At 45.6% G+C, this 57671-nt stretch carries 41 protein-coding genes (2 of these 41 cut by a window edge); 6 read left to right on the forward strand and 35 right to left on the reverse strand.

The genetic code is table 11. The features are described from left to right. Nucleotides 1-765, reverse strand: partial view of a 4-alpha-glucanotransferase gene (gene malQ, locus K8S19_11405; protein ID MCD4814284.1) — the 5' end (the start) only. 1059 nt of this gene lie to the left of the window's left edge; the window shows 765 of its 1824 coding nt (coding positions 1-765); it begins with the start codon at nucleotides 763-765; the stop codon falls past the left edge of the window. Between the two features lie 240 nt (nucleotides 766-1005). Between malQ and pheT the strand changes: the two genes are divergently transcribed. The 3 genes from pheT to K8S19_11420 are packed head-to-tail and all read left to right on the forward strand — an operon-like array spanning nucleotide 1006 to nucleotide 4066. Continuing rightward, nucleotides 1006-3429 carry a phenylalanine--tRNA ligase subunit beta gene (gene pheT, locus K8S19_11410; protein MCD4814285.1) on the forward strand — a complete coding sequence of 808 codons (2424 nt, stop codon included), beginning with the start codon at nucleotides 1006-1008 and terminating at the stop codon, nucleotides 3427-3429. A gap of 18 nt (nucleotides 3430-3447) precedes the next feature. Beyond that, on the forward strand, nucleotides 3448-3732 hold the full coding sequence (locus K8S19_11415) for a hypothetical protein (GenBank protein ID MCD4814286.1): 285 nt from the start codon (nucleotides 3448-3450) through the stop codon (nucleotides 3730-3732). Continuing rightward, entirely contained in the window at nucleotides 3725-4066 is a 342-nt protein-coding gene (locus K8S19_11420) for a cell division protein ZapA (GenBank protein MCD4814287.1), read from the forward strand. Before K8S19_11415 ends, K8S19_11420 begins: the two co-directional genes overlap by 8 nt. 59 nt (nucleotides 4067-4125) lie before the next feature. Here the strand turns inward: K8S19_11420 and K8S19_11425 are convergent, their stop codons facing one another. The 14 genes from K8S19_11425 to K8S19_11490 form a co-directional block, all read right to left on the reverse strand. Then, nucleotides 4126-4434, reverse strand: a complete 309-nt coding sequence (locus tag K8S19_11425) for a hypothetical protein (protein ID MCD4814288.1) — start codon at nucleotides 4432-4434, stop codon at nucleotides 4126-4128. A gap of 728 nt (nucleotides 4435-5162) precedes the next feature. Next, complete coding sequence (gene miaA, locus K8S19_11430) at nucleotides 5163-6101, reverse strand: tRNA (adenosine(37)-N6)-dimethylallyltransferase MiaA (protein ID MCD4814289.1); 939 nt, start codon at nucleotides 6099-6101, stop codon at nucleotides 5163-5165. Further along, nucleotides 6101-7906, reverse strand: coding sequence for a DNA mismatch repair endonuclease MutL (gene mutL / locus K8S19_11435; GenBank protein ID MCD4814290.1), 1806 nt, complete (start codon nucleotides 7904-7906; stop codon nucleotides 6101-6103). The genes miaA and mutL overlap by 1 nt, the downstream gene beginning before the upstream one ends. Before the next feature lie 23 nt (nucleotides 7907-7929). Beyond that, on the reverse strand, nucleotides 7930-10032 hold the full coding sequence (locus K8S19_11440) for a glycosyltransferase family 39 protein (protein ID MCD4814291.1): 2103 nt from the start codon (nucleotides 10030-10032) through the stop codon (nucleotides 7930-7932). 18 nt (nucleotides 10033-10050) lie between these two features. Then, on the reverse strand, nucleotides 10051-10818 hold the full coding sequence (locus tag K8S19_11445) for a hypothetical protein (protein MCD4814292.1): 768 nt from the start codon (nucleotides 10816-10818) through the stop codon (nucleotides 10051-10053). Beyond that, nucleotides 10805-11455, reverse strand: a complete 651-nt coding sequence (locus tag K8S19_11450; GenBank protein ID MCD4814293.1) for an MBL fold metallo-hydrolase — start codon at nucleotides 11453-11455, stop codon at nucleotides 10805-10807. Before K8S19_11450 ends, K8S19_11445 begins: the two co-directional genes overlap by 14 nt. A gap of 8 nt (nucleotides 11456-11463) precedes the next feature. After that, complete coding sequence (locus tag K8S19_11455; protein ID MCD4814294.1) at nucleotides 11464-11823, reverse strand: STAS domain-containing protein; 360 nt, start codon at nucleotides 11821-11823, stop codon at nucleotides 11464-11466. A gap of 30 nt (nucleotides 11824-11853) precedes the next feature. Further along, the gene (locus K8S19_11460) at nucleotides 11854-12858 is read right to left on the reverse strand and encodes a hypothetical protein (protein ID MCD4814295.1); all 1005 of its coding nucleotides are present in this window, start codon (nucleotides 12856-12858) and stop codon (nucleotides 11854-11856) included. Between the two features lie 399 nt (nucleotides 12859-13257). Then, nucleotides 13258-14484, reverse strand: a complete 1227-nt coding sequence (hydF, locus tag K8S19_11465; GenBank protein MCD4814296.1) for a [FeFe] hydrogenase H-cluster maturation GTPase HydF — start codon at nucleotides 14482-14484, stop codon at nucleotides 13258-13260. A 207-nt stretch (nucleotides 14485-14691) separates the two neighbouring features. Then, a complete protein-coding gene (locus K8S19_11470; protein MCD4814297.1) occupies nucleotides 14692-15144 on the reverse strand; it encodes a nucleoside deaminase in 453 nt (150 codons plus the stop codon). 22 nt (nucleotides 15145-15166) lie between these two features. After that, a complete protein-coding gene (locus K8S19_11475) occupies nucleotides 15167-16588 on the reverse strand; it encodes an aspartate ammonia-lyase (GenBank protein MCD4814298.1) in 1422 nt (473 codons plus the stop codon). Between the two features lie 1084 nt (nucleotides 16589-17672). Beyond that, the gene (gene hydE / locus K8S19_11480) at nucleotides 17673-18710 is read right to left on the reverse strand and encodes a [FeFe] hydrogenase H-cluster radical SAM maturase HydE (GenBank protein MCD4814299.1); all 1038 of its coding nucleotides are present in this window, start codon (nucleotides 18708-18710) and stop codon (nucleotides 17673-17675) included. 223 nt (nucleotides 18711-18933) lie between these two features. Continuing rightward, on the reverse strand, nucleotides 18934-20886 hold the full coding sequence (locus tag K8S19_11485; GenBank protein MCD4814300.1) for a [FeFe] hydrogenase, group A: 1953 nt from the start codon (nucleotides 20884-20886) through the stop codon (nucleotides 18934-18936). A gap of 14 nt (nucleotides 20887-20900) precedes the next feature. Next, complete coding sequence (locus tag K8S19_11490) at nucleotides 20901-22637, reverse strand: NAD(P)H-dependent oxidoreductase subunit E (protein ID MCD4814301.1); 1737 nt, start codon at nucleotides 22635-22637, stop codon at nucleotides 20901-20903. A gap of 655 nt (nucleotides 22638-23292) precedes the next feature. Between K8S19_11490 and K8S19_11495 the strand changes: the two genes are divergently transcribed. Then, entirely contained in the window at nucleotides 23293-25059 is a 1767-nt protein-coding gene (locus K8S19_11495) for a hypothetical protein (protein ID MCD4814302.1), read from the forward strand. A 32-nt stretch (nucleotides 25060-25091) separates the two neighbouring features. After that, nucleotides 25092-27275 carry a hypothetical protein gene (locus tag K8S19_11500; GenBank protein ID MCD4814303.1) on the forward strand — a complete coding sequence of 728 codons (2184 nt, stop codon included), beginning with the start codon at nucleotides 25092-25094 and terminating at the stop codon, nucleotides 27273-27275. Here K8S19_11500 and K8S19_11505 read toward each other — a convergent pair. The 7 genes from K8S19_11505 to tgt all read right to left on the reverse strand — a co-directional run bounded on the left by K8S19_11505 (nucleotide 27272) and on the right by tgt (nucleotide 36911). Continuing rightward, nucleotides 27272-28528 carry an MFS transporter gene (locus tag K8S19_11505; protein ID MCD4814304.1) on the reverse strand — a complete coding sequence of 419 codons (1257 nt, stop codon included), beginning with the start codon at nucleotides 28526-28528 and terminating at the stop codon, nucleotides 27272-27274. The two genes, K8S19_11500 and K8S19_11505, sit on opposite strands and share 4 nt — an antisense overlap. 9 nt (nucleotides 28529-28537) lie before the next feature. Continuing rightward, on the reverse strand, nucleotides 28538-31222 hold the full coding sequence (gene mutS / locus K8S19_11510) for a DNA mismatch repair protein MutS (protein MCD4814305.1): 2685 nt from the start codon (nucleotides 31220-31222) through the stop codon (nucleotides 28538-28540). Then, nucleotides 31197-32246 carry a tetratricopeptide repeat protein gene (locus tag K8S19_11515; GenBank protein MCD4814306.1) on the reverse strand — a complete coding sequence of 350 codons (1050 nt, stop codon included), beginning with the start codon at nucleotides 32244-32246 and terminating at the stop codon, nucleotides 31197-31199. Before K8S19_11515 ends, mutS begins: the two co-directional genes overlap by 26 nt. Before the next feature lie 13 nt (nucleotides 32247-32259). Then, the gene (gene miaB, locus K8S19_11520; protein ID MCD4814307.1) at nucleotides 32260-33603 is read right to left on the reverse strand and encodes a tRNA (N6-isopentenyl adenosine(37)-C2)-methylthiotransferase MiaB; all 1344 of its coding nucleotides are present in this window, start codon (nucleotides 33601-33603) and stop codon (nucleotides 32260-32262) included. Then, the gene (locus tag K8S19_11525) at nucleotides 33603-35267 is read right to left on the reverse strand and encodes a hypothetical protein (GenBank protein MCD4814308.1); all 1665 of its coding nucleotides are present in this window, start codon (nucleotides 35265-35267) and stop codon (nucleotides 33603-33605) included. The genes miaB and K8S19_11525 overlap by 1 nt, the downstream gene beginning before the upstream one ends. Nucleotides 35268-35318: 51 nt before the next feature. Further along, a complete protein-coding gene (gene yajC / locus K8S19_11530) occupies nucleotides 35319-35684 on the reverse strand; it encodes a preprotein translocase subunit YajC (GenBank protein MCD4814309.1) in 366 nt (121 codons plus the stop codon). A 99-nt stretch (nucleotides 35685-35783) separates the two neighbouring features. Next, nucleotides 35784-36911, reverse strand: a complete 1128-nt coding sequence (gene tgt / locus K8S19_11535; protein ID MCD4814310.1) for a tRNA guanosine(34) transglycosylase Tgt — start codon at nucleotides 36909-36911, stop codon at nucleotides 35784-35786. 207 nt (nucleotides 36912-37118) lie between these two features. Between tgt and K8S19_11540 the strand changes: the two genes are divergently transcribed. Next, a complete protein-coding gene (locus tag K8S19_11540; protein MCD4814311.1) occupies nucleotides 37119-38408 on the forward strand; it encodes a methyl-accepting chemotaxis protein in 1290 nt (429 codons plus the stop codon). Between the two features lie 64 nt (nucleotides 38409-38472). Here the strand turns inward: K8S19_11540 and K8S19_11545 are convergent, their stop codons facing one another. The 13 genes from K8S19_11545 to K8S19_11605 form a co-directional block, all read right to left on the reverse strand. Then, the gene (locus K8S19_11545; protein MCD4814312.1) at nucleotides 38473-39255 is read right to left on the reverse strand and encodes a DUF72 domain-containing protein; all 783 of its coding nucleotides are present in this window, start codon (nucleotides 39253-39255) and stop codon (nucleotides 38473-38475) included. A 7-nt stretch (nucleotides 39256-39262) separates the two neighbouring features. Further along, nucleotides 39263-41422: a GAF domain-containing sensor histidine kinase gene (locus K8S19_11550; GenBank protein ID MCD4814313.1), complete on the reverse strand. Its 2160-nt coding sequence runs from the start codon at nucleotides 41420-41422 to the stop codon at nucleotides 39263-39265. An 11-nt stretch (nucleotides 41423-41433) separates the two neighbouring features. Further along, nucleotides 41434-43494, reverse strand: coding sequence for a transporter substrate-binding domain-containing protein (locus K8S19_11555; GenBank protein ID MCD4814314.1), 2061 nt, complete (start codon nucleotides 43492-43494; stop codon nucleotides 41434-41436). Continuing rightward, the gene (locus K8S19_11560) at nucleotides 43494-45323 is read right to left on the reverse strand and encodes a response regulator (GenBank protein ID MCD4814315.1); all 1830 of its coding nucleotides are present in this window, start codon (nucleotides 45321-45323) and stop codon (nucleotides 43494-43496) included. The genes K8S19_11555 and K8S19_11560 overlap by 1 nt, the downstream gene beginning before the upstream one ends. 232 nt (nucleotides 45324-45555) lie before the next feature. After that, nucleotides 45556-47655, reverse strand: coding sequence for a diguanylate cyclase (locus K8S19_11565; protein ID MCD4814316.1), 2100 nt, complete (start codon nucleotides 47653-47655; stop codon nucleotides 45556-45558). Between the two features lie 212 nt (nucleotides 47656-47867). Continuing rightward, a complete protein-coding gene (gene queA / locus K8S19_11570; GenBank protein ID MCD4814317.1) occupies nucleotides 47868-48911 on the reverse strand; it encodes a tRNA preQ1(34) S-adenosylmethionine ribosyltransferase-isomerase QueA in 1044 nt (347 codons plus the stop codon). Between the two features lie 27 nt (nucleotides 48912-48938). Further along, nucleotides 48939-50165: a SpoIID/LytB domain-containing protein gene (locus tag K8S19_11575; protein ID MCD4814318.1), complete on the reverse strand. Its 1227-nt coding sequence runs from the start codon at nucleotides 50163-50165 to the stop codon at nucleotides 48939-48941. A 58-nt stretch (nucleotides 50166-50223) separates the two neighbouring features. Next, nucleotides 50224-53142 (reverse strand): ATP-dependent helicase, encoded by a 2919-nt coding sequence (locus K8S19_11580; GenBank protein ID MCD4814319.1) that lies wholly within the window; start codon nucleotides 53140-53142, stop codon nucleotides 50224-50226. A gap of 7 nt (nucleotides 53143-53149) precedes the next feature. Further along, nucleotides 53150-53842 carry an energy transducer TonB gene (locus K8S19_11585; protein MCD4814320.1) on the reverse strand — a complete coding sequence of 231 codons (693 nt, stop codon included), beginning with the start codon at nucleotides 53840-53842 and terminating at the stop codon, nucleotides 53150-53152. Next, on the reverse strand, nucleotides 53839-54279 hold the full coding sequence (locus tag K8S19_11590; protein ID MCD4814321.1) for a biopolymer transporter ExbD: 441 nt from the start codon (nucleotides 54277-54279) through the stop codon (nucleotides 53839-53841). Before K8S19_11590 ends, K8S19_11585 begins: the two co-directional genes overlap by 4 nt. After that, nucleotides 54276-54953: a MotA/TolQ/ExbB proton channel family protein gene (locus K8S19_11595; protein ID MCD4814322.1), complete on the reverse strand. Its 678-nt coding sequence runs from the start codon at nucleotides 54951-54953 to the stop codon at nucleotides 54276-54278. Before K8S19_11595 ends, K8S19_11590 begins: the two co-directional genes overlap by 4 nt. A 60-nt stretch (nucleotides 54954-55013) precedes the next feature. Continuing rightward, on the reverse strand, nucleotides 55014-56789 hold the full coding sequence (locus K8S19_11600) for a TonB-dependent receptor (GenBank protein MCD4814323.1): 1776 nt from the start codon (nucleotides 56787-56789) through the stop codon (nucleotides 55014-55016). Continuing rightward, nucleotides 56786-57671, reverse strand: the 3' portion of a protein-coding gene (locus K8S19_11605) for a tetratricopeptide repeat protein (GenBank protein MCD4814324.1). Its footprint extends 2135 nt past the window's final position; 886 of the gene's 3021 nt are visible here — the last part of the coding sequence; its start codon lies off the right edge, out of view; the stop codon is at nucleotides 56786-56788. The genes K8S19_11600 and K8S19_11605 overlap by 4 nt, the downstream gene beginning before the upstream one ends.

Raw genomic sequence — 57671 nt, forward strand, 5'->3', positions numbered from 1 at the left:
GGCCCACACATCCGCACTGTCCCGCGAGACAAGAAACGGTAAATCTCCCATCAAGAGAACATCTTTTGAATCTGCATAGTTTTTTATTGCTTTCATCTGCAAAAACAACTGCCATTGCAACCACTGATAAAAATCCAGCTGTTTTTTACCATCCGAATCCACCATGTCTATCTGAGCAGCATCGTACGTACGTCTGGACTCGGGCCACTCCCACCAGGCCTTTTCCTGATGACATCCCTTATAATATGTAAAAAGCGCATAGGGTTCCAACCACGCCTGATTTTTCTCTTTGTACGTGATAAAATCAGCTGCCGGATTTTGGGTATACGCTTTATAAATTTCATACAGCAAGGCTATCTTTTCACCCTTAACAGCGTAGTTGACACGGGGTAAACCTGCTGGAAAATTTTTTGTCAAATTATCCAATTTATCCTGAAACAGGTCGAGTTGAACATCCGACAAGGATGGAAGGTTCAAATACATGGGATCAAGTGCAAACATACTGCGCGCGTCATAGGGTGTAAAATTATATCCAGTATCATTTATGGGCAGCAATTGGATAATTGAAATATCCGTTTTCCGGCACCAATCAACCAACAATTTCAAGTCCGGGAATTCCCCAATTCCCAAACTATTATTAGAATAGAGGGAAAAAAGCGGGACTGCCACCCCGGCCCGTCTTTTCAAGCCTATTTTTTTCCAATGGTCTTTCGAGGGTGTTTCCAGCATCCATTGGTAAGTATCCTGATCAAGTGAATTTGACATAAGAACTCCTTTTAATAATTTGCATCCATGATGACTGGATATTATACATAATCTTACTTCAAAAAAGAGAGAAAAAATCATCCGATCGAATGCTTTTTTCTTCATGCAAAACTTTAAGCCTGTCGCCAATCACGCTTTAAAAACCGATCTTTTAAACGTTTTCTAGAATCTACTTTAACTTCTTGACATCCCCAGGGTTCTGTGAAAAAATTGCCGGAAATTAATGCGGAGGAATTGTTTGTGAAGATTTCATTGTCCTGGCTCTCGGAATTTGTTTCCATAAAAGACATCACACCAACAGAACTTGCACACCGTCTTACTATGAGTGGTTTGGAAGTTTCAGGTATTGACGATCAGTCACAGGGATTTGAAAATGTCGTTATTGGCAAACTTATTAGTATTGCACCCCATCCCAATGCGGACAAACTAAGCCTGACTGAAGTCGAAACAGCAAACGGTATTTTTCGTATTGTCTGCGGTGCGAAAAACATCTCTCCGGGCATCATCGTACCGGTTGCGCTGGTGGGTGCCGAGCTGCCAAACGGGCTCATCATTAAACAAGCTAAAATCCGGGGCGAAGAATCCAATGGCATGATCTGCTCCGAATCTGAATTAGGCTTGGCGGAATCAAGCGAAGGCATCATGCATCTTCCGGCCGAGACTCCCCTGGATGCCTCCATCACTGAATTACTCAAGAGCAATGACACTGTCCTGGATATCGAGGTCACCCCGAATCGTTCAGACTGTCTCTCGCATTTTGGAATTGCCCGGCATCTTTCCGCGATTTTAGACCGGCCTTTGCGCCTGCCGCCGATCTCACTGTGTGAAAACAATACATATGCCAGTTCAACCATGAAAGTTACGGTCGAATCCAACTCCGGCTGTTATCGCTATTGTGCCAGAATTATTACCGACGTGACCGTAGCGCCTTCGCCTTTATGGATGCAGCGGCGTTTAGAAAACGTCGGAATTCGTCCGGTCAACAATATCGTGGATGTTACCAACTATTTGTTGATGGAGCTCGGGCATCCTCTGCATGCTTTTGATTTGGAAAAAATTTCCGGAAATACAATCATCCCCCGCAAAGCCCGTGCACATGAAAAAATAAAAACATTGGACGGGGTTGTTCGTGAATTGTTGACGGATGATCTCGTGATTGCGGACGCCAAGCAGCCGATCGCTCTGGCCGGTGTGATGGGAGGACAAGAGACCGAAGTTACCCAACAGACCCATCAGATACTCCTGGAGTCAGCCTGGTTCGACAGCAGTATTGTGCGGAAAATGAGCCGCCGTACCGGATGTGTCTCTGAGTCATCGTATCGCTTTGAGCGCGGTACAGACCCTGAAAACGGCCTCTTGCTGGCCATTGACCGTGCCGCCCAGCTCATTGCGGAATTTTCCGGCGGTCATTTGCAAAAAGGGATCGTTGATGATTACCCCGCGAAAATAAAAATTCGTACCGTACCGTTGACCCTTGCCCGTGTCTCAAAAGTGCTGGGAATGCAGATCGAAAGCAAGCAGGCTATCAGCGCACTTTCCCGCCTCGGTTTTTTAACCGAACCGGGTCAGGTTCCCGGAACGTATACCATACGCATTCCCAGTTTTCGGCATGATGTAACCATTGAAGAAGACCTCATTGAAGAAATTGCGGAAGTCATCGGCTATGATAAAATCCCTGTTTCCAACCCCTGTATGCCGCTTAAATGTTCTGTGCCTGATCCTAAACGTGATTTTTTACAAACCTGCCGCGATTTGGCGGTGACCGCCGGATTAACCGAGACGGTCCAGTACAGTTTTCATTCACCCTCACATTTTGACTGGCTGCGGTTACCGGATAATCATCCGTGGCGTAAAACCGTCACTTTAAAAAATCCCATCAGCGAGGCGCGGTCACGTATGCGTCCTGCACTTCTTCCCGGCCTGATTGAAACGGTTTGTCATAATCAGCGTAGAGGCCAAGAACGAATTTTCCTATTTGAAACCGGCGCGGTATTTATTCCCAATGACAATGGCCCTTTGCCGCACGAGCCTAAACATCTGGCTGTGGCAATGACCGGTCCGCGCCACCCCATGCACTGGCAATTGGGTAAAAAACGCATTCCAGCTGATTTTTATGATCTCAAAGGCATCTTGGAATCACTTTTCACTCAACTATATATGAAGGCCAAGCTCCGTTTGCGTGCCGAAAAGCTTCCCTTTTTACACCCCATGATCAGTTTTACACTGCATGCTCCAGACGGCAATCAGTTAGGCTGGGCCGGCGCGTTGCATCCTGAAGCACAGAAACACTATAAGCTTAAAGATACGTTGTTCATTGCGGAGTTGGATCTCGAGGCCCTCTTCCCCTGGTGGAATAAAAAACCATCTTTGCAGCGTCATTCCCGATTTCCGGTTGTAAAGCGGGATATTGCACTTGCTGTTTCTGATTCCACACAAGCAGGCGACGTGATCAAAGCTATTTATAATGTCGGGCGTGATCTTGTACGTGACGTTGTCCCTTTTGATCTCTATACCGGTGAAGGCCTTCCCGAAGGAAGCAAAAGCCTGGCTTTTTCTCTCACTATGCAATCATTTGAAAAAACCCTGCAAGATGAGGAAGTCAATCAAAAACAGTCCGAGATTGTTGCCCACCTGCAAAAAAAATTCAAAGCGCAGCAACGATAATGCCGGAGGAATGTTAGCATGTCGACTCATGAATGGACACAATTGGTCCAGCGCGTTGATGGTCTTATCAACGAATTAAAAAAAGCCCGAAACGAGGCCGCTCAGTGGCGGACCCGAGCCATTGAATTGGAACGTCTCAAAGATCACAGCAACCACGACACCACGCTGCATGCCCAGGCCAAAGACCGGGAACTGGAAAAATACCGCAAAGAAAGAAAGAAAATGCTTGCCATGGTGAGCAAACTGATAGCAGAATTAGATGCGGCACAAAATTCAATTTCGGAGCAGGAAGCCAATGGCTGAGGAACGCAAAGCAATTAAAGTCAATATTTTTGGGAGCGAGTACTCGATTCGGGGCGAAGCTGACGAATCCTATATACAATCCCTGGCTGCTTATCTCGATGAACGCATGAAGGAAATCGCCCAAAGCACACATTTAACCAGTCCGCTTAAAATCAGCATTCTGGCCGGCATCAATCTGGCTGATGAGATTTTCCGGTTGCGCGAACATTCACAGGGTGTTGGCGGCAAAACCAGCCGTGCGTTGGCTGACGAGTCTCATTTGGCAAAATCAATCGCACCGGAAGCCATTGCCGCCCTGGCACGACACATCCAGTCCGCATTGGAGCAGGAATAGTCCTTCCCCATCCCGACACGATTCCAAATTTAATGACCCGCCGGTATTTATATCTTTTTTTAAATTTGGTGACCAACCAGATCCGGTTTGTCTGTTTGCCCGGAGTGTAGACGTGCAGGATGTTTGATTTTGCTGTGCACGATGCGCGACCCATTTTCACTGTTTTTTTTAGTGTGTGTACTTTGGCTGTCAACCTTTGTCGTGCCGGATATTTTGGTCAATTTGGCAAAATGCCGCACAACACCAACAGCCAGCACTGTCGGCAATACAAAACTTCCGGGCATAAACAGAATAACCGCTAAACTCATTTTAAATATTTTTTTCAAAATAATGATTACCTTTCTTTCGCGACCTGCCGGCACTTCCATGCATAAACACCCATAGGCTTAAATACATGCTATATAATTTATCCGCCCATACTTAACATCCCGACCGGATATACCAGTAACGGGATTTTCCTGTTTGTCTAAAGTCCCACTGGAAAAAAACCAGCAAAACCAATACCAGCTAAATTACAGAAGCGCACTGTTTTCTATTCACCCGGAGTTCTGATTTTCAAAGAAAAACCGAAACTGTATCCGCACGCCAGAGCCGGATTTGACGATACTGCTCCCTGCTGTTCACCTAAACTCGCGGTGCGTCCTGCATCCGGCATTCGCCGGACAATTTTTTTCTTTAAAAACCAGAACTCCGGGCGAGCCGGTTAGCTGCTATTTAATTAGTCGATCCTGCAAACAAAACAGACCTGTGGGTATTGTTGAACGAATATGCTGCAGGGGTATGGCCTGATAGACTTATTTAGCGGCTAGCAGTTCATTATAGGCGGTTATTTCCATGTCCCCGTAATATCAAAAAGGCCCCTTTGCAGCATATTCGTTCAACAATGCGCACAGGTCTCCACCGATAGTAGGGAATGGTCGCGACCATTCCCTACTCAAACGATTAATCGCTAAAAAAGTGGTCAACGAGGGCGAGGTATCACCGTATCATCCGAATCCCGGCAGCGTACTTGCTCAATCGTTTGCCCAGGCTTCATCGGGAAATGAATTCCAATTTGACTTTTTCAGGATCGGCGATTTAATTAAACAAAAATATATTAAGAACAAAAGAAATGTCGTTCAATTGCTTGAGGTGGGGTTGCCGGATCAATCCAGTGCATTCTTTTTTCAGCTTTGAACCATGTCAACTGGCGTTTAATATACCGGCGGGTGTCACGTTTGATGAATTCCACCGCCTTTTCGTAGGTGTATTCCCCCAAGATATGTTTTATTAAATGCGAATATCCCAATGCCTGCATGGCCGGTGTTTCAGGCGAGATCCCTTTTCCCAACAATTGCCGGACCTCATCCAACCATCCTAAGTCCAACCAACGCTCAATTCGCTGTTCAGCCCGCTGGTACAGCATATCACGCGGGACATCCATTCCCAGCCAAAGTGCGGATTTGTTTTCAGTTGTAGTTGCTTGTTGCTTGATTTTTGATGCCGGCAACCCTGAAAGATGCTGGATTTCCAAAGCACGAATCACGCGCAATTGGTCCGAAGGATGAAGCCGGATGGCTGATTCCGGATCAACTTTAACCAGCATGGCATATAAATAAGCATTCCCTTCATTTTTCGCCGTTTGTTTCATTTTTTTTCGAAAGGTCGCGTCCGCCGGCGGCAAAGATGCCAACCCATCAATCAGCGCGCGTATCCACAAACCAGTGCCGCCGACCACTAAACAAATTTTTCCGGAAACATGAATGGTGTGCATTATTTTTTCCGCCGCATTGGAAAATTGGTCGGCGGTCATGATTTTTTCAGGTTCTATCCTGGATACCATATAATGTTTAACCGCTGACAATTGTTCACCACTGGGTTTTCCGGTCCCGATATCCAGCTGTCGATAAATTTGGCGGGAATCAGCGGAAATAACTTCACTTTCCAGATGCTTACTCAATTGAATTGCAAAATCAGTCTTTCCGGAAGCTGTGGGACCGGCGATCACAATAATCCTGGGATTACTTTTTCCGGACCCCGGCAACTGCACTGCCATCAGGCATAATCCCGTTTGAATATTTTATCCAATTCATTCCATTTAAGTCTGAATAGAAAAGGTCGGCCGTGCGGACACGTCGGGAGTCCGGGCAATGCCAATGCCTGAGAAACCAGATGATGCATGGTCTCTGCTTGCATACGTTCACCGGCTTTCACAGCTGCTTTGCAGGCCATCTGATGCAGTGTTTTTTCCCGCAGTGACTCCCGGGACTGCTTCCGGCCGGTCTCCAGGATTCCATCCAGCACTTCTTTCACCAGTTTGATCAAATTCGCTGCCGGAAGAGCTGCCGGCTGGGTCTGAATGGTAAACGTATTTTTACCAAATACACTGATTTCCAAACCCAACTCACTAAAAAAATCCAAATAATTTTCTAAAATCGCGGTTTGGGATGCTGAGCATTCAAAGGTAAGCGGCAAGAGCAGACTTTGCCGGGGAAAAACACTATCAGCTTCCAAAAACTTTTCATACAAAATCCGTTCATGCGCAGCATGCTGATCAATCAGCATAAACCCTACTTGATCTTGGGCTGCGATATATGTTTTTCCGACTTGGCCGATGATCCGCAGCTCTTGGGAATCATCTCCCGGCGAGGGTTCTTTATGTGTTTTTTCCGGCAACTTGGTAAAATCATCCCCCTGTGTTTTGGGATGGCGATGCAGGTAGGTTGCCACAGATTCTTTGACCTTGCCGGCAGACCACCCCAATTTCAACGATTCATTCGTATGAGAATACCGCGATGAGTGCGCCGGGCCGGTTTCATTGACCAGATCCAGGACACGTCCTCCGGAAAGGTCACCGGTTTTTAATTTTTCCCGCAGCGTACGGTAGACAAAATCATGGATCGCTTTTTCATCGCGCAGCCGCACTTCGCGTTTTGCCGGATGAACATTCACATCCACCAAATGTCCGGGCATTTCAAAAAAAAGAAACGTTACAGGAAAACGCCCTTCAGGTATCAAAGTCCGATACGCCTGGATGACCGCATGCGCAATTCCCCGGTGATCAACCGGGCGTTGATTTATAAAAAAGCGCATTCCCTGACGCGTATTTTTATGGTCTCCGACTCCGCCGATACTGCCCCGCATCCAGATACCACCGGCTTCACCCTCAATGTCCAGCATTTCGCGGGGTAAACTTTTTCCATAAACAGCATAGAGTCGCTCTTGCATCTTTTTTGTTTTCGGACAATGAAACAGCTCTCGCTGGTCCACCAAAAGACGAAAGCGAATTTCCGGGTTGGCCAATGCTGCCAGTTCTACGGCTTGGATCGCATGGGTTTGTTCGGTGTTTTTTGATTTCATAAAATGTTTTCTTGCCGGTGTATTAAAAAACAGGTCCTGCACGATTAAATCAGTCCCCACCGTACAGGCAACTGGTTTTTCCAGGATGACGCACCCGCCTTCCAAGTTTAACTGGAGACCGATCTCCTGAAGCCGGGTGCTGGTTTTCATTTCAATTCGCGACACCGATGCAATGGATGGCAATGCTTCACCGCGAAATCCAAATGTATTGATTTTTTCCAGATCCTGCGCAGCTTTTATCTTGCTGGTGGCATGACGTGAAAAGGCAAGGACGGCGTCCTCCGGTACCATGCCATCCCCGTCATCTGTAACCCGGATCATTTTCATCCCCGCCTCTTTGAGTTCGACGGTAATGATTTCGGCTTTCGCATCCACCGCATTTTCCACGAGTTCTTTCACCACGGACGCAGGACGCTCAACCACCTCCCCGGCAGCAATAAGGTTGGCAACTTCACTGGAGAGTAATGAAATTTTAGTACTGATATCTTGTGATGCCATCATTTTCTTCCTTCCATTGTTATTGCTTAATGCCGATATTGCACCGGCGGCGGCGGCGGCGGTGGTTGGTAGTGCTGATAGTGATGATATTGTACCGGCGGCGGTGGTGGTTGATGGTGCTGGTAATGATAGTATTGCACCGGCGGCGGTTGGTAGGGCCGGTAATGCATCGGTGGTTGTGACGGTCTATTTCGATAAACCGGCAAGCGGCCTTTGGAATTGAAATGGGTATCATCTCCGGCTTGAGATACATCCACAACAAACAACGCAGCTTCCCTTTTTTGAAAAATAGTATCGCGTATATCCCGGCAATTTTCCGCCAATGCCGGGTCCAGAGCTGCCGCCTGCGCCATTGCCCTGTCCCCTCTGTCATCCTGACCCGCCCAATAGCAGGTCATGCCAAGATTGTAATACAACCAGGGATTTTTATCATCATACGAAATGGCTGCCACGCGTTTTTTAAGCGCAAGTGCATAATGCTTCGTGGCTGTCAGGACATTGGCATAAAGGGTCAGGATTTCTTCATCATCCCGCTGCTTACGATATGCCGCTTCCACAGAGTAGAGTGCCTGCGCATACAACCCTATTTCCAAAAGTGCACCGGCATGCAAGCGAAGTAACTGCGCGTTTCCCGGAAGATAGTCCAGGGCTTTTTTGAATTCTTTGGCGGCTTCCATATAATTTTCCTGATTCATGAATTGATTCCCAAAATCACTATGCGCGGTGGCACGATGGTAATTTTGTTCATCCTTTTCCAAAATCCCAATTTGGGTGATCCCGAGTAAAAGCAGCCAGACGGTAACCGGCAGTATGATGGTTTGCCATTGCTGTTGCCGCAGTCGCACAAAAAATGAATTCAACGCGACTCCTGAAAAAAGAAAAAATACCGGCATAATTGCAAAGCGGTTTTCAGAAGAAACGACCGTCCCCACATTAGTGAGCAGTACCACGAAAAAAAGTCCGTACCAGGGCAGCAATTGTTTCCAGCGCCGACGCATCCAAAGCATCCCGATTACACCCAAGGGAAATACCACAGCAAAAGAAACCCAAGGCCACCGCAAAACGCCCACACGCTCGCGTACACTATAATAATTCAGACTGGTGGTATATTCGTAGTGATTGAAAAACATCAATAATTTATCCACTATGATCTTTTTCCAATGATCTTTGTCGGACATAATCTCCCGCCAGGTCTGCCAAAACCAAAACCGATTTGATTCTCCATACGTCATGGGTCGATTCGTCATCTGTTCCGCCCGTTCTTTAAAATACGGAATCTTTTTTTTTGCTGAAAATTTCATAGGGTCCAAGGGTTTATGAAAACCCGTGGCTTGCCGTGCATTCCCAAGATAAAAATTCACACCCCCTTGCCCCGTAGTGAGCATGAGCTCGTTAAGTATGCTGTAATTCCGTATGGTTGCAGGTGAAATCATGACGAGCATACTGCCCAACAGCAAAACACTTTTGAAAACTTGTTTGCGCCATTGACTCTGCGCAGCGTGATGCAAACCTATCCAGACCACCAAGGGAAAAACCATCCAAATACTCGCCGGTCGCGTCAGTACCGCCATCCCCAGCAAAGCTCCCGGCAAACACCAGACCCATGGCGATGTTTGGCGCAATGCCCAATAGGCGGATGCCAGCACCAATAGCATAAACAAGTGAATCAGCGAGACGGCCAGCAATGTTCCGGCATAAAAAAGTCCCATTCCGTAAAACGCATTCAAGCCTGCCGCAATCAGGGCTACCGGACGGTTAAACAGGTGCTTGCCCAGCAAGAATAAAACAACACTGGAAAATACACCCATTACCATTTGAACAACAATAACCGCCAAAGGTTGAATCCCTGCCAACCGGTAAACCAGGGCGATTAAAAAGGAGTAAAAGGGCGAATCGGTATACACGCCGGTTCCTAAAATTTCCCCTCCGAGAATGGATTTTGCCCATTGGTGATAATGATCTGAAGTGCCGATCGGCTGAAAAAAAAGATCATTTGAAAAGACCTGCCGAAAAAAGAAGAGTTGAACCGCCAAACTCACAAACACCACGGCACCCAGCAGCCAAATATCCCTGCGGCCAACTTGTGGTTTCATTCGCGATAAAAACTGTATCATTCTATTTTCTAACATTAAACCATTCCCTGCCGGTTACCAGTGATAGGAAATTTCCACGCGCCCACCGCCGGGTAGCCAGGCAACCGAAACGCCCATGGCGTCTTGCCGGTCGACCAAGTAACCTTCATTTCCTGTAATATAAATTTGTTCTTCAAAATAGGAGGTCAGGATTGTGGCCGCAGCCCAGGCAGTAAAAAAACCGCCGGCTTCCCACCAGTTTTGATTAATGGCCTGACCAACACCGGGAACCATTGATGCCATACCGGTCCACATCGCAGCGGTCCGGTCGTGGTTTTGGGCATACTGTTTGTTCGTGGCATGCAGCATGGCGTAAGTCATGATGCCGTTACGGAGTAATAGTGAAGAAAAATAAAGCGGCATAAACGATTCAGCACCGGTTTGCTTCTTCCGGGTAAATTCCAGTTGGCGGACTGTTCCAAATGACACGGTGGCGGCCAGGAGCAGCAAACTGCCTTGAAGATAATCCTGATTGATCATCTGCCCGGCACCGGGGAGCAAAGAGGCGGCACCAATCCAATAGGCCTCTTGATCCTCGCGTCCCCGGTCCATCGCAGTCAGCATGGCTTCACAGGTTGCATAGCGCTTGAGTAAAAAAAACGTCCCTTCGTGCAACAGACGCAAGTCCTGCATCTGTTCCTGCAAAAAGCTTTCTTGATCCACCGACGGAAAGTGATCTCCCTCACCATAAAACCCACTCTCTGCGTATGCGTGGTTTCCGGCACTTGCCGAAAAGGTGATGAAGATAACCGCAAACAACAGTATGTGTTTATAAAATCGCATGTTCATCTCCTGATGACGATGTCACGAAGGGATTATTGATTTTCTCAAAACCAATGGTGGTTTCAGGACCATGACCTGGTAAAACCCGGACAGTATCCGGCAACTTAAATAATTTTTTCTGAATACTGTCGATAATCCGCGCAGCGTCTCCCCCCGGTAAATCCGTACGCCCGATGGATCGTGCAAATAATGTATCACCGGAAAACAGCAAATCGCCGTGATGCAGGCAAATTGACCCGGGTGAATGCCCCGGCGTCTCGATGACGGAAAAAACCGTCTCGCCCAGCGTAATCGCGTCTCCCGCTTGCAGATAACGGTCCGCCGGTGGAGAGATAATTTCCAAACCCAATCCTTTTGAAAGATTCGCAGAGGCATCTGTAAGCATTTTTTTATCTGCATAATGGATCATCAATGCCGCAGCTGTTTTCATTTTAAAAAATGCATTGGCTCCAATATGATCGGCATGCCCGTGTGTATTAATGATTGCCGTCAGATGAAGTCCCACCGCTTGCAAAACATCCCAAAGCTGCGGATCATCACCACCCGGATCAACAATCAGGGCCTGCCGGGAATCGGTTTCCCAACAAAGATAACAGTTGGTGGCAAGCAGCCCTACTTCAAACGCCCGTATTTGCAAGGCTCCCATTACGTCCCAAAACTCCGCACAGCATCTTCCACTGCATCAAATGTGGAAAGGACATTAAAAAATTCGAGCAGTTTGAAAATATCATCTACTTCCGGTGTCAGACAGGCTAATTTCAGATCACCGCCCTGACGGCGAAGCTCCTTGAGCTCACCAATAAAAATACCCCAACCGGCACTGCTGATATAATCCACCCGGCTCAAATCCATAATCACTTTGAATTGCTTTTTGGCGATCACATCCTCCAGCGCCCGGCTGACCGAACGGGACGTATCCGTGTCAATCAACCCGGTAACACGAATAATGGCAATCTCTAAATTGGCGCCTTCGTAATCAATATTAATTTGAACACCGTGATCCATTGTTTCCCCCCTTCAAAACTGCTTTGTGCCTTATTGTTGTTCCGCCTCGATGGCCGATTGCATGTTTAGTTTCCGTAAATTTTCATACTCTATTACCAGGGTGTTTAAAATAGTTGTCTGCTCCGAAGCTTCATTTCCCATCCCGGACAGCATGTGTGTGCATTCCTGCAGTACGTTATCCAGCCGCTCCAGGAGCTTATTCATGAGGTGGCTGTCATTGCTGGACTCAACGGTAATGTCCTTGATACGCCCCACAACTTTGTCCATCGCTTTGACCTCGTTGACGATATGCATAAACGTATCTCCGACGGCATAGACCACTTTAATATTTTCTTCAAGTTTATTGGTATTGTGCATGGCATTGATCGCATTGGCGGTACGTATTTCAATCTCGCGAATCATCCCGCCGATTTCCTCAGTCGCTTTTTTCGATGATTCCGACAGTGTTCGGATCTCGTTGGCCACAACGGAAAAACCTTTCCCCGCTTCACCGGCACGCGCCGCCTCAATACCGGCATTCAAGGACAGCAGTTCCGTGCGACGGCTAATCGCCGCGATGGTCGTGATGAATTGACTCACATGGCGCGACATTTCATTGAGTTCCTGAATAATTTGAGTGGATGAACCCATGGTACTTTTTAATTCACTGATCGCCCGTATTTCATGACCCACACTTTTAATCCCGCCACTCGCGGTTTTGCTGGTCGCCGAGGTATCCTCCGCCATCTCCACGGCTGACAAATTCACTTTTTCCGCAGCAATTGCCAACGCACGATTAATCTTTATAATTTTTTTAAGTTGATCCAATGCCGTCGCCACTTTGTCCTGGAGTACCGAATATTTTTCCAACACTGCGCATAGGGGGCGGGTGGTCTTGGGAGAAAGTGCTTTTAGCGGCTGCATCTCTGCTGTCATCTTGTGTGAAGATAAAGCGCTTTTTTCCAGTTGATCCATTTTTTCAGATATAAGCGTGAGTTCCTGCTCAAAAGCCATCAAAACATCGTCCTTGGCCGGACCGCCTATACGTCTTCCCATAAGGGTATTTTTAATTAAATATGAAAGGTCGGCAAATATTTTATTTATAATAATATAATGTAAAAAAATTGTAGTTATCGAACTGATCAATAAAACACATAAAATCAATAAGAAAATATGAATCTTATCAAAAAACCGGAGCGAAAGGAGTGCCGTCATACATCCCATTGCCATCCCGGAAACGACAGATCCCCAAATTTTAATATTAGATAGTGGCATGATATTCATAACAACCAAAGTCTACCATATTATTATTCCGGAAACCGCTCATTTTTCACCTTTTTAGCCTGGCACGGCGCTATTCCATCGTATGATAAACTTCACTTTAGGCCAGAATTGCCTCCGCCTCTCATTGGCACAATTTTTTAGTCACAACTCGGAACAGCTGATTTTGTCCAATCAGGCAGGGGGATGATCCAACAAATCCTGTATTCCTGGAAAAGGTGATAGAATCCGTTCAAATACACCAAGCGATTTGGCAATCACCAATCCATAATTAGCGATCGGGACACCCGCTTCCTGCGCCCGTAAAATCCTGGTCAGAACTTCCCTGCGATTGGTCATGCAGGCACCACAGTGAATGATCAGTCGATAAGAAGATAAGTCTGCTGGAAAATCATGACCCGCTTCATGCTCAAATAAAAGATCACCACCCACATATTGCATCAGCCATCTGGGTATTTTCACACGTCCGATATCCTCACCGATCGGATGATGGCTGCAAGATTCCAGAATTAAAATGCGGTCGCCGGGTTTCAGGTGATCAATTGTCTGCGTCCCTTTCACAAACGTTTCCAAGTCCCCTTTCCATCGCGCAAAAAGAACGGAAAATCCAGTCAAGGGAACCGAGGCCGGAACATCTGCATTGACCTTCAAGATCGCTTGCGAATCGGTGATAACAAGTTGCGGCGGATGTTTAAGATTATCTAAAAGATCCAACAACTCACGTTCCTTCACCACCAGCGCTTTGGCATCACAATCCAGTACTTCACGAATCACTTGTACTTGCGGGAGAATTAATCGTCCTTTGGGCGCTTCAAGATCTACCGGCACAACCATAATCACCGTATCACCCGGGCCGATAAGGTCCGCAACAATCGGGAGGTCATTGAAAAAAGATTCCGGTGCATGATCCACAATGGCTTTGCGCAAAATATCAATACCTGTACCGGTTTTCGCAGAAACCAAAACCGGGGTTTCATTATTTTCCAGGGACTTTCCGACCAGATCCGAAGCCGGGGATCCCAGATCAGATTTATTGATGACAACAATAAAAGGTATTTTTCTTTGTTTCAATTGTTGAATGACTTTGTGTTCGGGCTGGCCCCATTGTGTATCCAATACGACAAATGCCATATCCACGCGATCCATGGCTGCCATTGTTTTTTCAATACGCTTGTTACCGAGCGATCCGGTATCATCCAAGCCTGCCGTGTCTAAAAAAATCACCGGACCAATCGGTTTGAGTTCAATGGGTTTGCTGACAACATCGGTTGTGGTGCCGGGTATCTCCGATACAATTGCAACGTCCTGGCCGGTGACGGCATTTAAAAGTGTCGACTTCCCGACATTCCTTCTTCCGAAAATGCCGATGTGCATCCGCATGCCTTGGGGGGTATCCTGCATTTTACGTGTCCTTTCAAGAGATGACGATATCCGATATGATACGGCATCCTGTCCAAAAAAGAAATTCCAAACTCCCCGAACACCTATTTAGCCATTTTAAGCATAAATAATTACGATAAAAAGCCTGTTTTAAAAGCAAAAGAGAGCACACCGACATTTTTGTAATATATTATTGATAATTTACTAAATAGTATTATCGGCGTTTTGTCAATACGTCTGACTTTTTGCGCTCCGGCGCCAGCGGTCAAACAAATCCACGCAAGCATCGCGCAAGATATGCTTCGTAATTTTCATCGGACTTCCCGAGAGTGCCAGCATTTTAGAATTGGAAATACGCAACTCGCGAAAACCGGATTTTTCTGCATCCGCAATCCCCGCACCATAAACAATGCGCGAAATTCCCGCCCAGTGACACGCGCTAAAACACATCGGACACGGTTCGCACGTCGAGTAAATTGTCGTGCCCGGCAAATGAACCGTTTGAAGTTTCTTGCACACCTTGCGAATTACTTCAACCTCGGCATGTGCTGTAATATCCTTATTTTTCCATACTTTATTGTGACTTCGCGCCAGGACCACCCCGTCTTTTACAATACAGGCACCAAAGGGTGTTTGGCCTTTTTCAATACCCGCGATCGCACTTTTGATCGCCTGTTGCATAAACACAAAATCATCTGATTGATTATTCATGTTCCTTTTTCCCTTTCCGAATCGTGCCCAGTGCATTAACCGCTTCCGGCGTAATGAGTGCCTCACACGCTTCCAACGAAAGCCTGGTTATTTTGTGAGCAGCTGTTATAAAATCACAATTGTTGTCTTGCATGTGTTTCGCAACCTCGGTCGCTTTGTGATATCCCACCACCGGAACCAAAACCGTTGCAATGGCCCGGCTGCGAATCGCATGTCCACGGCATTGCTCTTCATCAGCCGTAATTCCCTTCACACATTTTTCCGCCATGAGAAAATTCGCATTCCCTAATATTACCAGCGACTCTATCATATCCAGCGCGACCAATGGAAGAAAAGCATTTAGTTCCATTTGGCCGGATCCCAGTGCCCAGGCAACAGCATGCTCATGCCCGGAAACCTGGATGGCAACTTGCGTGATCATTTCCGCCATCACCGGATTAATTTTGTTCGGCATAATTGACGAGCCGCTCTGGACTGCCGGTAAATGAATTTCCCCGATCCCTCCATCCGGCCCCATTGCCATCATTCTCAAATCTCCGGAGATTTTCATTAAATTCATTGCATGGGTTTTTAGCATGCCCATGACTTCAACCAGAGCATCCTGATTCTGGGTCGCCTCTAATAAATTTTCAGCTCTTGATAGCGGTAAATCAGTTATGACTCGCAATTCATCAGCTACTCTAAAAACATAGTCCTGCGGAGCCCCCATTCCCGTCCCTATGGCTGTTCCACCCAGATTAATAACCCGAATTCTCTCAGTGCACTTAAAAATCCGCCATCGATCCCGGCTCAAAACTTCAGCCCAGGCACCAAAACTCCTTCCCAGCGTCATGGGAACTGCATCCATAAGCTCAGTCCGGGCAATTTTGATACATTTTGCGAATTCTTTTTCCTTCTCCTGAAAGGATTCCTGTAAAATCGTTATATTTTGTTCTAATTTCTTCAATAGTCTAAAAACAGCTATTCTAAGAGCTGTTGGATAGGTGTCGTTTGTGGATTGATGTAAATTAACATGCTCCAAAGGATCACACTTTCTATAATCACCCTTTTGATGTTTCATTATTTCAAGCGCACGATTTGCGACTACTTCACACATATTTAAATTCGTACTCGTTCCGGCACCACCTTGATAGGCGTCTACAATAATGCTTGAAATCAAATCATTTTCCTCAATTTCCCGACATGCTTTTTCGATCGCCTCAGAGATATGCCTATCCAGGTAACCAAGCTTATTGTTTGTTACTGCACAAGCCCGCTTTACATTTGCAAATGCAATAATGAGCTCTCGGGGGATTTTTCTGCCTGAGATACTAAAATTCTCAAAAGCGCGTGCAGTGTGAATTCCCCAATACTCATCCCCGGGAATTTCCCGAACTCCTAAAATATCCTTCTCTATTCGACTTTCCGTCCCCATAATAACATACCGCCTTTCATCATTTGCTGAAACACCACTTTATTCGTATCTTGTTTAGCACGAACTATGATATATAAATACTGTTATTACAATAATTTATTTAAATACATAAACAATAGTATTGTCGGCTAGGATGGTGTCTCCAACGCTTCTTTTACTCCTTAAATATCATTATGCCTTGTTGCATGACAAATACCCATAAATCATATTTTTAATTCAATTGCTTATATTTCTGTTCAGATATATACCCCACAACTCACAAAACCAATAATGACAATTCTTTGTATAGGATTTAAAAAAATGTACAATCCATTAAGAAGCAATGTACTATCCATTCCTGAATTTTGCTGTTTTTATACGGAACACATCTTCAACAAGAATTGTCCTTATTTTATAAATACAATAAACATATAAAAACACTATGTTACACTTTGTGGTACACTTAAATATTCCAAATTTTATCACCCAAAAAAGCTTGTCACTCTATTAATATGTTATGCCGTTTGGAGTGTTCAATTAATTGCATCAAATACTCCGATTTCTATTCATCATAATTAATATGGATGCTTACTTTAAACAACAAATTATTTCATCCGGAAATATTATTTTGCCGCATAAGTGGTATTTAGGAACACTTAGGCTCTCTTGCGGACAAAAATTGTCATTCTAAATACAGATTGGCAGAGAAATCATCCTCCACTTTAGACTCGTGATAAAAATTACAAGCAGAGAAAACCAAACGTCCTAATTACATAAAAAAAACAGTTCCTTAGCCGTGAACAATTGCAACCTATAAAAACACTTATTTTAAAAGATTTTTACAGGTGAAAACACTAATGTGTCACATAGCAGGAACACTTGAATCTATTTAAGTGAGATTTTTTATTATTTCCATGGAGGATATTCCCTTTGGTATGACTATACATTACCACCACCTACTCACACTTGTTGAATCCTCCCATAAAAATACCACGGGCAGCTTACCCGGCATTCGCCCCCGCATACGCGGGGCAAGCTGGGCAGGCTGTCTCCATCGTGTTCGCGCTAGCGCGATAAATCCCAATACCACTTTTTTCGAAAATGCTTATTGTCTTTTCGTACTATGTTGTCGTGCACCCACTCCAGTGCCTATTTTTCTACCAACTCTTTTCATTCGATTTGTCATGCAGGTTGAGCAAAGATCAGCTGTCTCCCGAATGCATGCTTTGCTTGGATATATTTCATAGTATTTTCTATACTTAATGGGTGTTACATTGGGCATTACCACGTTTGCACCGTGAAAAAGCGCATTCTCTCTTCCAGACGCGAGGTTTATACTGGCCAATGCCGTCGTGGCCGGCATATTTGCTTCTTTGCATTTAATCCTGGTGAGTGCAATGGCCTTATTAACGGTTAATTCATCGCCTGGAATTTGATTTCTGGGTGCAAAACGATAGGTTGCCAGCGGCGTATCAGGGTGCGGGATAAAAGGTCCAATGCCAATCATATCAATGTCCATGCGCTTGAACCATAAAATGTCTTTGGCAACACTAGTATAAGTCTGACCGGGAATTCCAATCATAATTCCAGAGCCAACTTCATACCCGAGCTGCTTAAGTCGTGAAATGTTCTCCTTTCGAGAACCGAACGGCTCACCAGGATGGATTTTTTCCAGCAATTTTTTATCTGTGGTCTCGATTTTTAAAAGATACCGATCAGCACCTTGTCCTTTCCATTCTTTCAAAACTTCATATGGTTGCTCTCCAAGTGAAAGTGTGATCGCAAGACTGGTATTTTGCTTTATCCAGCGAACCAGCTCGCTTATATCGTTCGGTATAATTCTAGGGCTCTCTCCAGCTTGAATGACAACAGTACCATATCCGAATTTTTCGATTTTTCTGATACAAGATTTGATTGCCCGATCCGTCATATGATACCGATGAATATCCCTTCTCTCTCCGCGTATGCCGCAATACAGACAATGGCGGACACAATAATTTGAAATCTCGATGATGCCGCGAAAATGAACTTCATCACCAACATATTTTTCACGAACCGCATTGGCAGTATTCCATAGTTTATTTAATTTTCGTTTATCCTTTGTGGTCAACCATTCAACTATATCTCGTTTATTTAGACGCATCATCAATCACCACTTGAATTATTATTCTATGACTATTTATACACCGTGACATTTACGTTTTTTTCCTTAGCAAAAGTTAGTTTAAAAAAAAGTGCTAAACTATTTTTCACGGAATAGTTTAGCACTTTTTAAAATGTTTGAAATGAATAAATGGAAAATAAAATAGCTGAAAACAGGATTATTTCACTTCTGCTCTCAGCCACTTTATTGGCATGATTATTGATTATACAATTGCCTTACCCCTATTGGTATAATGCGTATGCAATAGCTCGTGACTCTTCTTACTACAGGGTCCGTTAGTTAAATACTCCTCATAGACCTTGAGAACATGAGGATTCTCATGTGACTTGCGTATTTCCAGTGATTCATCCTCAGCGTAGATGGCTGCGGCTCTGGCTGCCCTGATTTCAGGGGATGTTGGGATAGGCTGGCCGCCACCCCCAAGACATCCTCCCGGACATGCCATGAATTCAATAAAATGACACTCGGAAAATTTTCCCCCAGCCTTGATATTCTCCATCACTTTGTGTGCGTTGGCAGTTCCGTGTGCAACAGCGACCTTGAGGGTTGCACCATTGAGAAAGTCCCAATTGGGAATTTTGAGGTTCTTCAGGATCTCAGGTACAGGTCCAACCTGAGGGATCTTAAGTTCCATATATTTGATTCCCTCAAAACCCCGGACCGGCTCAATTTTCAAATTCTCAAATATCTGTTCTGCCTTAAGACCGGTTACCAATTCAACGACTGTCCGCAAGGCTGCCTCCATAACACCGCCAGTTGCTCCAAAAATCAAACCAGCACCTGAAGCCTCACCAAATGGATCATCAAAATCACTCTTCGGTAGTGACGGAAGATCAATACCAGCCTCTTGAATCATTTGTGCCATTTCACGTGTTGTCAGACCATAGTCAATATCCTTAAATCCAGAATCCGACATTTCCGGTCGGTTGCATTCAAATTTCTTAGCTGAGCAAGGCATGAGCGCAACTGTCACAATATCCTTCGGATCGATATTATGCTTTTCAGCATAATATGTCTTCATGACAGCCCCAAACATCTGCTGGGGGCTTTTAGCCGAACTCATATTAGGAATATATTCAGGATAGAAATGTTCCAAGTATTTTACCCATCCTGGCGAACAAGATGTGAATTGAGGCAATATAACTGATTCATCTTTATCCAGCAATACTCCTTTTAGTCTTACCAGTAACTCAGTTCCTTCTTCAATAATAGTAAGATCTGCTGAGAAATTAGTGTCAAACACTTTATCAAATCCGCATCTTTTTAACGCAGTATTCATTTCCCGGGTTACGGATGTCCCTGGTTTAAGGCCAAACTCCTCCCCAATCGCTGCTCTGGGACTCGGTGCAGTTTGGATAATTACATGTTTATCGGGATTATCAATAGCAGCCCAGATATCATCTGAGGGGTCATTTGCTCTCAAAGCACCGGTCGGACAGCGGTTGATACACTGTCCACAATTAATACAAATAACATCAGAGAGTGGTTTATCCATAAAAGTGGTTATTCGACTATCGAATCCCCTATCAATTGCCTCTAAAACACCGACTTCCTGAAGATCAATACATGTTCTGACACACCGTCTGCATAAAATGCACTTATTCATATCCCGGACAACAGCGTAGGATGAATTATCCACCTCGGTTTTAGGCTCCTGGACATGCCCAAACCTATAGAAATCAACCCCATATTCCTTTGCTAGTGATTGTAATTCACAATTATTGTTACGCACACAGGAGTAACACTCACCATAATGGTCAGACAGCATTAAATCAAGGATATGCCGCCTTGCTCGACGTACTTTTGGAGTTGAAGTATAAATTTTAATCGGCTCAGTGATTGGATAAGAACAGGCAGTCTGAAGTGTTCGCTGACCTTCCACCTCAACAACGCAAATTCTACAAACCCCGGCAACACATAAATCCGGATGGTAACAAAGCGTCGGAATGTGAACATTCACATGTTTTGCAGCGTCAAGAATTGTAGTTCTGACAGGAACATCAAAAGTATGCTCATCAATCGTCACAGATACTTGAATACCCTCATCAGCTATGCCACGTGTCCGATCATCCTCATTTAATCGCTGACTTAAGGGCGAACGTGCATTTTTACCGCATTCTGAAACATTTTCCTGATGAACGGATCTGCTATCCATATTAGAATAACCCCCTAATTGACTTCTGACATCTGTTTTTTACGTCCCAGAATCTCATCTTTGAAATGTTTCGTTATATCAAGAAAAATATTAGGCGCTGTTTGACCCAATCCACACTTGCTGGCCAGCTGCATAGTCTTGCCAAGTCCCTGAATTTCTCTCAAATACTTTATTGAGCACTGACCCTTCAAAAGCATATCAACACCCTCTAGAAGTCGGGCATTTCCAATTCGACAAGGCGTACACTGGCCGCAAGATTCTTCATTAAAAAACTCTATAAAATTCTTCACAACATTGAGCATATCTGTATTTGGACCAAAAACAATGATCGATCCACCTGTAGGAATGTCCTCAAATGCAATCGTATGACCAAATTCTGATCTAGGCACACATCTTCCTGCTGCACCACCAACCTGAACGGCCTTAGCATCTTCACCACCAACAACTTCTAATAATTCTGTTATTGTTACGCCATATGGCATTTCAAATATTCCTGATACTTTGCAATCGCCAGATACGGAAAAAAGCTTCATTCCACGTGATTTTTCAGTACCTTCCTTCCTTAACCACTCCGGACCTTTTGCAAGGATATGCGGAACCATGGTAAATGTCTCAACATTATTAACAATCGTGGGATTACCATTGTAGCCGGTATTCACAGGAAATGGAGGTCGATTTCTCGGCTCACCCCGCTGACCCTCCAAAGATTCAATTAATGCGGTCTCCTCACCGCATACATAGGCGCCGGATCCAATCCGCACATCCACATTAAACGTAACCCCTTTATTTCCAAGTATATTATCCCCTAATAACTGATCATTTTTCCTCTTCTCAATGGTATTTAAAAGATTTTTATGAAGATAAGAGTATTCACCCCGTAGGTAAATAATCCCGTTTTTCGCACCAATTGCTATTCCGGCAATTGTCACCCCTTCAAGCATAAGGTCAGAATAATCAGTAATTAAAACACGATCCTTGAATGTTCCTGGTTCACCCTCATCAGCATTGCAAACAACATATTTACAATCCCCAGTGGCATCGGAAGCTAATTTCCATTTAATGCTGGTAGGAAATCCAGCACCACCTCGTCCTTTCAGACCGGATGCTTCAATCGCTTGAATAATTTTCTCCGGACCTATTTTCAATGCTTCCTTAAGACCCTTATTTAATTCAATTTTCGATAATGCGCCTCTTGATTTTTCTACTTTCACATTGGATTGAACAGGATTCTCGCTCTGAATTTTCTTTTCGCCCTCAGATGCGTATACACCAAAACTTTTCCGGCATATTTCAATAATATCATAGACTTTTTCAGCTGTAACATTAGTAAAAACATAGTCATTAACCAACAAGGCAGGACCCTGATCGCACATTCCCAGACAATTGGCCCAAAATAATGAGAAACGTCCATTCTTGGTCGTCTGGCCAAACTGAATGCCCAATTCATTCTCTAATTGCCGGGCAACAGATTCCTTGCCGGCTAATTCACAGGATATCGTTCTACATAATCGAATTACAAAATTTCCTTGGGGTTTGGTTGATAAAAAGGAATAGAAACTCACAACACCATAGACTTCAACAGGATGGATGGACAATAAGCGGGCAACTTCCTGCATGGCAAAATCACTAATATGATGATGCTTGACCTTGATTGCCTGCAAAATGGGCAACAACCCCTCACGACGATTTTTATGTTTGGCTGCCAAATCCTCAATTTCCTGACTAAGTCGTAAGCGTTCACTCTCAAGCATTTCGTGTCACTCCTCTCAGGTTATCAATTGGATTACAAGCAAAATAATCGGGTAGCGGCCTGCCTTTCGAGTAAAGCCCCACAGTGTAACCCCGGGACTCCCTTGATAGTTTCAAACAATTTTATTCAAACAAAATTTTTAATAAAAATCCACAGGTTTACACCCGTGGTATTTTTGTCGAGAGATGTTCGCCCTGCCCTAAATATGGCAGGATGTCGCACCGATCTGCTGAACTATCAATTCGGTGCTCCACCTTCAATCGGCGATATTTTCACTTGCTTCATCAATGGACTTACCCGGCACCCGGCATTCGCCGGGCAGGCTGTCCATCGTGTTCGCACTAGCACGATAATCATACAGTATTTTATTCCAATTGAAAAGCGTGTTTCAAATCTTCTTGACTTCCCCGTAATTATTCAATCGCACATGAATGTAACGATTATGGGTAAGTGTAATCATCCGGGATACCGATACTAAAATGACAGCGCTTCCTCAAAGGTCACGTGTGGAGACATGATGAATAGTTCTATCGCATGCGTTTCGGGCCCCGACCAGTAAAGATATTGAGCCTTGGGACGCTAGCGCAGCCCGTTGATGAAGCGAGTCAATACCGCCATTTTCAAATTATGCTTTTTAAGAAGGAGTCTCACATCCGATGGATATTTCCAGTTTGAATATTTACGGACTACCCCATCTGTTTATCAGCTTTTTCATTCTATGGATCGGATTGCACCGCTTGCTGCGACCGCACCCGATCGGAATTCCTTTTGCCTTACTCTGCTTCTCTCTTTTCACCTGGAACATCGGCATTGCGCTTAATTTCTTTTCTCATACGGACCCTTTCATACACACATTTCGCCGTATCTATTATCTCGGTATTTGTTTTTTACCGGTCTGCTTTTTTTATTATTCAATTTCTTTTCTGAAAAATTTCACCCGCAAAACCCGTCTCCTACTATGGGTTTTGATAGCAACGTCAGCATTTTTCTTTATCACCGCCCTGACAAACTTCCATTTCGTCATTGGAAGTCATCATCATTTTTTTGGGTATTATGCCAAATTCGGATATCTTGGATGGTTCTTTTTGCTGTATATGTATCTGTCAATGTTCGGCACCTTTTTTATGTGGGTGCGTTTTTACCGCAAAGAAGCAGATGCAATCCACCGCCGGCGTATCCAAATTATTTCAATGGGGTTGCTCTTATTTGCACCGACAACCATCGATTTTTTCCCTACACTGGGATATGCTGTTTTTCCTTTCGGGGTTTTTTTTGCTTTGCTGTTTTTATTATTCCAGGCCTATGCCGCCTTCACTTTTCGTATCATCCAATTGCAAAACATATCCAGCATCTTATTTCAACATTCAAGCGTTTTAATTTGTGCCATTCTCCCTTGGGGGCTTTTTTCCTTTATATTTTTCAAAATTTTCAGTGATTATTTTTATCAGGTAATGCTCGGGTTTATAGTTTTTTCATTTCTAGCCTCAATTCCTTATATCCACTTTGTAATCCCCTGGCTGACAAGACATCTTTTCCATAAAGAGTATGCCTTTCACTTAATATTACAAGCTTTCCTGCATGAAATGTACCATCTAAAAACCATTCACAAATTGATGCACTATATCCGGCAAATGATCAAAAAAACACTTCATATCCCCCATATCCTAATGGTCTATGGCGATCCTGATTTAACGACCTATAAAATTCTTGCTTCCCAAGACACGGCCTCAGTCTGCCCGGAGGCATTGGTGAATTTACTGCCATGGCTTCGTGAACATCCAAAAATCCTATTCCGCTATGATGTTAATTTTTTTCATGAGTTTTCTTCAATCCGCCCAATTGCCCAACTTGCATTCGAGCGTGTCGATGCTGAAATTTTCATCCCGCTGCTCCACGCAAAACAATTACTCGGTATCATCATAATTGGAAAAAATCCCACACATGATTTTTTCAACCACCTTGAGATTTCATTCTTAAACCAATTGAAATCAATTGCAACCATCGCAATTCATAACGCTTATTTATATGAATGTATTCGCAAACTAAGCAAAACGCTGTGGGAAGGAAATATTAATCTCAATGAAAAAGTCCGAAATAAAACGCATGCACTCGAAACCGCGCTCAAGCAAATACAAACGCTCAATGAAGAACAATCTGATTTTTTCACCATGGCATCCCACAACTTAAGAACACCCCTGACCGCCATCAAAGTCGCCGCGACGCTCTTGTGGGGCACGACTGCCGACGCAACCTCAAAAAACAATGACCTTACACTTGTTATGCAAAATAATGTCCGGCGGCTTGAGATGCTCATTCGCTATATCATTGAAATTGTTCGGATGGAAGATGGCAAGCAGGAATTCATTGATGGATCTGCCATGATATTTTCTTCTGTCAAGGGTACGTTACACCACGATCCCTGACGGAAACTGTATAACGATAAGGGGCCTGTACCATGAATTTTTGGATAACCACCCACGCAAATGCACTGGTGTACCTTTCCTGCAGTTTCATTATTCTGCTGACAGCCCTGTTCTCGTTTTGGAGAAAAATGTCTTTTAGCCTTGCTTTTTCTTTCGTATGCTTTTGTCAGCTGATCTGGACCACAGGAATCGGCATGCACCATCTCCAGACGCCTAAATCGCCTTTAACTGACTGGTCCCTTTTTTATTATGTCGGTATTGCTTTTACCCCGATTGCTTTTTTTTATTTCACAATGCGCTTCCTTGAATTGCGCCACCGCGCATTACGCTGGTTTTTGATTGTGCTCTATATTTGTTCCGCGACGCTTATCCTCCCTATCAATGAATCGCCTGATTTCCTTCCCCTGGGAAAACGAATCGACGGCATTGATATCCCCTCCCTCTTGACGGGTTATCTGCTTTCATCCTTTTTAATCATTTTGGTTTTATGGTGCAATCGTTATTATACGGAAAAAGACCCTCTGCATAAAAAACGCATTCTCCTTATATTGATTTCATTTTCGCTAAGTACAGTCGCATTTGTCGCCGGCTTTCCCAACCCGGGCAGCCCCCGCCATCCGGCGGGCCCGCTGGTCATGAGCGGATTGCTGCTCGTTTCGGCCTATATTCTTTTTATCTACCGGGTGGTCAAACTTCAAAACATACTTATAACGCTTTTGCATCACTTCTTCGTCATGCTTGTGCTCGCCCTGCCGTGGGCTCTCGGGTTCAGTATTCTCTTTAGGCTTAAAGTGATTCCCTCGTGGCAGATCGCATGGTTGATCTCCGTGGCGGCTTTCACCATTTTTGTACCCTATGCAATGGTTCTACAAATTCCATTATCGAAAAAACTTTTTAAGCATGATCGCAACTCCGGAATTCTTATACGGTCTTTTTCCGATAAAATCATTTCCCTCCAGGGCCCGGATGATCTCCTGACCCTGATTGAAACAATGATGGTCAATGTCTTCCAACTGAAAAAAATTTGTATTGCCCACAAAGTCATTGCTTCCGGCTCTTTCAAATTCCGTTCCCTCCCGGGTTCGGAGAATGAGTCCCCGGCAATTATCCGGTATTTTCTGGATTGGTTTAAGCATTCACCTGAAATCCTGTTCAAAGATGATATAAACTACGATCCGCGTTATCACACGATCAAAACAAAAATAAACCAACTTTTTGATGACTTGAGTGTAACCATCATCGTTCCCATTGTACAAAGCAGTGACTTACTGGGTATCCTGTTTCTTGAAACACGCCACCTGCCGCGTTCTTGGGAATTTAGATTTTTGACTCAACTCCAGCCACATCTTATCGCTGCCATGAACAATTCCATACTTTATGATAATCTTCATTTTTTAAACCGTGACCTGGAAATATCGAACGAACATTTAAATCATGAAGTCATAAAAAGAACCGCTGAACTCGAAAATGCATTGGCAGGCATGCATCGCATGTATACTGAACAAAGTAATTTCATTAACATGGCGTCGCACCATCTCAGGACACCCTTGACTTCCATCAAAGCGGCTGCAACGCTTTTGTGGGCGAACGCTCCCAACCAATCCCGGGCAGGATTGAACAAAATTTTAATTAAAAATATCCACCGTCTGGAAGTGCTCATTAAAAACATCATTGAAATTGCAAAAATCGAAAATGGTAAAATTGAGCTGCTAAATGAACCGGTCGATATTCACCGGCTTATACTAAATTGTTACTTGGAAAACGAATTGTTGTTCCCCGGCAAATCTCTGGAATGGTCTTTTGACTTGAATGGCGGACCCAACACTATTTTGGGAGATCGCAAACGCTTACGGACCGTTTTAGACAATTTAATTTCAAATGCTTTCAAATTCACACCGCAAAACGGCTGTGTCACCGTCCAGTGGTCTCAAATGACAAGCGCACGTCTATCCAAATACAATCTTGCGGATGAGCGCACATCGTGTGTCTGCAATGAATTTATAATTTCCGATAATGGCGATGGCATTCCTGAAGGAGAAATTAATGCTATTTTTGATATTTTCCGTCAGGTCAAGGAAAGTCACAAAAGATATCAAGGCCCCGGACTGGGATTATTTCTGGTAAAAAAAATCATCGAAAAACACAATGGCGCTGTGCTTCTGGAAAGCCGGCGGCGTGAGGGGGCGCACTTTTCTTTTCTGTTGCCCTCAATTTAATGCCCGGGCCGCTCCACATGCCGCAGCTGCAAAATTGATCCAAGCCCGCCAAAAATCACAAACGCAAAAACAAATACTGCTTGTATGCCAAAAAGATCGACAGCCAATCCCAACAGGGGTGCCATGACAATTGTAAAGAGCGTTTGCAGTTGGGTCTCGACAGACATGATTGTCGCCCGTTGCTCAGATTGGATCAATGCACCCAAATACGCGACAAGTATGGGGCGCCGGATATTTTGCAAAGCACCCAGCACAATAAAAACCGCCACCACCAACCAAAGAAATTGCAGATTGAGTGCCACCGCTGCTGCTGCGAATACAATAACATATAAAAGATACAGCCGATTCAACGTGCGCGCTTGGCCGCCGAGTTGGCGGGAAATCCGTTTGGCTTGACGAGCTGCAACCGCATTGATGAAAAACACGAGAGAATAGACAACACCAATCGCAATGGCGGCGGTTTTCTCCTTCGGCTGTTGAGAGAACAAAGCAACCGAAAACGGCAGGATTGCAAATACATTGGCAAACAAAAAAGGCTGAAGATAATCCTTGGCTGTTTTATAAAAACTTTTATCCAGCGCACTGTTTAACAGCACAAGCCTCAATCGACTGTTTTTCAGAACTTCTTTTAACGCGGCAAAAACAAATTGGTAAACTTCTTTCAACCTCAAAGTAGTTTTTGGATTTCCATCCAATTCTTTGGGATACGTTGCCACCACCAAAAGATCAAGTATGTAAGGAAAAATACTCACCAAAAAAATAATTCGGTATTCCCCTTTCCACAAAACAAGCACTGCGGCCAGTAAAGAGGAAACCGCAGCACCCATTTGAGACCATGACCGCGTGATGCCGTAAATCTCCGTAAGCTCCGACATGCGACCATGAATATCTGCATACGTCATTATCATTGCCTTATGCGTCCCACTCCGGAATGCCTCCCCGCAGCCAAAAAACACCATCGCAATTGCCGCAAGCCAATAGTGCTGCAAAAAATAAAAAACCCCAAAACTAATCATATAAAATAAAAAAGAGACAATCAAAACGCGGCGACGTCCGACGAGGTCGGCCAAAATGCCTGAAGGAATTTCCGCCAAATTGGTTACAATCTCAGCAATTGCAAACAAGAGTCCAATTTCCAAAAAAGAGAACCCCAATTGGCGGAAAAACAGAATAATAAAAGGTGTAAAAAAGGTGAGATTTTTCAAAAAACCATACGCGCTAAAGCGTTCGACGATTAAATTCCATTTAGTCATGGCAATGGTTCACGGTTTGAGCTTGGCGTGAAGCTGCGAAAGATAATTCAGGGATTCGAGGGGTGTCATCCGGTCCGGTGAGATAGACCGCAGTGCATCAATAATTGCCTGATAGTTATTTTTCTCAAACAAACTTCCCTGTGGTGACTCCTTTTCAGTTCCAGCTTGATTATGAAATGCCAGCCGTGATTTTCCGGTTTCTGTATAATTGGCTTTTTCCAGATTCAATAAAACCTCTTTGGAACGCCCAATCACCTCCGCCGGTAAGCCGGCCAAACGCGCAACTTGAATGCCGTAGGAACGGTCTGCGCTTCCCTCGACAATTTTTCTTAAAAAAATAATTTCTTCCTTCCATTCGCGTACTGCAATATTAAAATTCTTTATTCTGGAATTGGATAAGGCCAATTCAGTCAGCTCATAATAATGGGTTGCAAAAAGCGTTTTGGCACCAACACGATCATGCAAATGCTCTGCGACGGCCCAGGCAATGGAGACTCCGTCAAACGTACTGGTCCCCCGGCCCACTTCATCCAATATCACCAGCGATTTCTTCGTGGCATTGTTTAAAATGTTGGCGGTTTCATTCATTTCCACCATAAATGTACTTTGACCACCGGCGAGATTGTCCGCCGCCCCCACTCGGGTAAATACTCTGTCAATAATCCCGATTTGCGCAGATTGGGCCGGAACAAAACTCCCGATCTGCGCCATAATAACAATTAATCCAATCTGACGTAAATAAGTTGATTTCCCTGCCATATTCGGCCCGGTAATGATGATCACCTGCTGGGTTGTGTTATCCAGCAGTACATCGTTGGGGATAAATTTTTCGCCGGTTAATTTTTCAACCACAGGATGGCGTCCGGCAATAATTTTCAAAGAATCATCATTGCCGACCTGCGGTCGAATATAATTATTTTGCACCGCGCACTCAGCCAAAGAAAGCAAGGCATCCAAACCAGCGACGGTCCGGGCAGCAGAAAGAATTGTATCGATTTGCTTTGCAATGGATTCCCGTATCTCGATAAAAAGCACCTTCTCCAGTTCAACAAGCTTTTCTTGGGCACCCAAAACCTTCTGTTCATACTCCTTCAATTCCGGTGTAATATAACGTTCCGCATTGACCAGTGTTTGTTTGCGTTGATAATGCTCCGGTACCCGCTGGGCGTTCGCTTTGGAAACCTCAATGTAATACCCAAAAACATTATTATATTCAACTTTCAAAGTGTTTATTCCGGTTTTTTCCCGTTCCTGGGCCTGGAGGGTTGCAATGGTGTGCTTGCCTTCCCGCGAAAGACTGCGCAACACATCAACTTCCGCATGGTAACCGTCGCGAATAAAACCCCCGTCTTTGATCGTGGGCGGAGGATTTTCCGCCACGGATTGACGTATCAAGGCACAAATCTCACTGCATTCCGGCATTTGCGTCACAACCTCAGAAAGCAGTGATGATTTACATAAGCGTAACACTGCTTTGATTTCCGGTAATTGACTCAATGTATTTCCAAGCGCAATGACGTCCCGCGGGTTTGCCGTTTGAGCGCCAATTCTCCCTGAAAGCCGCTCCATATCATGCATTCGACCCAAAACCGTTGCCAGATCATCCCGGGTTTTAATCGTCTCTGATAATTCCGCTACGGCGGACTGGCGTGTTTGTATTTCTTCCAATGCCAGCAAAGGCCGTAACAGCCACCGGCGCAGCTTACGCCCCCCCATGGCGGTTCGGGTATAATCAAGCACTTCAAGCAGCGTATGTTTTTGCGTAGCGTCCAGCGTATTGCGCACCAATTCCAGATTCCGAATGGTTGCATTGTCCATCCCCATATGGACATCAACGGAATAGGCCGATAGGTTACGCATATGCTTTAAGGTCCCGCGCTGTGTCTGCGTTAAATAATAGAGTGCAGCAGCAGCGCTTCCAATTGCCAAGGTAAGATCACCGCAGCCGAATCCGTCCAAGGATGCTACCTGAAAATACTCCTGCAAATTTATTTTTCCGGAAACCGGATCAAAACGAAAGCTTTCCAATTCCGTAAGATAGGCATTCCCATCTGCAGAAATCATTTGTTTAAGCTGAACGCCCAGGTCATCCGGCACCACTATTTCAGACGGCTGTAGACGTGAAATTTCCGTCATTAAATCATCACGCGCCTTTTCACCTTTAAACTCTGTGACAATAAATTCACCGGTCGAAAGATCCGCCGCCGCCAATCCAAATTGGTGGTTTTCCGCGTACAAGACGACAAGATAGTTGTTCTGCTTGGCATTGAGGCATTCCGGAGAAAGTTGAGTTCCGGGTGTAATAATTCTTACCAGCTCTCTTTTGACCATACCCTTGGCTTTCTTGGGATCTTCAACCTGTTCGACAACCGCTACCTTGCGTCCCATCTTCAAAAGACGGTTAATGTAAGTCTCGGCTGCATGATGCGGCACACCGCACATCGGGATTTTGTTGGCACGTCCTTCACCCGAAGCCCGGGCTGTCAATGTAATCTCCAGCAGATGGGATGCCTCTTTGGCATCCTCGCCAAAAAGCTCATAAAAATCGCCCAACCTAAAAAGCAGGAGTGCATCAGGATTTTCCGCTTTGATCGTCTGGTATTGCACCATCATGGGGGATGTCTTGCCTTCGTTTGCCTTAACCACGTTGATGATATCCTTTACATTTTTATTCCATGCGTTCCGGTTTAACATACAGCAGGATAATCGTCGGCAGCTGCTCGCTTTTCTCCAGTTTTGCCGCCATTTTTTCAGAAAACTCACGGGTGGTGTAACTACCGATCCTTACCTGATTGAATATTTCAGCGCCATGCTTTGCTTTCAAAACATAAGCATTGAATCCTTTTCCGCGAAGACGTTTCACCAGTTTTTCAGCATATTCTTCTTTGGAAAATGCACCGACCTGAATTGTATATTTATGCTGATTTGAAGTTAATTTCCCTCTGGCTTTTTCCGCTTCAAAGCTCTCAGAATACCGGGTTACCAACTCATGCAGTAGGCGCGATGATTCTTCCCGCCTCCCCTGTGCCGCCATGGCTTTGGCTTTTTGCATCAAGACACGGTCCGTGGCATCGCCTTCAGGCACCTCGCGCAAATAGCGGTCAAACGCATTCACGGCAGTAGCGGAATTTCCCGCGCTGAGTTCACTCTCTCCGAGTCCCAGCAATGCCAGCTGTGCCCATTGCGTCCCTTTGTAGTGATCAAGGACCATTTGAAAACGTTGGCCGGCGACGGTGTAATTTTTTAAAACAAGATAGGCAAGACCCGCCAAATAATTCGCCTGTGCATGACGCATCCCGTCTGCCGCATTCATTTTTTCCAGCAGCCCTGCCGCCTGTGTATAATCACCCAAAATAAACAGCGATAGTGCCAGACCCCATCGGGCATCTGCCTGCCACTCTCCCGCCGCGCTGCCGGCCAGCACTGAGCGGTATGCCGCAACGGCTTGTGCAGGATCTTTTTCAAGATCAGCCAGTCTAAGCTGCACTGCGAATTTCCAACGTGATTTGGGAAATTGCTTTTGAAAATGTTTAAGCGCCTTTTGCGCTTGTTCCCAGTGCATCTGGTTAAACAATGCGACCGCTGCTTGAAATGCCTGATCCTCGCTTATTTCCTGACTGGAAAAAACAGTGACCGGTGTGCACAGCAGTGCCAGCGACACCAGCACACTATAAAAAAAATTCCAGGTTGTCCGGTTTTTCCGAAGACATATCATCATAGTCCATCCCAGTTCATGCATTAACCTGACTTGGCGTCATTTTTTGATTTTTCACAGCATCACCGAGTAATGACCAACTTCCCGCAGCAACAATTTCCACAGCAACCTCCCGCCCGATCCAGGCTGCCGGTCCATCGAGATTGACAATCATATTACCGCGTGTGCGCCCCTGAAGTTTTTTCTCGGTTTTCGGATCCCGGCCTTCAATCAAAACCGGGAGTATTTTACCAATCCACGCTGATTTTTTACGCATGGCAATTCTCTTAAACTGTTGCATAAGAATATCCAGCCGCCTTTCCTTTTCTGCTTTGGAAATCTGGTCCGGCATTTTCTCGGCAGCAGTTCCTTTACGCGGTGAATATTTAAAACAAAATGCCATATCGAATTGACAGGCATCCACAATTGCCAAGGTTGCCTGAAAATCCTTCTCGGTTTCACCGGGAAAACCGACGATTAAATCAGTCGTCAATATTAAATCCGGTATCTTTTGTCGTGTTTTTTCAATCACTGTTTGATAGTCCAGGGTGGTATAACCACGGTTCATTTTTTTTAGAATTCCGTCAGAACCGGATTGTATCGGCAGATGGAGCGCTTCACAAACGACCGGAATTTCAAACATGGCTTGAATCAACGAATCGGTAAAGGCCTTGGGATGACCGGTTAAAAAACGAAGTCGCAACAGGCCCGGCACCGAACCAAGCTTATACAACAAATCCGTCAATGTTTTGCCGGAATCGTCCTCCATGCCAAATCGGGTGACGTTTTGCCCCAACAAGGTAATCTCCCGGGCACCCCCGTCAATTTTACGTTTCACTTCTTCCACGATTTTATCAATCGAACGCGATTTTTCCCGTCCCCGCGCTTGAGGTACTGCACAATAGGTGCAGTACTGATCACAACCATCCATGACAGCCACGGAGTCGCTTATCCTGGTTTTATGCACCGTCCGGCTGCAGCTCTTCTCAAAATCATAAACCCGATACTCGGACTGATGTTTTTTAAATCTTGCTTGTTCCGCCAAATCCGGCACAGCTGCCAATGCCCGCGGACCGGCCAAAAAATCAATCACCGGCGCACGACGAAACGCCAGATCACCCAGATGCTGTGCAAGACAGCCAATCATGCCAATAATAATATCCGGATTTTCTTTTTTGAGCTTGGCCCAGCGTCCTATCAGGGAAAAAGCTTTTTCTTCCGCCAGTTGGCGCACCGTACAGGTATTGGCGATAAGCAGATCAGCCTGACCAACCACCAATGTTTTATGCCACCCTCGGTCTCTCAGCACATCAGCCAAACGACTGCTGTCATAGACATTCATCTGGCAACCAAATGTATGTAAAAAAAATTTCTTGGCCATCAATCACGAACCTGAATCCAATCCAACTCCGTATCTGCATAACCATAAAAAACCTTTTCCACTGTACCGCGGGCAATTTTCTTGTTTTGCTGAAACAGGTCTAATTGCAATTGCATGCGCAACACGCGGTTGGTTTGCAGATCGGTAAAAAAGCGCACTTCACGAATTACATGCCGCTGCCCCGGAAAAGCCATTTCCAATGCGGCATCCATCAACAATGTCTCCGCCGGCCTACGGTAAACCAAGCCGGCATAGTGTTCCCCGTCGGGTCCTTGTACCTGATAAATTTCAGACGGAATTTGTTGCACCAAAAAATCCCGAATTACCTCAATACCGACCATACCTTCAATATGAGCACGAATCAGTCTGTTTTTAACCGGAGCCCATTTTTGCGTCACCGCACTCCAGCGCAATGTTTTCCCTTCATCCAAAAACCAACCGACCTCAGGATCATTTTTCAAAAACATACAAAGTCGTCTTTGCTGTTCATCCATGGCGACAATTCGCCGGACGTACACGCCGGCCTGTTTTTCCAGCTGATCGGCAACAAATTGAAAATCCCACACCGCGTACAAGGATAGCTGCTTCGCTTCCGCCAAGGTCTGACTGCACATTAAAGGAACTTTCTTCCCGCCTGCCGGAACCGCTGTACGCAAAGATGCTTCTTCCAACTGTTTTTGCCGCACAAAGGCGCAATACCCTCTGAAACGTTCCGCCCAAATTCCATCCAGCCGTTCCAGCTTATTCAAACTTTGCTTAACCAAGCGCCCGTTTTTTTCTAATTGCGCCAAGGCACCATGATAATAAATTCGTCTGGAACTATTGGAGGGCTGGGATATAATCAGGGGCAACAGTTCACGAACAGTCACCGTCTGTCTCAAATCCAGTGCCTGCATCACGATGCGTTCAACCAGCCGTTGTCCGTCACCCGGCGCAAAAAACCACGGTTCTTTCAGCAATGCCGCTCTAAGTGGTGCATCCTGATTGACCCGCTCCGCCAAATAAGCCCATGCCTTTTCACGCAATCGTCGTTCCCGCGGATAAAGTTCCCGAATCGGCGTACCATCAATGCCTTTTCGTTCGCAATACCCCAGCACTGTATTCCCCAGCAAGGCCACACTCGCTGTGACAACCCGGGTGTTCCCGGTCGCGAAAAAAACCGCCCATTGCTCTTCAAGCTCATTTTTTGTTCTGGCGGTTTTTTCAAGAATGGAATACGGTGGCAAGGAGGGCTGAGCAGCTTGTTGAATCAAAATGGCCTTATCATCATCTTCTTCAGCCAGAGCCCATTGCCGTAAATTAGCGGTTAATTGTCCATCTTTTCCGCGTTTACAAATTTCAAGCAGAATTCGCTTCTCTCTCCAGCGTGCACGCCTGAATTTTTTCTCAATCAAACGCCATAACCGGGGTTGTGCTTCTCCTTGTAGTGCAAAAAAACGGGAATAACCATCCAACTTAGCGCGCCGATCACCTCGCGACGAGTTCTCAATCGCTTTTGATGAATAAACCAAAAAAGCCTCAAAAGCGTCGATCAGTTTTTCTGAAGTACTTTCCCAAGCATGGTTGTGATAAAAATCCCGAAGCTGCTCAGTCGGTGTTTCAGAAAACCCGGTCATTGGCAAACACAATGCCATTAGGAAAAACATGTATTTCTGTCCAGTCATTTTTCATCCCTTGATCACGCGAGAATAACGGGCAACCGTTTTTCAAAAGGGTTATTTTGCTGCTTGTCCGGTTGGATTGCTTTTGCGCAAACCGGAAATTGAGGAACGCTGGATTTCTATTTTGACACCCTCGCCCATCTTCAGGTACACGGTGTTCTCCTTTTCATTAATCCCTGAAATGCTGCCGAACATGCCGCCCGAAGTCATAACCTCGTCGCCTTTTTTAAGGGTTTTCAATAAAGCATTATGCTGTTTTTGCTGTTTTCGCTGTGGAAGAATGAAAAGGACATAAAACAACACAAAAATAATGACAATCGGTAAAAAAGACATAAGGCCGGACATGGGATCTGCCGCCTTTCCTGCTCCACCTGTTGCCTGACTGGGTAATGCCGCCATCACTTGAAAAAAATCATTCATTTTTCCTCCTCCTTGGAATAAACCGTTAAAATTATTTTCAGTCTGGTTCTGCTGCCATGGTATATGTATCGGTCTTCGTAAACTGGGAAGATGTAATGATCATTCAGGGCTGTCGCCGGTGCGGTATTTTGCCATAAATGCCTGTCGCGCTTCCTGAAAACACCCCGATTTTATTGCATTTCTTATCAAACCGGTCAAATTTAGCATGAATGAGAGGTTGTGTAAAGTGGAAAGTCTCAATGCTGAAATTTCACGTGTATTGAATAAATGCCTCAAATAGGCCCGGCTGTGATTGGCACATAAGGGACAGTGACACGTTGGGTCAGGCGCTGAAAAATCTTTCGCATATTTGGCGTTTTTAACCACCAACCGTCCTTGCGACGTATACAAGGTTCCGTTTCTGGCAATACGTGTCGGCATGGCACAATCAAACATATCAACCCCCCGCTCAATCGCGTTCCACAAATCTTCGGGAGTGCCTACTCCCATTAAGTATCTTGGTTTTTCATAGGGTAAAACCGGATTTAGAACATCGAGTATCTCATTCATCAATTGCGGTCCTTCACCGACAGATAATCCACCAATGCCATAACCGGGAAAATCCATTTGCATAAGATCTTGGGCTGATTTTTTTCTGGCTTCCGCAAAAACACCTCCTTGAATAATCCCAAAAAGGTTTTGGTCTCCACCCAGTGACGCATGAATTTCTTGACAGTCTCTTGCCCACGCAGAGGTCAATGCCACAGACCGTTCAATCTCCTCACGCGATGATGGATACGCCACGCAAACATCCAGCGCCATCATGATATCTGCGCCTAATTGATGTTGCAGCCGCATATTCGATTCCGGCGTAAAAAAATGGCGGGAACCATCCAAATGTGAAGTGAATTCAACACCAGCAGCGCTGATTTTTCTCAAATCGGACAATGAAAAGACCTGAAAACCACCCGAATCCGTGATGATCCCGCCGGACCAATTCATAAAATCATGCAACCCGCCGGCCGACGCCACCAGCTCAGCACCCGGACGCAAGTAGAGATGATAGGCATTGGCCAAAATCATCTCCACCTGCAAATCCTTCAAATCCTGAGAGCTGAGTGCCTTAACCGTGGCCTGCGTTCCCACCGGCATAAAAACGGGTGTTTGAATCACCCGCCCATTTCTCAATTCCAGGATACCTGTCCGTGCATTCTTATCTGAATGGGTTATTGTATAAAAAAGACTCATCGTTCCTCACAAAATTAAAATTTCCGCCCTCTTTTTTAACATAACCAGTTTGACTTGTCACTTTATTGATTCAGCTCTTTGAAATCAAATTAAAACTAAATAGACTGCTATTTAAATATGATTCTAAACATATTGAATTGAATTTTTCATAGTAGGATGCTAATATTTTAGAACTTTATTTTGTTTGACCCATCTCAAGGAGGCCTTGTGGAAAATTCTCTTCAAACAACCCTTAAAATTTACTTTACAAAACGTTTTTTGACCTTTTTTTGGCTCCCTTTTGGGAGCCTGATTATTTATTTTGTCTTCGTCGGAAATTTCTTTCATGTCCCGCTTTTTTTTTCAGCAATCAGTCTGGTGATCATCGGTACTGTGCTTTTCTTGGTTTCCTGGCGATCACAGCACATTGTCAATACCGTTAATTTTCTAAGCAGTAACCTTATTGAAATTATGGATGGCTTCTCCACCGGCTCGGTTAATCTGACAAAAAAAATAGACTATTATGGTGACAACGAAAGCGGCAAACTGGCCAATGCTTTCAATCATTTTATGGATGCCATTTTAACCATCATTACACAGACCAAATCCCTGACAGAGACGCTACAGCGAATTTCAGAACATCTCTCTTCCCTGGCTGAAGAAATCAGTGCCGCCACACAAGAAGTCACCAGCAATGTTTCCTCCGTTGCTACCAACGCAGAACAGCAACGTGAACATACGGTCAACTCAGCACAAACCATCCAGGAACAATCCATTTCATTCAAAGATTTTCTTACCACACTGAATGAAGCCGGCGATGTTGCCCGCCTTACCCATGAAACCGCTTCCGGCAGCGGGCAGATTATTCAGTCCGCCATCGAAAAAATAAATCTGTTGCTTACTATTTTCGATCAAAACGCCAAACATGTTACAGAGCTAAGCGTGACAATCCAGGAAATCGACCAAGTCCTTGAGGTCATCACCTCAATTGCCGAACAAACCAATTTATTGGCACTCAACGCAGCCATTGAGGCTGCCCGCGCCGGGGATGCAGGCCGGGGATTTGCCGTCGTCGCAGACGAAATCAAAAAACTTGCTGAAGAATCAGCGGATGCCACCAAGCAAATCGCTTCATTGGTCCAGCGCATCCAATCCGAAAACAAAGCTGCGGTTGAATCCATGACCGGCGGTGCCAATCATGTTACCACCGGACGTGAATCCATGACAGAATCCGAAAAATCACTCACCATCATTGTTGATTCGGTCAGTAATCTGGAACAACGCGTTGCCGCCATGTCCTCAATTTCAAAATCACAATTAAAAAGAACTGATTCCGTCCAAATCAATATGAAGGAAGTAATTTCTTTTGCCGAAGACAATGCCTCGGCACTCGAAGAAATTGCCGCCAGCATGGAAGAACTGAATAATTCGATGACCTCGGTGACCTCAAGCATCCAGGAAATTTCCGCTGCTTCTTTTTCACTGCAAGAGACAACCAAAAACATGAGCACTGATTAAACCAACAACCTCCACGGCAGTATTTTTTCCCACCGACTGTTCTCCTGCCAACAAACGCTTTCATCTAAGTTTTTTTATCCAGCAATCCTCCCAGCTGCTTTGCATTGACCACTGCCTGAGATTGCCAGTGATTATTAAAAAAAACAAAAGTCTCTTTGGCCAGATAATCAATCCGGCTGATACGCGGAACCCAGTCAGCCAATTCCGTTTCCGTGTATAAATAATTATAGCGTTCCCACGGTTCTGCATCTTTTTTATACCAGGTTTCTTTATTCCTGCCATGAAACCGGATATACCCCACCGTATTGGTTACTTGATCATTCGGCGAGAGTAAATTTTTAATATCCGGCTCATCCACGTTGACGGTCCCTAACATCATTTCCTTTAAAAATGTCCGTACAATTTGACTTGCCCAGCTTTTATGCCGGAATTCCACCACCAAAGGTACGGCGGTACGCAAGCGTTCTTTGAGATCTGCGAGATACCCGCGATTCTCGAGATTGTTTGGAAATGAATAAGGAAATTGAATGAGCACTGCGCCCAGGCAGCCGGCAGCTTGTAAGGGTTTCAACGCTTCCTGGAAAGCCCGATACTCCAGGGTGGCTGCCGTACGCTGATGGGTCATTGATTGATGTGCTTTCACCACAAAGCGTACCTGACCTGATGATTTGCGGAGCATACTCACCATCATCGCAGCCGAGGGTATCCGGTAATAAGAAGCATTGATCTCGCAGGCGGAAAAATGTCGGGCATAATAAGCCAACATATCCTGCTGCGATATTTTTTCGGGATAAAAGCGACCTTTCCAATCTGCATATGAAAAACCGGATGTGCCGATATAAATCATCTCTAACCTACATCACCATCATGCCTTTATCAATCGAGGTCAACTCCAAAGGCAGAAGAAAACTGATCACGCTTCCCTTGCTGTTTTTGGATTCAGCCCAGATTTTCCCGCCATGACTCTCAACAATATATTTGGCAATGGTCAACCCCAACCCGGTTCCTTCCTGCCCGCGCGTTTGCGCATTGTTAATCCTATAAAAAGGTTCAAACATCGCGTCAATCTGATCTGCCGCAATCCCTTCGCCATCGTCTTCCACACCAAATAAAACCGCTGGAAACAAACCCGGAGATTTAAATTGCACTTTCGAATGCACCCAACCGGGTTTCATTTTCACCGCACTTACTTTTTTTACTGATAATTTAATCTTCCCTGAAGAATATTTCAATGCATTTGAAAACAATTTAATCAATACCTGTTGAATTTTTCGTTGGTCCCCAATCAGACGCGGCAAGGATTTCCCAACCATCTGAACAGAAATTTCTTGTTGAATATGCTCTTTTATTTCCGCAATGGCAGCCGCAACCAAATCCTGAATATAAAACGGCATAAGTTTCAAGGAAACTTTACCGGCTTCAATATTCATCAAATCCAGCATATCATCCAAAATATTTGTCAAACGCTGCGATTCCCGGTGGATACTGTGCACGTATTTTTGCCGAATTTCCTCTGAGGGTTTTTTCTCAAGCAGCAAACTGGTAAATCCCAGAATACTGGTCATCGGCGTCCGCATGGTATGGCTGGCAATCGCCACAAACTCTGATTTCATGCGGTGGATCTCTTTTTCCTGACTTATATCCTTAATAACGATTCCACGCCCGATAAAATGGCGCTCACGATCTCTTACCGGAAACATCACCAACCGTATATCCGCCAGCTCCGGTTTTTGCAAAGTGCATTCCAAAACCGGCTGTTCCATAATAGTCGTCAATGCATGCAAATAGGCTGCCTGCACGACGTAGGGTTCAGTCGTTTGACGTAAAAGCTGTTCCGGAATAATTGAAGCAGACGCGCCCACAAGTTTATAACTTGGCTGCTGAAAATAACGGGCAGCCTGATCATTGATAAAAACAATTTCTTCGTGAAAATCAATCAGAACAAGACCCTCCGTCACCGAATTAACGATCGCATCCAGCTTACCCTTTTCTTCAATTAAATTTTGATAGAACCTGGCATTTTCCAGCGCCACTGCCAGAATGCGTGCCAGCGTTTCAAACTGCTGGATTTCATTTTGATTGTACTGCCGGGGTTTTAAAGAATGGAGCGACACCAAACCATATGTTTTTTGACGCCCCACCATGGGAGCATACAGCGAATGGCATTCGGGATAATCTTCTTCCGGATTATTTTGCTTTTCATCTCCTCCCCCGTTTGGTTTTCGCAGATCCCCGCCCGGCAATGAAACGGTAAGCGCATCAATATGAAACGGCCGCTCCACCGCGCTCACCACGCTGCTTTTTTCCAGGCATTTTTTATAAGGATCCGCATCCGCTTTGAGCCGAACCTCGTTTTTATAACGCCGGGAAAGCCCGGTGGCATGTTGCGGATAGAGTTCTTTTTCTTTTTCATCAAACAAATAAACACCGGAAATTTTAACATCATAAAAGCGGCACACATAATCAAGCAATATTTCACAGAATTCCTGGATATTAAGATTGTTGGATATTGCTTCGACCAGTTTGAAAAGACTGGAAAATTTATGCTTCATAAAAGACTGCTGCACATTAATAATATTTTCCTGAAAGCGCAAATACGGTTCAACCAACCCTACTTCCAATCGATGAAAAAATGTTTGGATTTCAGAAAAAAAATCGAGCAATTCAGACAATGTGGTTCCAGGATGTTTTTCAATTCCTTTTTTCAAGTAACGCATACTGACCTCCTGCGCCACCTGAAACATGCCCATCACGTCAGTCAACGGGTAGCCTTGCCGCGCCCGGCGCTCAGCCAACGCGACAAGCATATCATCCAACTCACGCTCTGCAATTTTCTTATTCAGCAATACTTGAAACGCGATCGTAAAAATCGCCCGCATCGTCTCGCGAATATTCTGCATTTCGATTTCACTGGCACTGCGATACCGTCCAAAGCGCTCCCGCGCTTGAACCAGTGACAGCTCCACCATCTGATCCAGATTTTGTTCCAAAAAAACGACAAGTTTTTGAAACACGTCGCCCCTCCTTAACCTGTGGACATTAACCCCTTTTTTTTCGGCAATACCACCGAAAACGTCGTCTTGACACCTGGTTCACTTACCGCCCACACATGTCCCTGATGTGCTTCAACAATACGCTTCACAATCGCCAATCCCAACCCCGTTCCCCGAATCGTATGTACTGCTGTTTCAATTCTGTAAAAGGGTATAAAAATCATTGAAAGCTGTTCCGCCTGAATCCCTTCTCCAAAATCCGTAATCCGCAGTTCCACACCCGGGATCAATCCGTCCTGTTCTTCCCGGCTTAAACACCAGGTTTCATCCGGATACTTCCGGTCAATAATATCGATAATGACTTTCCGTCCCTCAAAGGAATACTTATCTGCATTGGAAAATAAATTCCAAAGTACTTGAGAAATTTTGTCACGATCAACCTGTATCACGCCCGGTTCCCCGGCAATGCTCACGCGAATTTCGCGCCGGTCCTTAATCTGCGCACGAAAATTGTCAATAACTTCATTGACCAATTCAACAATATCAACGGGTTGTTTTTCCAGCACACCCTCGCCGCTTTCCAAATAACTAATATCCAACATATCGTTTAAAATACGCGTAAGTCTTTCCGCTTCACTGTGAATTTGATTGGTATACCGTTTCACCATATCGAAGGGAAGATTTTTGGTCAACATAATTTCAGAAAAACCAAGAATACTTGTCATGGGTGTTCGCAATTCATGACTGGCAATCGAAACAAATTCCGATTTAAGCCTCTCCACTTCACGTTCATGGGTAACATCCTCAATCAAAATCCCCCTCCCGGCAAATTCACCATGCCGGTCTCTCACCGGAAAAAATTTCAAGCGAATATCCTGCCGCTTGGTTGTGGTAATCGTATATTCAATGACAGCCGGCCGGGTGGGACTCGTTTCAGCAGTTTCCAATTTGCGTGACATATTTTCCGGGTCCCGGACTTTTGAAAGCAAGTGCTCATTCAAAACCGTCAAAGGGTGCATCAGAAGATCTTCCACCCGGCGGCCGAGATACTGTGCGCCCGGTGCATTAACATAGGCAATGGCGCCCTTGGGATCAACCAGCATCAGCCCTTCGGTCATGGACTGAACAATTGCTTCAAAACGGCTTTTTTCTTCCGCAATTTTCCGGTTCAATTCGGCTTTTTCAACCGCAACCGCTTTAAGCTCCAGTTCGCGCTGCAAAAGTAAATTCCATCCCAAAACAATCATGGCAACCAAAAGCGAGGTGCCTACAAAAATCATCACCCAGCGCATGGTTTGCTGACTTACAAACGGCTGCGGGTTAAAGCCTTCACCAAACCATTGATAAAAAATCCGGTCCCGTTTCCCGGTCTTCTCCAGCACACGAAAAGCCTCCATGAGTGCCGAGGTGACCTCGTTTTTTTCTTTGCGAACCAATACGCCAAAACGGGATCGGCTAACCTCAGTCCCCACTATTTTCAACCTTTTTTCAAGTCCATGGGTACCCAAATAGTGCAACGAGGTGAGCCGTTCTCCAATATAGGCATCCACCTTTCCCTGGATAATCAGTTCAAAAGCTTCGCCGGGGTTTTTGACAACAACCAGGTAGTGACTTTTGATCTGACGCATACCCTCATACGCCGGTTCCCCGGCAAGAATTGCAATGCGTTTGCCGACCAGATCTTCCCGGTTGGCAATATCATAGGTATCATTTTGAACAAAAATAACCGAAGGACTTTCCAGATAAAAAGCGGCAAAATAAAAATCACGCGCCAAGTCCTCCGTATAACGGACAAAATGAACACAATCGATATCTCCGCAGATTAATTGTTTTAAGGTCTGGTCCTGATTGGAAGGATAAAACAGCACATTCTCTATACCCATCTCCTCGCCGACCGCACGCAAAACATTTACCGAAAAACCGGTATAAATGCCGTTGCGGTCAAGATAGGCATAGGGAGGCATACCCATGGGGCCGCCAACCGTCAGACGCTCCAAAACAGATTCCTGTTCCGGCGAGGCTTTTGCATGGCAATAAAAAACCACACCCAAAACCATCCCCAACACAAGCCAAACAGTCATGACTTGTTTCATCAAGCCTTCCTCTTCCCGTAGACCCTCCTGAGAATCATTTTCACGCGGGCAACCAGTTCCTGAGGTGAAAAGGGTTTGGTAATGTAATCGTCTGCGCCGATTTTAATGCCTTTGACTTTAGATTCAGTCTCGCCTTTGGCGGATAGAATAATGACCGGAATATCTGTGGTCGTTTTATCCTCCTTGATGCGCTGGCATATTTCAAAACCATTTATTTTCGGCAGCATTAAATCAAGAATCACAAGATCGGGTGCCTCGGTCATAACCGTTTGCAGCCCTTTCTCTCCATCCGAGCACGAAATCAATGTAAAGCGTTCATCACGAAAACTCGCCTTGATCAATTCAATCATCTGTTGATCATCATCCACAATTAATAATTTGGATGGTTCGGCTTCATCGCGCCGGCGTGTCCTGCCGGTCAAAATACCCTCATAGCTCAAGAACGGATCACCGATACGCACGCCCTCGGAGTCGATCAATAATTCCCGCAGATTACGATCATGGCCGGACCCTCTTTGTTTGATAATCATAATGGCCTTACGGATGCTGGTATCAATTTCCGCCAGGCGGAGCAGCAATACCGTATCCACCAAATAATTATAATCCGTAAGCTTAAAATCCCCGACCACTTCAGATATTTCCGAAGTGCAAACAGTGGTGACATTGGCATCGCGTAAAATACGCACCATGGTTTGAAAGGTAATATGCGCCATTTCCGAAGAGGCTGCGACCTTATTTAAAAAATTAATCGGGTCTATCACCAGTCGATCAGGACGAATCTCAGCGAGTTGTTTGCGCAGCAAGTGTAAAAATTCACCTTCACTCAAGCCTGCACTGGAAATATTAAGCAGTGTCAGACGCTCGTTACTCACATACTCGTTGAAATCCATGCCCAAAGAACGTGCATGCCGGATAAGATTACTCCCCATGTCTTCCATGGATAAATAGAGGCAGGTTTCGCCGTTTTTCAGCCCCTGGGATAAAAAGCTCAATGCCACATTGGTTTTGCCGGTACCCGAGGTTCCTGTCACCAGCACACTTTGGCCTTTAAAAAAACCGCCGCCGAGCATATCATCCAAACCCGTCACCCCGGCGGCAATACGGACACCATCACTGACATCAACTGCGGTGGCGGCGGCGGCCTGGACCGGCAATGAGGTCGGATAAACCTCCACCCCTTCTTCCGTAATTTCAAAAGGATGCCGTCCATGCAGATGTTTCTGCCCCCGGGCTTTAAAAACCTCAATCAACCGGCGCCGCTGATAATCACGTACCAGATCAAAACGAAGACGAATGTAACAATCCACCGAGTACATCCCCCAGTGCAAAAGATCCTCACCTTCAATATCTTTTATCAGAATACTGGTAATCATCTGACGTTTAAAACCATTAATAAACCGGTTGATAAGATCGCGGCCATGAACATTTTCTTTTTTAATTCTATATAAAAAATTAACCGAATCGACCAATACCCGCTTGATTCCCATGGCATGCGTAATCTGATCAAACAATCCTCCCGGTTTTTCCAATTCCTGTTCCAGGACTTTGGGCGAGGTCATAATAATTTTTAATTTTTGGTCCTTCTCCAGCTGTTTTAAATCCCAGCCGAAATTGAGCGCATCGCGGTAATACTGAGCGGGAAACTCTTCAAACGTAATAATCAAGCCCGGTTCCCCATCCGCAATGCCTTGTAAAATAAAATGCAGTCCCAATGTGGTCTTACCGGTCCCCGGCAATCCCTCTACAAGAATACTCTCACCTGCTAAAATCCCGCCAAGCATTATTTCGTCCAACCCGGCCACACCGGTTCTTAATTTTGGTGTTGTCAAGGATGCCACCTCGTCTCGTATGGATTCAGTCCTACAGAATGAAACACCACCGTCTGTCGGACGTTGACGCTCCCATCTCCTTGCATCGGAGGTGCCAAAACACCCCGCGCCACTGAATAAACAGCCTGTAAATACAGCTTTTTACTCAGCCGCCGTATTATAGCATCTGGACCTTTTTAGCGGCAAGATTTTTCAAGCACAGGAACGAACATCTTTAGTAATAAATCATAATTTATTGGAGGGGGGGATCGGCTTCTTTGGAAAGAATATCCGCTTGAAAACAAATGGTTTGATTACGACCTTTTTCTTTAGCTGTATACAGGGCCTTATCCGCATTTTTAAACATCATCTCACGGTTTTCCAATTTTTCCGAATAAGATGAAATTCCCATCGAAACTGTGATGGATACCTGTGGTACTTTTAAATCTCCCAAAAACCGGCATTCCAAAATCGAGTTCCGGATTCTCTCAGCAACAATAAGCGCACCTTCCATATTGGTCATCGGTAAAATAATGGCAAACTCCTCACCGCCATACCGGGCAACAACATCATTTTCCCGCACGGAACTTCCGGTTAACGCCGCAATCTCTTTCAAAGCCAAATCACCCGCCACATGCCCATAGGTATCGTTGTAATGCTTAAAATGATCAATATCAAGAATAATCAAGCTAAAATCATTGCCATAGCGTTTGGAATGCGCATATTCATCTGTAAACCGAATTTGAAAAAAACGATGATTGTAGACACCTGTCAAAGCATCGGTAATTGCCTGCTCCTTGACTTTTTGATAAAGACGGGCATTTTCAATCGCCATCACGGTCTGGTTGGCAACTGCTGAAATAAGCGTAATTTCATCATCCAAAAAATCATGTATTTCCCGCGTATCATCCACTGCCAAAACACCAATAGCCTCTTCTTTGAATACCAGCGGAACGATCAACATGGTTTTAACGGTCAACATATCCCCCAACACTTCCGAAAAAAAAATTTTCTCCTGATCAGCCCCGATTTGCTGCGGAGTTAATGCTGCGAGTGTTTTAAAAAAAGCCGTATCCCGAATACTGTCCAAAGGCAGACGCATTTTCTCCAGAAGTTCCTCCTTCAATCCACTGGCAGCGACCGCATCCAGCGTCACTTTCATATCATCAAACAACCAAACAATGCATCGGTTTACACCAATGCTATCCACGGCATGACGGGTGAGCAGTGCCAAAACTTCCTTAAGCTCCAGGGACGAATTCACTTTCTGGGTCACTTCATTGAGCACTGTCATCTGAGCGGATTTTCGCAAAATCAAGTCAGCCTGCAATTCAAGCATCTGATTTTTTTCTTCCAATTCACGGGTGACATGCGACTGTTCCTGATAGAGCATGACATTTTTAAACGTAACCGCAATCTGTTGGCTGTACATCAGCAGAAGTTCTTTTTCCGTATGTGTAAACAACTCATTTTTCTTCGCCCCCACCGCCAACAGCACCCCTAAGAGTTGTTCCGAAAATACAATCGGTACTGTAAGCAAATGTGCGGCATTGCTTAAAAACGCGAGCTTCTTCTTGGATTTGCTGTAATGGTTGTCAATCCGGGCGACACACAGCTCGGCTGTCTTTCCAATCGGGCCTTCACCCATACGCAAACTATATTCACCATAAGCTTCACCCATCAAATTCGATGCACGTAAAACCAATTTTCTTTCCTGAACAGGACCATTGGTGTTTTTTTCCGGAACAAACAAATAAATTTGTTTGTTCTTCAAAAGCATTCCGGCATGAAACACAATTTTACCCAACAAAGAATCCAGGTCCAGTTCAGTTGTAATACTTTGGGTGGTATGAAAAAGCACCGAACTTTCCAGTGTCTTTTCCCGAATCACTTGATCGGTGTATTCCAAATACGTGTGCATAATTTCTAAAAGACTTAAGGTCCAGAAAGCCTCTCCGGTGCGAATAATCGCCTTGGCCGAAGCGGCGGCGAACCATTTGGGTGTCATCGCGACCACCACTTCCCGCAGTGAAATCCATACCGTGATAAATGTGCTGAAAGAACGCGAAATGGTGACCTGTCGCAGCGCGTCTTTGCGCAGCTGTTTTAGTGCCAAATCAAGCCGGTTGGCTGACAATTTTTTATTAAGTTTAAAAAGCTCAGTAAAGATAAACTCGGTAACCGAAGGAAGGAACCGCTGATTGATATCGCCAATAAGCACATCCGGCATCCGGCTGAGAAAACGATCCAAGTGCACAAGGATATCTTGGTGATTTTTTTCTATTTTCGTAAAAAGCGCTGATAATTTTTTTACATCAATTGTCGCGTTGAATTTTTCACGGCCTACTGCCATACCGCCTTCCCTTCCCAATCAGAGATTTGCATTAATAAAAATCCACAGGCTGCGCCTTAACGAAGCGCTCACACGATAGGTCATTTTATTTTCTCACAAAACCCGGTCTTTTTATACTCTTTCACTAATTCAGTTTCCCCGCTCTGATCCGGCACCCGGTATTCATACACCCTATTTATTTTCGGAATTTTCATGTCCCTGCTTAAATCACTTCATACAATCAACATGGCATCCCCATAACTGTAGAACCGGTAATTTTCCCGAACAGCCTCGGCGTAGGCTTGTTTGATGGCATGTGTGTCTGCCAGAGCACAAACCAGAATAAACAACGAGGACATTGGCAAATGAAAATTGGTCAGTAAACCCGCTACGATTTTCCATTGATAACCGGGATAAATAAAAATATCGGTCATGGCATTTCCCGAAGACACGGCGCCGTTTTGCACGGCAGCCGATTCCAGTGCGCGTGCCGCCGTCGTTCCGCAAGCAATGATTCTTCCACCCAGTCGCTTACTTTGGTTAATCATCCGGGCATTTTTTTCATCAATGGTATACTGCTCCGTATGTAAACGCCGGCCCGATACGTCCTCATCCGGTAAGGATGCAAACGTACCCCACCCCACGTGCAGTGTCACTTCCGCCACACACACACCTTTTTGTTGCAGTCGTTTCAAAATCGACTGCGTAAAATGCAGACCGGCGGTGGGTGCGGCGACCGAGCCGTCCTGCCGGGCATAAACCGTCTGATACCGTTTCCGGTCTTCGTTCTCGGTTTTGCCGCCCGGCACTTTATCCGTTCGTTTGATGTAAGGCGGCAGCGGCGTTATCCCATACCGGCGAATCAACAGGCGTGCTTTGGCGGCAGACGCAAAACGAACATGCACAATGCCCTTACCCGGTATGGCAGCAATAGTCATCCCATCCTCTCCCAGATAAAGTACCATTCCCGGTTTCAATCGCCGGCACGGTCGTGCCAACGCCTCCCAGATTCCCGGCGCGATCTCACGATGTAAAAATATCTCAATTTGAATCCCGGAAGATTTTTTCAAAGCAAACAATCTGGCGGGAATGACCTTGGTATTATTCAGTACCAGACAATCTCCCGGACGAAACCATTGACAAATATCCTTAAACACAGCATGGCGGAACCGGCCGGTTTGCCGCGGCACCAGCATAAGGCGTGAAGCGCCGCGTCGCAAGGCGTGTTGGGCAATACGTTCCGGCGGTAAATCAAAATCAAAATTACTAGGTCGCATTTTCTCCCCCAAACCGGATTGAACCGCTTAATTGCCACACCGGCCAATATCCGCCCCGGGATAAAAATGACGTAAAATATCACGATACCCGAAACCGCTTTTGGCCATTCCCAGTGCACCTTCCTGGCACATCCCCACACCATGCCCCCAGCCCTTACCCCAAAATGTCAGATTTTTGCCTGTGTCACGAAAATTAAATTTTGTACTTTTCAATTGGTCTGCACCGACCATCAATCTAAATGCCGAGGCTGCGATAATTTCCTTACCCTTGCTGTGCCGCACACCAACCTTTAAAACCCGTCCACTGCCATCCCGCCCCAGCAGATTAATGCTTTCAATTGCCCCGACACCGGTTCCGCGTTTGCGCAAACGGGCTGCCAGTTCTTTGCGTGGAATTGTCATTTTCCAGGAAGCATGCGGTCCATCATCACAAAAACCGCACGCTGTCCCATTCAAGTAGGCCATCTCACTTCCCCAGACATCCTGCACATTGGCAGTATGCCCGCCACAATTAGAATGATAAAAAGCCGCAATAATCTTGCCGCGAAAACGCATCACCTGACCAAGGGTATCCCGAACCGCCCGGTTGGTACTGAGTTTCTCAGAATCATACCCGCCATACACCTGACTGTTGACTGTGGCGTCCAGGTCGTACGGCTGTTGGGCGCGTCCGCTCATTTTATAGAGCGCAAAAGACCGCGCAGCAACCGCCTGTACTTTCAGCGCCTCTTCGGGCCATTTGGCAGGCACCTCGTTCGGGACCACACCATAGAGATACTCCTCCAACGGCACATAATTAATCACCATCAATCCGCCCTTTTCTTCATTAATCCTAATCTCAATCTGACCCCGGTAGTGCCGGTTTTTAACCTGGATCCATTCCTTGGCTTCCGGTACCAGACGGATCTTCGGACTGGCGATAAATTGACCGTTCATTAAAATCCGGCCATCCCGAATAACAATTTGGGCATCACTGGTCAAACGGATACTGCCCAGCTTTTTTTTAGTCCGCATATCATAGACACGCATCGGTCGATTGGAGGAAATTGTAATTCTTTTACTGCTCTTGGCCAGTACAACACGGACATTCCTCTTCCGGGATGATTTCATCTTCGCGGCGGGCAGGGTCACTTTGTTGGCGATGACCGTTTGCTTGACCGAAACCCGGCTGCAACCTATCAAGCCGGCACTCGTGATCAGTCCCGCTGCGAAAATCAATACGATGGCGTGAATACTTTTTTTCAGATGCAACACAACAGTCTCCTTTTTTTATCGTGCCGACGCTTCATTCATAGGTGAAGTCCGTAAATTTTTAAGAAACAGCATGCGGACACACCGTCCGGAAGGGACAATAATTGCATGTCCATACGCTGGGTTTGGGATCAAAACAATTTTCACGTATCTGTGCCGCTATTTCAGTAATGAGTTCCTCGGTTTTTAAAATCTTATCCGGATCCGGTTTGGCAACACCGGTTAATCCGCTATCCAGAAAATAAAGCACCACTTTTTCCGGCAATTTTTTTTCCATATGGAGCCATGCCGCAGCATACATTTTAAGCTGGAGACTTTCCCGGGCTTTTTTGTCCGCTTCCTTTTGCTCAAAAACTTCAGAACTTTTAAAATCAATGATGCTGACCTCGCCTGACGGTGAAACATCCACACGGTCCATTCTTCCGACAATTCTGTTTTTACCGACAAAATAACTAAAAGAATGTTCAATATATGTTGGTTCTACAGGGTTTAATGTATAATTGTTCATAAATAACTTTATTGCAGCAATCCCGGCGTTAAGGCGCAATTCCTCATGTTCTCTGGAAATAAAGCCCTCATTGACCCATGTATCCTTAAAAAGACCAATCACATCATCCTCGTTCAGCAGCTTCCCCCGCAGACGTTGACGGTAAAATTCCGAAACCGCAGTATGCAGTGCTTTACCGTATAAAATTGCATGATGCGGCAATACGGGTATTTTCAGCAAATGAATATATTTATATTTCAGCGGACAGGTTTTAAAATCATCAATTTGGTAAAAAGAGAGTGAGAGCGAAGCATCTTTTCCCAAAATTCCAACGGAATGGATCTCAGGCGCCTGTTGGGGTGCATGCCGCTTTATTTTTTCCAATGATGACAGGGTCACCAATTTTTGCTCATCCGGGACCACTTCTAAAGACTCAAGCACAAACCGGGAAACTTTATAGGCCCGTGCTCCGCCATAATCGCGCGCCGAAGACATGAGGAGCTGTTCTTTTGCCCGTGTCATGGCAACATAAAACAGTCGTCGCTCCTCCCCCAAAAAAGGATCTCCGCCGGACAATTCTTCTTTGGCCAATTCAAGCGGCAATGCCAATGCTGATGACCGGTTGATGGAAGGAAATCGATTTGCCGCCAGCCCGGGTAAAAATACAATTGGAAACTCCAATCCTTTTGCACGATGAACTGTCAAGACATTGACCGCATCAATCTCTCCATCCATCTCCGATGTGCCGGGATCATCTCCAACAGATTCAAGCATCGTCAAGTGCTCGACAAAATGGATTACTTTATCCGACTGGGCAACATGTTCATATTTTTGCACCACATTAAAAAACTTCGAAAGGTTCTTGATAATTCTGTCTGCCGCAATGGTTTGCGCTTCAGTATAGTTGGCCAGCAGACGGCTCTCAGTTAAAAACCTGTAAAGAATCTGGCCGGTCGGAAGCGTGCGGGACATTTCCAAATACCGCTCAAGATCATCCAGGATTTTTTCCCCGGCCGCTTTTCCTGCATCACTTAAAAACGCATCACGATTACGCAATGCCTGCTTGAGCATCCGCTGCATGGGTTCATTTTTTTTTCTGGATTCCGCAGCCAGCCATGCCAGATCGACAATCGGCATTTGATAAACTTCCGAAGATGCCAATGCATGCAACGCCAGTCCATCCGCAGGATTGGCAATCAAACGTAAAAACGCAATACACAGTCTGACTTCAGGCTGCCGGTACAGTCCTTGATTTCCTGAAAACCGAAAAGGGATCCCCTGCATATTCATGGACCTCAAATAGGGATCTGCATGCCGGTTCGCTCTGACCAGGAGTGCAAATTCCGACCAACCCCGGTCTGTACTTAATTTAAACGATTTGAGTCTTTCGGCAATCCAATCGGCTTCTGCCGATACTGTTTCAAAACCCTGATACAAAACCGGCACACTCTCGGTACGTTGCGAACGCAGCCTTTTGTTAAGCTGCTTTTTCACCTCCAGGCGTTCAGGATTGTTATGCTGGATAAGACGATAGGCAGCATCCAGAATTGTTTGCGTCGAACGGTAATTTTCATTCAAGACCTTGATGTCGGCTGATGGATAATAGTGCGTGAATTGCAGAATATTGGATATGGCGGCACCGCGAAATTTATAGATACTCTGATCATCATCCCCCACCACGGTAATATTCCCATTCTCACCGGCCAGCATTCGCAGCAAAGCAAATTGTGCTGCATTGGTGTCCTGAAATTCATCCACCATGATAAACCGGTAACGCTGTTGATAATCCGCCAGCACATCAGGATGTTCCCTAAACAGTTTGAGCGTCAGGGTAATCAGATCCCCAAAATCCGCCAATCCGTGCTTGAGCAGTAATGCCTGGTAGCATGCATAAACATGCGCCAATTCTTTTTGTTTTTCCCAAGCAGCAATATCCGCAGGTTCGGCATCTTCACTATTATGTGTTTCCAACTGGTCGCAATAAGCCAAATAGGTCTCCGGCGTCACATCTTCATCTTTGGCGCGTGAGATCACACGCAAAATCATTTGTAAATGCCGGGTTGGATCTGAGAGCGGTCGCAATTTATCCAGGCGGAGATCAAAAATATGTTCCCGTAGAAAGATGAGTTGCTCCGCCGTGGAGAGAACTTTGTAATTCGGATTCATGCCCAAAAAAACACCCTGCTCGCGCAATACCCGGTCACCAAAGGCATGAAACGTACAGATGGTGCTATCGGTAAATCCATACGGCACCAATAAATCCACCCGGTTTTCCATTTCTTCAGCTGCCTTGTCCGTAAATGTCAGTGCCAGAATTTCCTTGGCGGAACAAAGCTTGCTGCTGACCATGTGGGCAATACGTTTTGTGATCACTGCGGTTTTCCCGGTACCGGCACCTGCGACCACAAGTTGCGGTCCACGGCCATGGGTCACTGCCTGCTTTTGTCCGGGATTCAGACCCTCAATAATTTTTTCCAGAGCGGATAATTTCATAGATGGATTACAACTTCAATTTGATGGTCAAGACGCCTTGCTGTTCTACTTGCTGCCAGTCATTGGGCAAAGGATCAAATAGAATCTTTCTTGCCAACTCAATCGCCTTTTGGTCTACATAGGGATACCCGGAGGTCTCCAGCAAAATCGCGGTTTTAACATCCCCTTCCGGCAATACCACCAGGGTCAAACGCAAACGCGTCTCTTCCGTGATCACAGTTTTCAGTGTGGAAAAATCCGGTTCTTTATACCCACGGGCGGCAATATCCCCCGAAAGACTTAGTGTCCCGGTTGGTGATCCGGGTGTGCCCCAATCACCTGCCCCCCGCCCCTCGGCAAGTTTTTCATCGGATTGACGCAAACGCGCTTTTCCGGCACCAATGGTTGTGCCGGTCCGGTCCCGGGATAATTCACGGATTATCTGTTGGCGCCTTTTTTCCCGCCAGGCGGCAATCTCCTCCGGCGTATGAGTCTGTCCGGTTTCATCCTGAACCGGACTGCCAATGGCGTCCCCTTGCGCCTTCACCCCCTCGTCAACCGATTTGGGTGCGCTGCTCCCGGCCAGGGTCACCTCAATCAACATAGGCATCTCTGCGATTGTGGCTTTTTGCAATTGCATACCGCTAAATAAAACAATCAAACCAATATGCAATCCAAATGTAATGCCAAAAGAAAATCCGGTCGTACGGTCCCAGGTCACTTTTGCATAATCTCCTCTGAAAGCGCTTTCACCGGCAAGGGCTCGGCAGCCAGCACCAATTTGGCGGCACCTGCCTGACGGGCGATATCCAGTATCCTCACAGCATCGCCGTAAGGCACGTTTTTATCCGCAGAAACCGTAACCGTGGGATCACTCCCCGCTTCAAAATAATGACGTAAATTCTGCTCAATATCGCCGATTTTTACAATGGTCCCGTTTAAATAAATTTTATTCTCATCGGTCAGTGTAATTTGAAGATTCTCCGCCGTGGTAACCGCTTTTTTTGCATGAGCCTTGGGAAGATTAATATCAATACTGGCTTTCATAATCAAAGGTGTCGTCACCATGAAAATAACCAAGAGCACCATCATAACATCTGTGAGCGGTGTAATATTAATCTCGCTCATCACACGATTGCGTTGCGCGACCCGTCTCATGCGCCCCCCCGCATCCCCGGCGGGTAAGCGTCACTCTGATTTTTATGGAGCTCTTTTGACCCGTACATGCTGTCGAGAAGGTCCGATGCGGAAGTCGCCATCTCCGTATCAAACCGGGTAACCCGCCGCACAAAATAATTATACGCAATCACCGCAGGCACCGCTGTAAACAAGCCGCCGGCGGTTGCCACCAGTGCCTCGGCAATCCCGCTGGAAACCACCGATGCGCCGGCTGCCGAAGAATCCGCCAGCGCGGAAAATGCATTAATAATTCCCAGCACAGTCCCAAAAAGTCCTATAAACGGAGAAATGGAACCAATCGTGGCCAACAAAGAGAGCAGATGCTCCAAACGCAGAAGCTCCAATGCGCTTACCCGTTCCATGGCCTCGCGAGCCGAGAGCGCACCTCTGGCAAAATACCGCAGTCCCGTCTTCAAGGTGGCGGCAACCGGTCCAGGTGTCTCCTGGCATAAATCGCCTGCATCCACATGCTTATTGGATTGCACCATTTTTTTCACCTTCAGCATTAAATGTTCAACATCAATTTTGGCCATGTGATACCGAATTGCCCGTTCAAAAATGATGTACCAGGAAATCAGTGAAAAAATCATAAGGACAACCATGGTCCAGCCGCCCTTTGCCAGTAACTGCCAAAAAGTCAAATCTTGAAACATCGAGTGAAAGCCTCCTTGAGAAATTTTAGTTCATACTACAAATCTTTTGCAAACATCCATCTAAAAACCAATTCTTACGCCGCACATGAAGCTAAACGTTCTTCCGGAATACCCTTTCCATTCTTCCCAGGTATATCCCAACATATTTTCCATCTTAAGATAAACATCCAGATAGTCCAAAAGTTGATAATCCGCATCCAAACCCAGTAAATGTGCAGCGCCTAACGCGGGTTGGGTTTCCGACGGATCTCCGTACCGTTCACCCAGATAATGATACATCAGCGTAAAATGAAGCTCTGAATATGTCAACCGAAGTTCGGATTGACCTTCATGCCGGGGTGTATTGGGCATCAACAGACCGCCCGCTACATCGCTTTCCCGATACGTATAGCGAAACACCTGCGATAGGGTCCGGCTGTAGTGCAGCTCCATCTGAGCCATCAAGCCTTCTTGCTTTCCATCGGATAGTTCAAGCCGTGCAAACAGCCCGTCACCATCGCCATCCAGCCAGACCGGAAAAGCCGTACTGTTTTTTCTAAACCAAGCCACATTGGTTGACAACAGGTCCCCAAAGCGCTGACGCCAGCCAACCTGATAATCATTTTGAACATGTTCCGCTTCCGGAAGACTAAAAAGTGCCTGACGCGGATGCTCGAAAGCCCATTCCTGTACCAAAGGCCATTGCAACCCGCCGTCTGCCAAAGCATAAAGTGTTGCGCCGATCGGAAGCACCAACGATGCTTTGCCGACAAGCTTCGAACTGTTTTTGGGGTTCACGCCATGAAATTCATCCATGCGGATGCCGGCTTCCAAATGAAGTGTTGATACAGGGCGAAACCGGAGATGGGCCGTGAGATGCTGTAAATATTCAGTTTCCCGCCACTGCTGCATCGTACTCTCCATCAGAGCTTCCTGGCTGATAATGGCGAGTTTAATCAGCAGGTTGATATCTTCTTTCATCAGCCCCTGAATATCCTGCTCGTATTCCGCGCCGATCTCGCCAAACCGGCTGCGCACCACCGGACGCTTATCCGGCGCGATACCTTGCTCATAAAAATTTCCCAAACGGGTTTTTAATAAAATATTGGAACGCGGGTTGATTTCAAGTTCGGCATTAATTCGGGCACTTCCAAACGCTTGCTCCAGCCAGTCTCCCCACCCCTGGGCCAAACCCTCAGGCTGCCGATGGGTCTCCGCCTTGCCCCGCAATCCGGCAATCAATTTTAGACCGGAAAAAGTCCTGACACCTAATTCAAAATCCATATTCCCGCCCTGATCAAAAGGACGAATTCCAAAAACCGCCGGGTGGTCCCGGCTGAAATAATCCGCCCGCAATATCATATCCACGTGTTCAAATTCATAGCCTGCGATCACCTTGGCGTCCCCGAGCCGGCTTGTTCCGATACCCGCCTCCAAAAGAAAAAGATAGCTCTTGGCAGTCACGGTATCTGCTGCCGGTGCATCCTTGTCATCTTCCAACCCCGGCACAGTTACTTTGCCAAGATCTGCCGGCATTTCTTTGGTTCCCAACATGGGATCCATCAGCAGGAGGTCTCTGCGTTCTGCGGTAACTCTATACTGGCGGTCACCTCTGACAACAATATCCGGTAATTTCAAAGTAGGCCTGTTTTTGTCCGCACCTGCTTTGCCCCGGTCCGGTTCATTGGCGTCCGGCGCATCCAATTGCGCTCCCACTTTATCATGGTCTCCGGAAAGCTTGCCGCCGCGTTCTTCCGCAAAAACCGGTGTCTGCACGACAAAAAAAGACACGAAAAAAATGATCCAAACGGATTGTTTGATTACCGAGTATTCTGCTTGATTATCCCATACCATCATTCGTCCCTTTTCTTCCCATCAGGAGATGCGTTACCCGCCGGCGGTGCCGGAATGGATTCCAGTGTCGCGAGTTTTTCCTCAATTAACCGTATCCTGGCTTTAGCTGATTTTTTCCAGCGTTTATCATGACTAAACCGTGTGATGCGCTTATACGTACTGATCGCAGCGTCAAATCGCCCGGTCTTTTCATAGATTTCAGCCACCCGTGCCAGTGACGTCACCGACCAGCGCTGCACCGCAGGAAACCGGTCTGCGACCTTGGTATATTCATTAATTGCCGTATTATATTTTTTCCGTGTTTCGTAGATATCACCAATCCAGAACTGCGCCTCAGCGGCAAACTTGGCCGGAGCCGCATCCACAATTTTTTTATACTCTGCAACCGCATCGGAATAATGACGTCCATCCTGTAACGTGTAGGCAATATGCATTTGGGCTTTGAAAGCAAGGTCGGTTTGCGGATAAAACTCCATAACTTCCTCATACGCCTCGCGTGCTTCCACATCCAGGCCGAGACGCTTATACGCCATGGCTTTATTAAACCTGGCATCTGCCGCCAATTTATTATCCGGATGTTCTTCGACAAACAGATCATAGAGGTGTACTGCCTGATCATATTCCCGCACTTTGAAATAACAGGTCCCCATCCAAAATGCCGACTTCACCGCCAGTTCCCTTTCCGAATGATCGTTTTTGATTTTCCGGAAATACGCCAGTGCCTCATTGTAGCGGCGTTCCTTAAAATCACACCAGGCCAGCCAGTACAAAGAATTGACCACCAAGGAACTTTTGGGATACTCCAACAGCAGGGCTTTAAATTCCAGACGTGCCCGCTTATACTGCTTGCGATGATAATAGTGCTCGCCAATCCGGTACTTCACA

It is taken from the genome of bacterium, from assembly GCA_021108215.1.
Taxonomy (GTDB): domain Bacteria; phylum Oederibacteriota; class JAAXVQ01; order JAAXVQ01; family JAUVAV01; genus JAIORK01.

Coding starts and splice junctions, on each gene's coding strand:
- K8S19_11565 (MCD4814316.1), bottom strand. CDS start 47,655: ATGGCAGTAGGCCGTGAAAAATTCAACGCGACAATTGATGTAAAAAAA.
- K8S19_11490 (MCD4814301.1), bottom strand. CDS start 22,637: ATGCTTGAGAGTGAACGCTTACGACTTAGTCAGGAAATTGAGGATTTG.
- miaB (MCD4814307.1), bottom strand. CDS start 33,603: ATGGCCAAGAAATTTTTTTTACATACATTTGGTTGCCAGATGAATGTC.
- hydE (MCD4814299.1), bottom strand. CDS start 18,710: ATGCGTCTAAATAAACGAGATATAGTTGAATGGTTGACCACAAAGGAT.
- queA (MCD4814317.1), bottom strand. CDS start 48,911: ATGCGACCTAGTAATTTTGATTTTGATTTACCGCCGGAACGTATTGCC.
- K8S19_11515 (MCD4814306.1), bottom strand. CDS start 32,246: ATGATGATATGTCTTCGGAAAAACCGGACAACCTGGAATTTTTTTTAT.
- yajC (MCD4814309.1), bottom strand. CDS start 35,684: ATGAATGATTTTTTTCAAGTGATGGCGGCATTACCCAGTCAGGCAACA.
- K8S19_11595 (MCD4814322.1), bottom strand. CDS start 54,953: ATGTTTCAAGATTTGACTTTTTGGCAGTTACTGGCAAAGGGCGGCTGG.
- K8S19_11440 (MCD4814291.1), bottom strand. CDS start 10,032: ATGTTAGAAAATAGAATGATACAGTTTTTATCGCGAATGAAACCACAA.
- K8S19_11580 (MCD4814319.1), bottom strand. CDS start 53,142: ATGAAATTATCCGCTCTGGAAAAAATTATTGAGGGTCTGAATCCCGGA.
- K8S19_11500 (MCD4814303.1), top strand. CDS start 25,092: ATGAATTTTTGGATAACCACCCACGCAAATGCACTGGTGTACCTTTCC.
- K8S19_11495 (MCD4814302.1), top strand. CDS start 23,293: ATGGATATTTCCAGTTTGAATATTTACGGACTACCCCATCTGTTTATC.
- K8S19_11590 (MCD4814321.1), bottom strand. CDS start 54,279: ATGAGACGGGTCGCGCAACGCAATCGTGTGATGAGCGAGATTAATATT.
- K8S19_11505 (MCD4814304.1), bottom strand. CDS start 28,528: ATGACTAAATGGAATTTAATCGTCGAACGCTTTAGCGCGTATGGTTTT.
- K8S19_11470 (MCD4814297.1), bottom strand. CDS start 15,144: ATGCAACAGGCGATCAAAAGTGCGATCGCGGGTATTGAAAAAGGCCAA.
- K8S19_11485 (MCD4814300.1), bottom strand. CDS start 20,886: ATGGATAGCAGATCCGTTCATCAGGAAAATGTTTCAGAATGCGGTAAA.
- mutS (MCD4814305.1), bottom strand. CDS start 31,222: ATGTTAAACCGGAACGCATGGAATAAAAATGTAAAGGATATCATCAAC.
- K8S19_11455 (MCD4814294.1), bottom strand. CDS start 11,823: ATGGATCACGGTGTTCAAATTAATATTGATTACGAAGGCGCCAATTTA.
- K8S19_11420 (MCD4814287.1), top strand. CDS start 3,725: ATGGCTGAGGAACGCAAAGCAATTAAAGTCAATATTTTTGGGAGCGAG.
- K8S19_11525 (MCD4814308.1), bottom strand. CDS start 35,267: ATGACTGGACAGAAATACATGTTTTTCCTAATGGCATTGTGTTTGCCA.
- K8S19_11600 (MCD4814323.1), bottom strand. CDS start 56,789: ATGATGGTATGGGATAATCAAGCAGAATACTCGGTAATCAAACAATCC.
- miaA (MCD4814289.1), bottom strand. CDS start 6,101: ATGGCAGTGCAGTTGCCGGGGTCCGGAAAAAGTAATCCCAGGATTATT.
- hydF (MCD4814296.1), bottom strand. CDS start 14,484: ATGCAGGATACCCCCCAAGGCATGCGGATGCACATCGGCATTTTCGGA.
- K8S19_11415 (MCD4814286.1), top strand. CDS start 3,448: ATGTCGACTCATGAATGGACACAATTGGTCCAGCGCGTTGATGGTCTT.
- K8S19_11425 (MCD4814288.1), bottom strand. CDS start 4,434: ATGGAAGTGCCGGCAGGTCGCGAAAGAAAGGTAATCATTATTTTGAAA.
- K8S19_11445 (MCD4814292.1), bottom strand. CDS start 10,818: ATGCGATTTTATAAACACATACTGTTGTTTGCGGTTATCTTCATCACC.
- K8S19_11555 (MCD4814314.1), bottom strand. CDS start 43,494: ATGAAACAAGTCATGACTGTTTGGCTTGTGTTGGGGATGGTTTTGGGT.
- K8S19_11460 (MCD4814295.1), bottom strand. CDS start 12,858: ATGGGAAGACGTATAGGCGGTCCGGCCAAGGACGATGTTTTGATGGCT.
- K8S19_11475 (MCD4814298.1), bottom strand. CDS start 16,588: ATGGGGACGGAAAGTCGAATAGAGAAGGATATTTTAGGAGTTCGGGAA.
- K8S19_11545 (MCD4814312.1), bottom strand. CDS start 39,255: ATGATTTATATCGGCACATCCGGTTTTTCATATGCAGATTGGAAAGGT.
- tgt (MCD4814310.1), bottom strand. CDS start 36,911: ATGAGTCTTTTTTATACAATAACCCATTCAGATAAGAATGCACGGACA.
- mutL (MCD4814290.1), bottom strand. CDS start 7,906: ATGATGGCATCACAAGATATCAGTACTAAAATTTCATTACTCTCCAGT.